Genomic DNA, 57,671 nt, shown 5'->3' on the forward strand with positions numbered 1-57,671 from the left:
GGCACGCCAGCCAGCCTGATTTAGGAGAAAGTCCATGAAATTGCCGATTTACCTTGATTACTCAGCGACCACCCCGGTTGATCCGCGTGTCGCGCAAAAGATGAGCGAATGCCTGCTGGTTGACGGGAACTTCGGTAACCCGGCGTCCCGTTCCCACGTTTTCGGCTGGAAAGCCGAAGAAGCAGTGGAAAACGCTCGTCGCCAGGTCGCTGACCTGGTGAATGCCGACCCACGTGAAATCGTCTGGACCTCCGGTGCCACCGAGTCCGACAACCTGGCAATCAAGGGTGCGGCGCATTTCTACGCGACCAAAGGCAAACACCTGATCACCACCAAGATTGAGCACAAGGCTGTCCTCGACACCATGCGCCAACTGGAGCGTGAAGGTTTTGAGGTTACCTACCTCGAGCCAACCACCGACGGTATCGTGACCCCTGCGATGATCGAAGCCGCGATGCGTGAAGACACCATCCTGGTTTCCGTGATCCACGTGAACAATGAAATCGGCACCATCAACGACATCGCCGCCATCGGCGAGCTGACCCGCTCCAAGGGCGTGTTGCTGCACGTCGACGCTGCGCAGTCCACCGGCAAGGTCGATATTGACCTGTCGAAACTGAAAGTCGACCTGATGTCGTTCTCTGCCCACAAGACCTACGGCCCTAAAGGCATTGGCGCGCTCTACGTGAGCCGCAAGCCTCGCGTACGTATCGAAGCCACCATGCACGGCGGCGGTCACGAGCGCGGCATGCGTTCGGGCACCCTGGCGACCCACCAGATCGTCGGCATCGGCGAAGCGTTCCGTGTGGCCAAGGAAGACATGGCTGCCGAAAACGTGCGCATCAAGGCCCTGAGCGATCGCTTCTACAAGCAGGTCGAGCACCTTGAAGAGCTGTACATCAACGGCAGCATGACCGCCCGTGTACCGCACAACCTGAATTTGAGCTTCAACTACGTCGAAGGCGAGTCGCTGATCATGGCGCTCAAGGACCTGGCGGTTTCGTCCGGTTCGGCCTGCACCTCGGCTTCCCTTGAGCCGTCCTACGTCCTGCGCGCCCTGGGCCGCAACGACGAACTGGCTCACAGCTCGATCCGCTTTACATTCGGCCGTTTCACCACCGAAGAAGAAGTCGACTACGCCGCGCAGAAAGTCTGCGAGGCCGTCACCAAGCTGCGTACCTTGTCCCCGCTGTGGGACATGTACAAGGACGGTGTCGACATTTCCAAGATCGAGTGGGCGGCACACTAAATATAGAAGCCGCCACCCAAAAGGCTCTGTAAAGACGTGGCGGAAAACGCAGGCGTGTTTGCAGGGTTCCAGAGCGGCCCTGATGAGTGAGGATTCAGTACCATGGCTTACAGCGAAAAGGTCATCGACCACTACGAAAACCCGCGCAACGTCGGCAAGATGAACGCGGAAGACCCTGATGTCGGCACCGGCATGGTCGGCGCTCCGGCGTGCGGCGACGTTATGCGCCTGCAGATCAAGGTCAACGAAGCTGGCGTTATCGAAGACGCCAAGTTCAAGACCTACGGTTGCGGTTCGGCCATCGCCTCCAGCTCCCTGGCGACCGAATGGATGAAAGGCAAAACCCTGGATGAGGCTGTGACTATCAGCAACACCCAGCTGGCCGAAGAACTGGCCTTGCCGCCAGTGAAAATCCACTGCTCGGTACTCGCGGAAGACGCCATCAAGGCGGCCGTTCGCGACTACAAGCAGAAGAAAGGCTTGATCTAAGCAATTTGGCGACGAGTAAGGAGTCACGATGGCTATCAGCATGACAGAAGCGGCTGCGCAGCACATTCGCCGCTCCCTGAATGGGCGCGGTAAAGGTGAGGGGATTCGTCTGGGTGTTCGCACCACGGGCTGTTCCGGCCTTGCCTACGTGCTGGAGTTTGTCGACGAGGTGGTCGAGGAAGATCAGGTGTTCGAGAGTCACGGCGAAAAGGTGATCATCGACCCGAAAAGCCTGACCTACCTGGACGGCACCGAACTCGATTTCGTCAAGGAAGGGTTGAACGAAGGCTTCAAGTTCAACAACCCCAACGTACGCGGTGAATGTGGCTGCGGCGAAAGCTTCAACATCTGAGGCTGATTGTGGGTACTCCTTGTCATTTCGCTTTGTTCGAGCTGCAGCCGAGTTTTCGACTGGACCTTGAACAGCTTGCCACGCGCTACCGTGAACTGGCGCGTGGGGTGCATCCGGACCGCTTCGCTGACGCTTCCGAGCGTGAGCAACGCCTGGCGCTGGAGCAATCAGCCAGCCTCAACGAAGCCTATCAGACGCTCAAGAACCCTCCCAAACGCGCGCGCTACCTGCTCGCCATGGGCGGTCGCGAGCTGCCGCTTGAAGTCACGGTCCAGGACCCTGATTTCCTGATGCAGCAGATGCAATGGCGCGAGGAGCTTGAAGAACTGCAGGACGAGGCTGATCTGGCCGGTGTCGCAGTGTTCAAGCGCCGTCTGAAAGTGGCCCAGGATGAACTCAACGAAAGCTTCGCAGCCTGTTGGGATGATGCGGCGCAACGTGAACAGGCCGAACGCCTGATGCGGCGCATGCAGTTCCTCGACAAGCTCACCTACGAAGTGCGCCAGTTAGAAGAGCGCCTCGACGATTAACCCAGTGCCGCCCAGGTTGCACGCCTGATATACAGATAAGTCCTGATTACCATGGCCCTACTGCAGATCGCCGAACCCGGTCAAAGTCCTCAACCGCACCAGCGTCGTCTGGCGGTCGGGATTGACTTGGGCACTACCAATTCGCTGGTCGCTGCATTGCGCAGCGGTCTTTCCGAGCCGCTGCCCGACGCGGATGGCCAGGTCATCCTGCCGTCTGCCGTGCGTTATCACGCTGACCGCACCGAAGTGGGCGAGTCGGCCAAGCTGGCGGCGTCTACCGATCCTTTGAATACCGTGCTGTCGGTCAAGCGCTTGATGGGTCGTGGTTTGTCCGACGTCAAGCAGCTGGGCGACCAGCTTCCCTACCGCTTTGTCGGCGGCGAATCACATATGCCGTTCATCGACACGATCCAGGGCCCGAAAAGCCCGGTGGAAGTGTCGGCCGATATCCTCAAGGTCTTGCGCCAGCGCGCCGAAACCACCTTGGGTGGCGAACTGGTAGGTGCGGTGATTACTGTTCCTGCATATTTCGATGACGCTCAGCGCCAGGCCACCAAGGATGCGGCGAAACTTGCCGGCCTGAACGTGCTGCGCCTGCTCAACGAGCCGACCGCAGCCGCTGTGGCTTACGGCCTGGATCAGCACGCCGAAGGCCTGGTGGCTATTTACGACCTGGGCGGCGGTACCTTTGATATTTCGATCCTGCGCCTGACCGGCGGTGTCTTCGAAGTGCTGGCTACCGGTGGCGATACCGCCCTGGGTGGCGATGACTTCGATCACGCCATTGCTGGCTGGATCATCACCAGCGCCGGCTTGTCTGCCGACCTGGACCCGGGTGCGCAACGTAATTTGCTGCAAACTGCCTGTGCCGCCAAAGAAGCGCTGACTGATGCTGCGTCGGTTGAAGTTTCCTACGGTAGCTGGTCGGCTCAACTGACCCGCGAAGCGTTCGATTCGTTGATCGAACCGATGGTCGCCCGCAGCCTGAAAGCCTGCCGCCGCGCCGTGCGTGATTCCGGTGTCGAGCTGGAAGACGTGGTCGCCGTGGTCATGGTGGGTGGTTCGACCCGCGTGCCGCGTGTTCGTGAGGCGGTCGCTGAAGCCTTCGGCCGTCAGCCGCTGACTGAAATCGACCCGGATCAAGTGGTGGCTATCGGTGCCGCGATCCAGGCCGATACCCTCGCCGGTAACAAGCGTGATGGTGGCGAACTGCTTCTGCTTGACGTGATCCCGTTGTCCCTGGGGCTGGAAACCATGGGCGGCCTGATGGAGAAGGTGATTCCACGCAACACCACCATCCCCGTTGCCCGCGCCCAGGACTTCACCACGTACAAAGATGGCCAGACGGCCATGATGATTCACGTGCTGCAAGGCGAGCGTGAGCTGATCAGCGACTGCCGTTCCCTGGCGCGCTTCGAATTGCGCGGCATTCCTGCGATGGTGGCTGGTGCGGCGAAGATTCGCGTGACCTTCCAGGTCGACGCCGACGGCTTGCTCAGCGTTGCCGCTCGCGAACTGGCCTCCGGCGTTGAAGCCAGCATCCAGGTCAAGCCGTCCTACGGCCTGACCGACGGTGAAATCGCCAAGATGCTCAAGGATTCGTTCCAGTACGCCGGTGACGACAAGGTCGCCCGCGTGCTGCGTGAGCAGCAAGTCGACGCCCAGCGCCTGCTCGAAGCGGTGCAGGGCGCCCTGGAAGCTGACGGCGAACGTCTGCTGGATGCCGAAGAGCGCATGGTCATCGACCTGCAAATGCAGGAACTGGCTGAATTGATGAAAGGCACCGATGGTTACGCCATCGAGCAACAGACCAAGCGCCTGTCGCAAGTGACCGATGCCTTTGCCGCCCGTCGTATGGACCAGACGGTAAAAGCCGCCCTGGCGGGCCGCAACTTGAATGAACTTGAGGATTAACTGATGCCGCAGATCATTTTTCTGCCACACGCCGAGCATTGCCCGGACGGTATGGTTGTGGAGGCTGAGACCGGCAAGTCCATTCTCGAAGTCGCTCACGATAACCACATCGAGATCGAAAGCGCCTGCGGCGGCGTTAACGCCTGTACCACGTGCCATTGCATCATCCGCGAAGGTTTCAATAGCCTGGAAGAGGCTGATGAGCTGGAAGAGGACTATCTTGATAGGGCGTGGGGCCTTGAGCCGACGTCGCGATTGAGCTGTCAGGCAAAAGTGGGAACAGAAGACCTCACCGTCGAGATTCCGAAGTATTCGCTCAACCATGCCGCCGAAGCGCCGCATTGATTCAAGGAAATGTCATGAGCCTGAAATGGGTTGATGTACAAGAAATCGCTATACAACTTGCTGAAGCTCACCCGGATGTCGATCCTCTGTCGGTGAACTTCGTCAAGTTGCGCAACCTGGTGATGCAGCTGCCGGAATTTGACGACATCCCGGATCGGGGTGGCGAAAAGGTTCTTGAGGCGATACAAGGCCTGTGGATCGAAGAAGCAGACTGAATCGCCTTTTTACGCAGTTAGGCAATACCCAAGAACCCGCGTATAATTCGCGGGTTTAATTTTTCGCAAATTACCGTTTCTGGAGTTACACCATGGCTGTTCAACGTACTTTCTCCATCATCAAGCCTGACGCTGTTGCAAAAAACGTCATCGGCGAGATCACCACTCGTTTCGAAAAAGCCGGCCTGAAGGTTGTAGCTTCGAAACTCAAGCAACTGTCCAAGGCTGAAGCTGAAGGCTTCTACGCTGAGCACAGCGCTCGTGGTTTCTTCGGCGACCTGGTTGCCTTCATGATCTCCGGCCCTGTTGTTGTTCAGGTTCTGGAAGGCGAAAACGCTATCGCTCTGAACCGTGAGCTGATGGGCGCTACCAACCCTAAAGAAGCTGCTGCCGGCACCATCCGTGCTGACTTCGCTGAATCGATCGACGCCAACGCCGTTCACGGTTCGGACTCCGAAGCCGCTGCTGCCCGCGAAATCTCGTACTTTTTCGCTGCTACTGAAGTAACCGCTCGCTAAGCATTGGCTTAAAAGAGCGAAGGTGAATCCATGACTACATTGACTGCAAAAACCAACCTGCTGGGTCTGACTCAACAGGAAATGGAAAAATTCTTCGACTCAATCGGGGAGAAGCGTTTTCGTGCCGCTCAGGTAATGAAGTGGATTCACCATCTTGGCGTCGATGATTTCGACGCCATGACGAACGTCAGCAAGGCCCTGCGCGACAAGCTCAAGGCCATTGCCGAAGTTCGCGGGCCCGAAGTGGTCAGCGAGGACATTTCCACCGATGGCACCCGTAAGTGGGTGGTGCGCGTGGCGTCCGGCAGCTGCGTCGAGACCGTGTACATTCCCCAGGGCAAGCGCGGCACTCTGTGCGTTTCGTCCCAGGCGGGCTGTGCCCTGGATTGCAGTTTCTGCTCCACCGGCAAGCAAGGTTTCAACAGCAACCTCACCGCCGCCGAAGTCATCGGCCAGGTGTGGATTGCCAATAAATCGTTCGGCAGCATCCCGGCGACCGCCGACCGTGCCATCACCAACGTGGTGATGATGGGCATGGGCGAGCCGCTGCTGAACTTCGACAACGTTGTTGCGGCCATGCACCTGATGATGGACGACCTGGGCTACGGCATCTCCAAGCGCCGCGTGACCCTGTCGACCTCCGGCGTGGTACCGATGATCGATGAGCTGGCCAAGCACATCGACGTCTCCCTGGCGTTGTCGCTGCACGCACCGAATGACGCATTGCGTAACCAATTGGTGCCGATCAACAAGAAGTATCCGCTTAAGATGCTGCTCGAATCTTGCCAGCGCTACATGGCGACCTTGGGCGAAAAGCGTGTGTTGACCATTGAGTACACCATGCTCAAGGACATCAACGACAAGGTCGAGCACGCGGTCGAGATGATCGAGTTGCTCAAGAACGTACCGTGCAAGATCAACCTGATTCCGTTTAACCCGTTTCCCCATTCTGGCTATGAGCGGCCGAGCAACAACGCCATCCGCCGTTTCCAGGATCAACTGCACCATGCAGGCTTCAACGTCACCGTGCGCACCACCCGCGGCGAAGACATCGATGCGGCATGTGGCCAATTGGTAGGACAGGTGCTGGATCGCACCCGTCGCAGCGAACGTTATATCGCCGTGCGTGAATTGAGTGCCGCCGACGATATGCCGCAAAGCGCCGCGACTCGAACCTGAGAGAGGATCTCTATGCCCTTGCGCCTTGCGCTGCTTTTGCTTGTTGCCAGCCTCGCGGCTGGCTGTGTTTCATCGGGCCATGACAGCCCGTTGCAAACCGGCAAGGGCCGTGACGAAGCGCGCGCTGCCTATGTGCAGCTGGGCTTGGGGTACTTGCAGCAAGGGATGACCGAACACGCCAAGGTGCCGCTGAAGAAGGCCCTTGAGCTGGATGGCAGCGACGCCGACGCCAATGCTGCGTTGGCCTTGGTGTTCCAGGCCCAGGCCGAGCCCGAGCTGGCCGATCAATATTTCCACAAGGCCCTGGCCACACGCCCTGGCGACCCAAGACTGCTGAATAACTACGGCAGTTTTTTGTTTGCGCAGAAACGTTATGCCCAGGCATCCGAATATTTCCAGCAGGCTGCGGCCGATACCCTCTATCCTGAGCGTTCGCGGATTTTCGAGAACCTGGGGGTGACCTCAATGCTTCTCGGCCAGCGCGACACCGCACGCCAGCAACTGGAAAAAGCCCTGCACCTGAACCAGCGCCAGCCACGGGCCTTGCTCGAAATGGCTGAGTTGTCCTTCGAAGACAGGCATTATGTGCCGGCACGTGACTATTACGAGCGTTTTAGCCTGCTGAGCGGGCAAAATGCACGTAGTCTATTGCTCGGTGTGCGCCTGGCGACGGTTCATGAAGAACGCGACAAGGCCGCACGTTTTGGCCAGCAACTCGAACGACTCTATCCCGGTACGCCGGAATATCAGCAATACCTGTCGGAGCAATGATGAAAGCGGCGCACCCGGAAGTTGTAGCAGCTAATCGTGGAAACCCAGGCGAGACCTTGCGTCAGGCCCGCGAAAGCAATGGTTGGTCGCTGGCAGAAGTGGCCCTCAAGCTCAATTTGACCACGACTTCATTGGGCAACCTTGAAGCTGGCGCATTCGACAAGCTGCCAGGGCACACCTTTGCCCGCGGCTATATCCGCGCCTACGCCAAGTTGCTGGGTATCGACCAGGCTGCATTGGTCCAGGAGTTCGACCAAATCACCGGTACCGATTCCCAGGGCAGCAATGTCCATGGTCTTGGCCGCATTGAAGAGCCTGTGCGGGTTTCCCACACCATTTTGCGCATTGTCAGCCTGTTGCTGCTCATCGCCGTGATCGGCGGTGGTTTTGTATGGTGGCAGGATCAGACCGCTCAGCGTGGCAAGGACTTGTCCAGCAACGCCATGGAGCACGTCGAAGTCGAAAGCGCCGACGGCACCACCCAGATTCATCCGTTGGATGAGCCGGAAGACCAGGCCGTGGCCCAGGGTCAGGCGGCGCCTGAGGCAGAGCCAAGCGCCGAGCAGCCTGCGCCCGAAGCAGGTACTGCCGCCGCAGTGGCACCCGTCGCACCCGCTCCAGCGGTTGCAGTGACGCCTGCTGCTCCAGCTCATACGCCAGCAACGCCAGCAGTACCGGCGCAGGCTCCGGCAACAACGGCTCCCGTCGCCCCGGCGATTTCCGCGCCAACCACCCCGGTACTGATCGCCGGTGATGGCCGAGTACAAATTACCTACGTCGCTGACTGCTGGACGCAAGTCTCCGATGGCAACGGCAAGGTGCTGTTCAGTGGTCTGAAGCGTAAGGGAGATACACTTGACCAGGGCGGCAAGCCTCCTTTGACGCTGCGTCTGGGCTTTGCCCGTGGCGCGCAAGTGGCCTACAACGGCCAGCCTGTGGACGTGGCGCCGTTCACCAGTGGCGAGACTGCTCGCCTCAAGTTGGGACAATAAAGTCATGCACGGCGAATCTCCAATCAAACGTCGCGTATCGCGCAAGATCTGGGTCGGCTCGGTGCCGGTGGGCGGCGATGCCCCCATCGCAGTACAAAGCATGACCAACAGCGACACCAATGATGTGGCGGCCACTGTCGCCCAGATCAACCGCCTGGAAGCGGCGGGCGTCGACATCGTGCGTGTATCCGTACCGGATATGGACGCTGCCGAAGCCTTTGGCCGCATCAAGCAACTGGTCAAGGTGCCGCTGGTCGCCGATATCCACTTCGACTACAAGATCGCGTTGCGCGTGGCCGAGTTGGGCGTCGATTGCCTGCGGATCAACCCGGGCAACATCGGTCGTGAAGACCGGGTTCGCGCCGTGGTGGATGCCGCCCGTGATCGCGGGATTCCAATTCGCATCGGCGTCAACGCCGGCTCCCTGGAAAAAGACCTGCAAAAGAAATACGGCGAGCCGACGCCGGCCGCACTGGTCGAGTCCGCGCTGCGCCACGTTGAACACCTCGAACGCCTGAATTTCCAGGACTTCAAGGTCAGCGTAAAGGCTTCCGACGTGTTCATGGCGGTAGAAGCGTACCGCCTGCTGGCCAAGGAAATCGTCCAGCCGCTGCACCTGGGTATCACCGAAGCCGGCGGTTTACGCTCAGGCACAGTGAAATCTGCGGTGGGTCTCGGTATGCTGCTGGCCGACGGGATTGGCGATACTATTCGCATCTCCCTCGCGGCAGACCCGGTAGAGGAAGTGAAAGTCGGTTACGACATTCTCAAATCCCTGCATTTGCGTTCCCGTGGCATCAACTTCATTGCCTGCCCGAGCTGCTCGCGGCAGAACTTCGACGTGGTGAAAACCATGAACGAACTGGAAGTACGCCTCGAAGACCTGCTGGTGCCGCTGGATGTCGCGGTGATCGGCTGTGTGGTCAACGGGCCGGGTGAGGCCAAAGAGGCCCATGTGGGCCTGACCGGTGGTACGCCAAACCTGATTTACATCGACGGTAAGCCGTCGCAGAAATTGACGAATGACAATCTGGTGGATGAGCTGGAACGGCTGATCCGCCAGAAAGCGGCCGAAAAGGTCGAAGCTGACGCAGCGGTTATCGCGCGCGGCTGATCGAACGAATTTAAGGATTTGATGTGAGCAAGTCTCTGCAAGCCATTCGTGGCATGAACGACATCCTGCCTGAGCAGACGCCCCTGTGGCGCTACTTCGAGGGCACTGTCGCGCGCCTGCTGGATAACTACGGTTACAAGCAGATCCGCATGCCGATCGTCGAGTTCACCGAGCTGTTCAAGCGCTCCATCGGTGAAGTGACCGACATCGTCGAAAAAGAGATGTACACCTTCGAAGACCGCAACGGTGACTCCCTGACCCTGCGTCCGGAAGGTACTGCCGCGTGTGTGCGTGCGGTGCTCGAACATGGTCTCACCGGCGGTGGCCAGCCGCAGAAGCTCTGGTACATCGGCCCGATGTTCCGCCACGAGCGTCCGCAGAAAGGCCGTTATCGCCAGTTTCACCAGATCGGCCTGGAAGTCTTCAACCTAGACGGTCCGGACATCGACGCCGAGCTGATCGTGCTGACCTGGCGCCTGTGGGGCATGCTGGGCATCCGCGATGCGGTCAAGCTTGAACTCAACAGCCTGGGCACCAGCGAATCCCGGGGCCGCTACCGCGAAGCCCTGGTGGAATTCCTGTCGGCCCACCTGGACAAGCTGGACGAAGACAGCCAGCGCCGCCTGAAAACCAACCCGCTGCGGGTACTGGACACCAAGAACGCCGAGACCCAGGCCGTACTGGTGGACGCGCCGAAAATGGCCGACTACCTTGACGACGAGTCCCGTATCCACTTCGAGGGCCTCAAGGCTCGCCTGGATGCAGCCGGTATTCCTTACGTCATCAACCCGAAACTGGTGCGTGGCCTCGATTACTACAGCAAGACCGTGTTCGAGTGGGTCACCGACAAGCTCGGCGCCCAAGGCACGGTGTGTGCCGGTGGTCGTTACGACGGCCTGGTCGAGCAGATGGGCGGCAAGCCGACCACCGGCGTAGGTTTTGCCATGGGCATCGAGCGGCTGATCCTGCTGCTGGAAACCCTGGAGCAGGTTCCCGAAGAAATCTCCCGTCAGGTGGACGTGTACTTCTGTGCCTTTGGCGAGGCGGCCGAACTGGCTGCCCTGGCCCTGAGCGAGAAACTGCGCGACCAACTGCCGAACCTGCGCCTGCAAGTCAATGCCGGCGCCGGCAGCTTCAAAAGCCAGTTCAAGAAAGCCGACAAGAGCGGTGCGTTGTATGCACTGATCCTGGGTGATGATGAGTTGGCCCAGCAAGTGGTAAGTTTCAAACCCCTGCGTGGTCAGGGTGAACAACAAAGCATTGCCTTTGATGCGCTTGCAGCGCACCTGGCCACCTGCATCGTGCAGGGTTGAAGCTGTCAAACAGCCGATTTAGCGATTAAGGAGTATTGGGGTGTCGAGTACTGATGATGACCAGCTGGCCGAGTTCAAAGACTGGTGGCAGCGCAACGGCAAGCCCCTGGTCACTGGCGGCTTGCTGGCTTTAGTAGTGGTGTTCGGCTGGCAAGCCTGGCACAAGTATCAGGCTAACCAGTCGCAAGGCGCCTCGATTATCTATCAGCAACTGCTGGAAACCACGCTGACGCCAAACGGCAAGCCTGACCTGGCCCAGGTTGCAGACCTGGCCGGCAAGCTGAAGAGCGAATTCGGCGGTAGCACCTACGCGCAATACGGCAGCCTGTTCGTCGCAAAAGTTGCGGTCGACAACGGCAAGCTGGATGACGCCGCCTCCGAGCTGAAAGCCATCACCGACAAGCCGGCCAACCCGACACTGGGTGAAATCGCACGTCAGCGTCTGGCTCAGGTACTGGCGGCACAGAACAAGGCCGACGAAGCACTGAAGCTGCTCGACGGCGATGCTGACAAGGCATTCCTGGCCACTCGTGAAGAGCTCAAGGGCGACCTCCTGGTCCAATTGGGTCGTACCGACGAAGCCAATGCTGCGTACCAAAAAGCCAAGGCGGCGCTGTCTGATGAAGCGGCGGTCGGTGGCTTACAAATCAAGCTCGACGACTTGGCCAAAGGGGATGCGTGACGTGATCCGTTGGAAACATGCAGCATTGCTGGCTCTGGCCGTTTTGGCCGCGGGTTGCAGCAGTAACAGCAAAAAAGAACTGCCTCCGGCCGAGCTGACCAGCTTCAAGGAAGAAGTGGTCCTGCAAAAGCAGTGGAGCCGCTCCATTGGTGACGGTCAGGGCGATCTGTACAACCTGATGGTCCCGGCGATCGACGGTGACACTATCTACGCCGCTGATTCCACCGGTGTTGTGGTCTCCATGGATCGCATGAACGGCGACGTCAAGTGGAAGAAAGACCTCGAACTGCCTGTGTCCGGCGCCGTTGGCGTGGGTTCTGGCCTGGTGATGCTCGGCACGCTGAAAGGCGACGTCGTGGCACTGGATTCGAGCACCGGTGAAGAGAAATGGCGCGCTCGCGTGACCAGTGAAGTGCTCTCGCCGCCTGCTACCAACGGTGACGTGGTTGTCGTGCAGACCCAGGATGACCGTGTGATCGGCCTTGACGCCGCCACCGGTAACCAGCGCTGGTTGTATGACAGTACGCCGGCGGTCCTGACCTTGCGCGGTACCAGCGGTCCGGTTGTGACCAGCAACCTGGCACTGGCAGGCCTGTCGACCGGTAAAGTGGTCGCCCTGGACACCCAGAACGGCGTCCCGGCCTGGGAAACCCGGGTCGCGATTCCTCAAGGTCGTTCGGAACTGGACCGCGTAGTGGACATCGACGGTGGCTTGCTGCTGTCGGGTGATACCCTTTACGTCGCTACTTATCAGGGCCGTGTTGCGGCGCTGGACGTGCAGAGCGGCCGGATCAACTGGCAGCGTGATGCTTCCAGCTACGCCGGTGTCGCCCAAGGGTTTGGCAGCGTCTACGTAAGCCTGGCGTCCGGCACCGTTGAAAGTGTCGACGAGCGTTCCACCACTGCATTGTGGAGCAACGACTCCCTGGCCCGCCGTCAGTTGTCGGCACCGGAAGTGTTCTCCAGCTACGTGGCGGTAGGCGACTTTGAAGGTTACCTGCACCTGCTGAGCCAGGTGGACGGTCGCTTCGTGGGTCGCGAACGTATCGACAGCGACGGCCTGCGTGCCCGTCCGCTGGTGGTAGGTAACATGCTTTACGTGTATGGCAACAGCGGCAAACTGGAAGCGCTGACCATCAAGTAATGGTTTGACTATGCTTGGGGTAATTCCCAGGCGGCCCTGCTTCGGCAGGGCATGCGGCGCTTTCGAGCGCTGCCCCGAGCACCAGCCGCTGCCTTGCAGCGGCTTTTGTATTTTCTGAAATAACGAAGTGGAGAGCCGCATGGTTCCCGTAATCGCCCTGGTGGGCCGACCGAACGTCGGCAAGTCCACCTTGTTCAACCGCCTGACCAGGACTCGCGACGCCATCGTCGGCGACTTGTCCGGTCTGACCCGTGATCGCCAATACGGTGAGGCAAAGTGGCAAGGGCGCTCCTACATTATTGTCGACACCGGTGGTATCTCCGGTGACGAGCATGGCATGGACGAAAAGATGGCCGAGCAATCGCTGCTGGCCATTGAAGAAGCTGATGTCGTGTTGTTCCTGGTGGACGCCCGCGCGGGCTACACCGCTGCAGACCAGATGATTGGCGAGCACCTGCGCAAGCGCAACAAGCGTTCCTACGTGGTGGCCAACAAGATCGACAACATCGATCCTGAAATGGCCCGCGCCGAGTTCAGCCCGATGGGCCTGGGCGACGCGATCCCGATCGCCGGTGCCCACGGTCGCGGCATCACCCAGATGCTGGAAATCGCCCTGCGCGACTTCCCGCGTGATGACGTGGATGAAGTCGAAGGCGAAGAAGAAATCGTTGCCGAAGGCGAGGAAGCCAAGCGCATTCCTGGCCCAAGCGAAAAAGACGGTATCAAGATCGCGATCATCGGCCGTCCGAACGTCGGCAAGTCGACCCTGGTCAACCGCATGCTCGGTGAAGACCGGGTAATCGTCTATGACGAGCCGGGCACCACTCGCGACAGCATCTACATCCCGTTCGAGCGTAACGACGAGAAGTACACGCTGATCGACACTGCCGGTGTGCGCAAGCGCGGCAAGATCCACGAAGAAGTTGAAAAGTTCTCCGTGGTGAAAACCCTGCAGGCGATCAAAGACGCCAACGTGGTGATCTTCGTCATGGACGCCCGCGAAGGCGTGGTAGACCACGACCTGAACTTGCTGGGCTTTGCCCTGGAAGCCGGTCGCGCCCTGGTGATTGCGATCAACAAGTGGGACGGCATGACGCCGAGCGAGCGCGACTACGTCAAGGTCGAGCTGCAGCGTCGCCTGTTCTTCGTCGAGTTTGCCGATATCCACTTTATATCGGCACTGCACGGTACCGGCGTGGGTAACCTCTACGCCTCGGTGCAGAACTCGTTCAAGTCCGCGGTTACCCGCTGGCCGACCAACCGCCTGACCCAGATTCTTGAAGATGCGGTCAGCGAGCACGCGCCGCCGATGGTCAACAACCGTCGGATCAAGCTGCGCTACGCTCACTTGGGTGGTGCCAACCCGCCGATTATCGTGATTCACGGTAACCAGCTGGAGAAGGTGCCGAAGTCCTACGTGCGTTACCTGGAAAATACCTACCGCCGCGTCTTGAAACTGGTCGGTACGCCGATCCGTATCGAGTTCAAGGGTGGCGAGAACCCGTACGAAGGTAACAAGAACAGCCTCACCGACCGCCAGGTAAACAAAAAGCGCCGGATGATGACGCACCACAAGAAGGCCGACAAAAAGCGCCGCGACAAGCGCTGATCCTGATCGGTTGAAAAAGGGCTCTTTCGGAGCCCTTTTTTTGTGCCTGGCGGTTGACCCTTCGCGGCATGCAGCTTAAAACTTGGGGCTCACCGCAAGGGGCGCACCGATGATCACCAGCAAGCTGCCGAATGTCGGCACCACCATCTTCACCACCATGTCGCAACTCGCTGCCGAAACCGGTGCGCTCAACCTGTCCCAGGGCTTTCCCGACTTTAACGGGCCCCAGGAGTTGCTCGATGGAGTGGGCAGACACATTGCCCTGGGCCATAACCAATACGCCCCGATGACCGGCCTGCCGGTACTGCGCCAGCAAGTGGCGGCCAAGATCGCCCGCAGCTATGGCGCAACGGTGAATGCCGACAGCGAAGTGACCATCACCCCAGGCGCCACTGAAGCGATCTTCTGTGCGATCCAGGCGGTGATCCGCAGCGGTGATGAAGTCATCGTGTTCGATCCGGCCTACGACAGCTACGAGCCTTCTGTGGAACTGGCAGGCGGTCGCTGCGTACACGTGCAACTGGGCCTGGATGATTTCGCCCTGGACTTCGAGCAACTGCGCGCTGCGCTGTCGCCGCGCACCCGCATGATCATCCTCAACAGCCCGCATAACCCCACCGGTGCCCTGATCAGCCGTGCCGAGCTGGACCAGTTGGCCGAGTTGATCCGCGACCGCGACATCTACCTGGTCAGCGACGAGGTCTACGAGCACCTGGTGTTCGACGGTGTGCCCCACGTCAGCGTGCTGGCTCACGAAGAGCTGTATCAGCGTGCGTTTGTGGTCAGTTCGTTCGGCAAGACCTACCACGTCACCGGCTGGAAAACCGGCTACGTGGTCGCGCCGCCAGCCCTCAGCGCCGAGCTGCGCAAGGTGCATCAATATGTCAACTTTTGCGGCGTGACCCCGTTGCAGTACGCTTTGGCAGACTTCATGGCCGAACACCCGGAACACGTCGAGGAGCTGCCGGCTTTTTATCAAGCCAAGCGCGACCTGTTCTGCGACCTGCTGGAACCGTCGCGTTTCAGCTTTACCCGGGTGGCCGGTACCTACTTTCAATTGGTGGATTACTCACAGATTCGCCCGGACCTGGATGACGTCGCCATGTCGCTATGGATGACCCGCGAGCATGGCGTAGCAACCATCCCGGTCTCGGTGTTCTACCGGAACCCACCGCAAGGCCAGCGCCTGGTGCGACTGTGCTTTGCCAAACGCGAGGAGACGCTGCGTCAAGCAGCCGAGAAACTATGCGTGATCTGAGTGCACTGCCCAACCTGAACATCGCCCTGGTGCAAACCACCCTGGCCTGGCACGACCGCCAGGCCAACCTGGAGCATTTTGAACTGCTGCTGGAACAGGCCAAGGGTGCCGACCTGATCGTGCTACCGGAGATGTTCACCACCGGTTTCTCGATGGAATCGGAAACCCTCGCCGAGCCTGAAAACGGCCCCACCCATCAATGGCTGCAGGCCCAGGCGAAGAAGTACAACGCGGTGATCACCGGCAGCGTGATCATCCAGGCCGCCGATGGCAGCCACCGCAACCGCCTGCTGTGGGCGCGACCGGATGGTGAGGTGTTGCACTACGACAAGCGTCACCTGTTCCGTATGGCCGGTGAACACGACCACTACACCCCCGGCGAGCGCCAGGTGCAGTTCGAACTCAAGGGGTGGCGGATTCGTCCGTTGATCTGCTACGACCTGCGATTCCCGGTGTGGAGTCGTGACGCCCAGGACACTGACTTGCTGCTGTACACCGCCAACTGGCCGGGCGCACGTCGCCAGCACTGGAACCGTCTGCTGCCGGCACGGGCCATTGAAAACCTGTGCTACGTGGCGGCGGTGAATCGGGTGGGCACGGACGGCAAGGGCTTTGCCTACACCGGCGACAGCCAGGTCGTGGACTTCCAGGGCGAAAGCCTGCTGAGCGCAGGGGAGGCGGACGGGGTGTTTCAGGTGTGCCTGGACGCAGCGGAATTGGCGGAGTACCGCACACGCTTCCCGGCGAACCTGGATGCGGACAGCTTTGAGTTCACCTGAAGGATTTTAAATCGTTCCCACGCTCTGCGTGGGCACGCCTCTTGTGACGCTCCGCGTCACGCTTCGGGACGCGGAGCGTCCGAGCTGCATTCCCACGCGGAGCGTGGGAACGATCATAAAAAAGGCCCCTGGATTCTCATCCCGGGGCCTTTCGCATTTCAGCGGTCAGTGTTTATGCCGCTTTCGCTTCCAGCTGGCTCAACGAGCGGTTCAGCGCGCTGAACACCGCCTTGAAGCTCGCCGTGGTGATGTTTTCATCAATGCCCACGCCATGCACCGGACGCTCACCGTTCACTCGCAGCTCGATGTAGGCCGCCGCCTTGGCATTGGTGCCGGCGCCAATCGCATGTTCGTTGTAATCCATGATCTCCACACCAATCGGCAGCCCGGCCACCAGCGCTTCCAGGGCGCCGTTGCCTTTGCCGTGCCAGCGCAGGTTGGTTTCGCCCTGGCCCTTGCCGGAGACTTCAACTTCCACCGAGCTGTTGCCGTTCTCTTCCTGCAAGCGATGGCTGACCAGCGCGTAAGGAATGTTGGCTTGCAGGTATTCACGCTGCAACAAGCTGTAGATCTGCGCGGCGGTCATCTCCAGGCCCACGCGGTCGGTTTCGGCCTGTACCACCTGGCTGAACTCGATCTGCATGCGGCGCGGCAAGCTGATGCCGTATTCCTGCTCCAGCAGGTAGGCGATGCCGCCTTTGCCCGACTGGCTGTTGACGCGGATCACCGCCTCGTAGCTGCGGCCGATGTCGGCCGGGTCGATCGGCAAGTACGGCACTTCCCACAATGCGTCGTCTTTCTGCTGGGTGAAGCCCTTGCGGATCGCGTCCTGGTGGGAGCCGGAGAAGGCGGTGTGAACCAGGTCGCCGACGTACGGGTGACGCGGGTGCACCGGGATCTGGTTGCACTCTTCGACGACTTTGCGAATACCGTCGATGTCGGAGAAGTCCAGCTGAGGGTCGAGGCCCTGGGTGTACATGTTCAAGGCCACGGTGACCAGGTCGACGTTACCGGTACGCTCGCCGTTGCCGAACAGGCAGCCTTCGACACGGTCGGCGCCGGCCATCAGGCCCAACTCGGTGGCGGCTACGCCGGTGCCACGGTCGTTGTGGGTGTGCAGGCTGATGATCACGCTGTCGCGACGGTTGATATGACGGCCGAACCACTCGATCTGGTCGGCATAGATGTTCGGGGTGGCGCACTCGACGGTGGCTGGCAGGTTGAGGATCACCTTGTGCTCAGGCGTCGGGTTCCAGACCTCGATCACCGCGTCACAGACTTCCTTGGCGAACTCAAGCTCAGTGGCGCTGAACGTCTCTGGCGAGTATTCGAAGGTCCACTGGGTTTCCGGCTGCTGGGCGGCGTATTTGACGAACAGCTTGGCCGCGTTGACCGCGATCGCCTTGATGCCGTCCTTGTCCTGGTTGAACACGATGCGGCGGAACGACGGCGAGGTGGCGTTGTACAAGTGAACGATGGCTTTCTTCGCCCCGCGCAGGGATTCGAAGGTGCGCGCGATCAAGTCTTCACGGCCCTGGGTCAGCACCTGGATGGTGGTGTCCTCGGGGATGTGATTGTCTTCGATCAGGGTGCGTACGAAGTCGAAATCGGTTTGCGACGCAGCCGGGAAGGAGGCTTCGATTTCCTTCACACCGACGGCCACCAGGGTCTTCCAGAAACGCAGCTTTTTCACCGCGTCCATCGGTTCGATCAGCGACTGGTTGCCGTCGCGCAGGTCGGAACTGCACCAGATCGGCGCGGTGGTGATGGTTTTCGAAGGCCAGGTGCGGTCCGGGATATCAATGGTCGGGAACGCGCGGTACTTCGAAGACGGGTCTTTGAGCATGCTCATCGGGAAATCCTTTGTCTAGGGGCCGAGAAAAGGCGGCCTGCCGTAAAACTGTTATTGGGGATAAAGCGGAAGACGAGGCAGATCGATTCAGCCTGGCAGTCGTGCGCTGACTAGGCACAGGCTGCGGTGCTGGCGGAGCTGAATGAGGGTGTGAGAGGTTTTCATAGGTCCAACCCTAACCGCCGGGGTGAAAGATGGCAAGCAGTCGGAAAAAATTGAGAGAAGTTCTGCTATTGCTGAGGAAAACGAGATTTTATGGTTGAGAATTGTGCGTGGGGGTGTTTTGTTTGCGCACCCGTTGCCGGGTGCGCAATTGAGCATCAGGGCTGAAACGCGCCGATAAAGATCGCCGGATCCACCCGTGCGTCGTTCAGGCTGATGTTCCAATGCATATGCGGCCCGGTCGCCCGGCCGGTGGAACCGACCTTGCCCACCACCGCACCACGGGCCAGTTGCTGGCCCACGCTCACATCAATCTTCGACATATGGCAGAACATGCTGATAAAGCCCTGGCCATGGTCGACAAACACGGTGTTGCCGTTGAAGAAGTAGTTGCCGGTCAGGATCACCTTGCCCGCTGCTGGGGTCTTGATGGGCGTGCCGGCGCCCACGGCAAAGTCCAGGCCGGAATGCGGATTCCGCTCCTCGCCATTGAAGAAACGTCGTACGCCGAACTTGCTCGACAGCGGCCCGTTCACCGGCTTGTCCAGCAGCAGGTTGCTCGGCGTGTTCGGGCTGAAACTGCGATACGCCTTGAGCTGGACCGCCAGCTCGCCTTCGATGCGCTTGAGTTGCGCCGGGTCCGGGTTCACCTGGCTCTTGTTCTTCAGGGTGATGTGCTGCTCGGGGTATTTCTTGAAGCCCACGACAAACGGCAGGTTCTGGCTGCCGCTGGTGATGCGTTGGGTGCCGGGCTTGACCGTCAGCGGGATGCCCACAATCGCCAGCCAGTTGTTTTGCTCCTTCACCACCAGCACTGGGCGGTTCATGTAGGTGGCTTTGGGCGCCGTGGCCGAAGTGCCGAGGTCGACCACCGCCACGCCACCGGGCACCGGCTTGTTCAGCAGGCGGGTGATGTAGCTGTCGGCATGGGCGTTAAAGGTCAGGCACAGCAGCATCAACAAACTTAAAAAGCGTGGCATCAATCAATCCAGTAACGAGAGGGTGACGGGCGTCAGGTGGTTGTCTTCCACCCGTACCTGCAATTGGCCTTCACCGAGGCGCGCGGTCAGGCGCTGGCCGGTGTGGGTTTGCGCGGCGTTGCGAATCGCCTGGCCGCGTTCGTCGAGCAAGATGCTGTAGCCGCGTCCAAGCGTCGCCAGCGGGCTGACCACGTGCAGCGTCTGCACCTGGCTTTGCAGTTGCAGGCGACGGGCCTTGAGGCCTTCGCGCATGGCACGGGGCAGGCGTTCGGCAAGGCTGTCCAGGCGTTGGCGCAACAGCGCCAGTTGGCGGCCGGGGTGTTGGCCGGCGAGGCGGGTTTCCAGGCGGATCAAACGCTCGCGACGGGTGTTGAGGCTGCGCTCGAAGGCACGCCGCAGGCGCATGTCCAGGTCATCCAGGCGCTGGGCCTGTTGGCGCAGGCGCTCGCCCGGGTGACGCAGGCGACGAGCCATGCCTTCCAGGCGCAGGCGGTCGTGGGTCAGGCGGTTGCGCATCAGCATCACTAGGCGGCGGTGCAGGTTCTCTACCTGGCGAGTCAGGTGGCTGGAGTCCGGCGCCAACAGCTCGGCAGCGGCGGAAGGCGTTGGGGCGCGTACGTCGGCGACAAAGTCGCTGATCGACACATCGGTCTCATGGCCAACGGCGCTGACGATGGGTGTCACGCAGGCGTCCACCGCACGCGCCACGGCTTCTTCGTTGAAGCACCAGAGGTCTTCCAGCGAGCCGCCGCCACGGGCCAGGATCAACGCGTCGAAGCCGCGTGCATCGGCCAGCTTCAGTGCGCGGACGATTTGCGCCACGGCTTCACGACCTTGTACGGCTGTCGGGATCAACGTCAGTTCCACGTTGGGCGCCCGGCGACGGAACACGCTGATGATGTCGCGAATCACCGCACCGGTGGGCGAGCTGATAATCCCGATGCGCCGTGGGTGGGCGGGCAGCGGCACCTTGCGCTCGGCACTGAACAGGCCTTCGGCGCTGAGTTTTTCCTTCAGCGCGTCGAAGGCCAGGCGCAGTGCGCCGTCACCGGCCGGCTCCACCGTGTCGAGAATCAGCTGATAGTCGCCACGGCCCTCAAACAGCGAGACCTTGCCCCGCACCTTCACCGCCAGGCCGTCTTTCAACGCCTGGCGCACCCGTGCGGCGTTCTGCCGGAACAGCGCACAACGCACCTGGGCGCCACTGTCCTTGAGGGTGAAATACACGTGGCCGGAGGCCGGGCGGGCGAGGTTGGAGATCTCGCCTTCGACCCAGATATTGGTGAACACGTCTTCCAGCAACACCCGCGCGCGGCCGTTGAGCTGGCTGACAGTCAGGACTTCGCGGTCCAGGCCCAGACGGGCAAAGGGATCTTTAATCATGGGCGGCAGTTTATAGGCATTCGTGCAGGGTTTGACAGAACTGCTCCACCAGCGCGTTCGGCGTTTGCTGGCAGGCGAGGGCGACGGTGCTTTGGCAATCGGGATCGGCCAGGGGTAAAAAATGGATGTTGGCCGGCGCAATGTCCTGCATCGACTCCGGCAGCAAGGCGATGCCGAATCCGGCCTGGATCAGCTGTAACTGCGTGGTCTTGCGCGACATCACCCGCGCCGCCTTGGGGAAAAATCCTGCACGCATGCACAACTCGGCTGACAGGTAACTCAGCCCTCCGCGCTGGGGGTGAGGGATCGAGATAAACGCTTCGTTCTTCAGTTGCGCCAAATCGATACCGGATGTGTGCCCGGCCAACCGGTGGTTCGGCGGCACGGCCAGCAACAGTCGCTCGCTATATAAAGGCACGATGCGCACGCCTTCGCGCTGGCGCAACACCGGTAAGCGCAACAGCCCGACCTCCAGTCGGCCGTCGGCGATTTCTTCCAACTGGGCTTCGGAGGACAGTTTGGCGATGTCCATCGACACGCCCGGGCATCGTTCCAGCCAGGCAACGATGCCGCGCAGCAGGCGGCCACTCATCGGCACCGTGCTCGAATGGCTCATTCGCAGCGTGCCGAGCTGTCCATTGCCCACTTGCGTTGCCATCTCACTGGCCTTGAGCAGTTCGCCCAGCAGGTTGCGTGCCCGCGGATAAAAAGCCTCTCCCGCAGCCGTCAGCCGTGGCTGGCGCGCAGTGCGTTCAAACAGCGGCGTTTGCAGCAGGTTTTCCAGCTCCTTGATCTGCCGGCTCAGTGCCGATTGCGCCACAAACAGCCGCTCGGCCGCTGCGCTGAAGCTGCCGCTCTCGGCGATTTCGACGAAGTAACGCAATTGCCGGGTGGAAATCACAAGTCATGCCTTTTCGAGATGAGTGATGGGCTTTGAAGATATTAGTCGCAACGCTTGCCAATGGCTAAAGTGATGGCCATCTCTAATAAGGAATACGTCATGAGTCCGGTCGAGCTGTTGAGTCATTGGTCGTTTGGCGGTGTGGACTGGCTGGTGATCGGCGTGGCGATTGCCCTGGCGTATATCGTGTTCGGCATTGCAGGCTTTGGTACCGCATTGGTGGCGGGGCCGATCCTGATTCTGTTCATGCCGCTGTCGAAGATCATCCCCTTGCTGGTGCTGCTGGATTTTGTCGCGGCCTTCGGCAACCTTCTGCAATCGCGCCGGGATGTGGTGAAACCGGAGTTGTTCAGGCTACTGCCGTGCATGGCGATTGGCTGCACCCTTGGGGTGATCTTCCTGCTCAACCTGCACTCTGATTTATTGCTGCTGTTGATGGGGCTGTTTATCAGCGCCTATGCGATCTACAGCCTGGCGGTGAAGGCCAAGCCCACGCAGATGGCAGCCGGCTGGGCGATTCCCATGGGGGTTGTCGGCGGGCTGTTTGGCGCGTTGTTCGGCAGTGGCGGCTTTCTGTATGCGATCTACCTCAACAGCCGATTGCCCAAGGATGGCGCGCGGGCGACCCAGAGTGCGTTGATCAGTTGCAGCACGGTGGTGCGCCTGAGCCTGTTTCTGATCGCGGGCGTGTATGCCGAGCTACCCTTGTTGATGTTGGCGGTGTGCCTGTTGCCGGCCATGGCGCTCGGGCTGTGGGCGGGGCGGCGGTTGACCCTGCGCATGTCCCGTGAGGCGTTTGTGCGGTTGGTGACCTGGCTGGTGCTGGCCAGTGGCATTGCCTTGATTGCCCGTTACTTGAGTACTTGACCTGATTGTTTCAGGGATTAAGCTGCCAGCCTTCAGGGCCTCTTCGCGAGCAAGCCCGCTCCCACATTTGGAACGCATTCCCCCTGTGGGAGCGGGCTTGCTCGCGAAGGCGTCAGTAGCCACGCCGCAGGACTCCCATGAATTCCCAAAGCATCCTTGTCCCGAAAATCTCCACGCTACCCGTCCACGAACCCCGCGCCCGGGCGATCGTGCGCTGGCTGGTGCGCAAGAACATCGTCAAGGAAGAACTCACCACCTGCGGGCGCACCGGCAACCGCATGGGCTATGCCCTGGCCGACGGTGCCCGCGCCGTGGTGCTGCACCCCGACGCGCTGCCGTTCAACGAGCCGATCAACGGCCTGGAGATCATCTACAAGCGGTGCATCTACACCCCGGCCAAGGGCTTCCTGGAAGAAGCCGGCTGTCCCGAGTGCCTGAAGGAAGTCGGCGAAGCCCTGTTCGAAAGCCTGGAAGACTGGATGCCCGGCCACACCGACAACTTCACCTGTCCGCTGTGTGGGCATGAGGACGACATCAACGGTTTCCTGTTCCTGCAGGAATGCGGCTTTTCCAACCTGGGATTCATCTTCAATAACTGGGCGGAGGCGGGGTTCAAGCAGAGTTTTATCGACGAATTTGCCGACTGGCTGGACCAGAAGATGAGCTGGGTCAAAGTCGAACTTTAATTCGATGTGAGCGTTCCCACGCAGAGCGTGGGAACGCTCAGTGCTGCAAAAATCATCCATCTATCAGTATTACCAAGTTTGTCAGAGTTTTACATTGAACCAGAGGGGGTGTCTGACTATAATGGCGCGCTTCCATTTTCCCGCTCGGGAGCCCCCGCGATGCTGCGTATCAGCCAAGAAGCTCTGACATTCGACGACATTCTCCTAGTGCCCGGTTATTCCGAGGTGCTTCCTAACGAAGTCAGTCTCAAGACCCGCCTAACCCGTGGCATCGAGCTGAATATTCCTCTGGTTTCCGCTGCCATGGACACCGTCACTGAAGCCCGTTTGGCAATCGCCATGGCTCAGGAAGGCGGCATCGGCATCATCCACAAGAACATGACCATCGAGCAGCAAGCTGCCGAAGTTCGCAAGGTCAAGCGTTACGAAGCCGGTGTGGTCAAGGACCCGATCACCATCGAGGCCGATGCCACCGTTCGTGACCTGTTCGACCTGACCCGCCTGCACAACATCTCCGGCGTTCCGGTGCTGCACGATGGCGACCTGGTCGGCATCGTCACTTCCCGTGACGTGCGTTTCGAGAACCGCCTTGAAGTCACCGTCCGTGAAGTGATGACGCCTAAAGAGCGCCTCGTTACTGTCAAGGAAGGCGCCGACAAGAACGATGTGCGCGAGCTGCTGCACAAGCACCGCATCGAACGCGTACTGATCGTCGACGACAAATTCGCCCTCAAGGGCATGATGACCGTCAACGACATCGAAAAAGCCAAGGCTTACCCGCTGGCCAGCAAGGACGATCAAGGTCGTCTGCGCGTAGGCGCTGCGGTCGGTACCGGCAAAGACACCGGTGACCGTGTAGCGGCCCTGGTGGCTGCCGGTGTTGACGTGGTGGTGGTCGACACTGCCCACGGTCACTCCAAAGGCGTGATCGACCGCGTTCGCTGGGTCAAACAGAATTTCCCTGACGTGCAAGTGATCGGCGGCAACATTGCCACCGGCGCTGCCGCCAAGGCCCTGGCCGAAGCCGGTGCTGATGCGGTCAAGGTCGGTATCGGCCCTGGCTCGATCTGCACTACCCGTATCGTTGCAGGTGTAGGTGTGCCGCAAATCAGCGCCATCGCCAACGTCGCCGCGGCCCTTGAAGGCACTGGCGTACCGTTGATCGCCGACGGCGGCATCCGTTTCTCCGGTGACCTGTCCAAGGCCATCGTCGCCGGTGCTTCCTGCGTGATGATGGGCTCGATGTTCGCCGGTACTGAAGAAGCGCCGGGCGAGATCGAACTGTTCCAGGGTCGTTCGTACAAGGCTTACCGCGGCATGGGCTCCCTGGGCGCCATGTCCCAGGCTCAAGGCTCTTCCGACCGCTACTTCCAGGACTCCTCCGCGGGCGCCGAGAAGCTGGTACCGGAAGGCATTGAAGGGCGTGTTCCGTACAAGGGCACCCTGAGCGCCATCATCCATCAACTGATGGGCGGCCTGCGTTCCTCGATGGGCTACACCGGCAGCGCCGACATCGAAGAAATGCGCACCAAGCCTGAGTTCGTGCGGATCACCGGTGCCGGCATGGCCGAGTCCCACGTCCACGACGTACAGATCACCAAGGAAGCGCCAAACTACCGCGTAGGTTGATGCTTCCAGCAAATAGTTAAGTAACCGGGGCTGTCTTATTCAGCCCCGAGTTGTTTCTGATTCATTAGACGAGACTGATCTCATGGCCCTCGACATTCACGCCCACCGCATCCTGATCCTCGACTTCGGTTCCCAGTACACTCAGCTGATCGCCCGCCGCGTGCGTGAAATCGGCGTGTACTGCGAACTGCATCCGTTCGACATGGACGACGAAGCGATTCGCGAATTCGCTCCAAAAGGCGTCATTCTCGCCGGCGGCCCCGAGTCCGTGCACGAAGCCAACAGCCCGCGTTGCCCGCAGGCGGTGTTTGACCTGGGCGTGCCGGTCTTCGGTATCTGCTACGGGATGCAGACCATGGCCGAGCAACTGGGCGGCAAGGTTGAAGGTTCCGAGCTGCGTGAGTTCGGTTACGCCCGTGTCGACGTGGTCGGCAAGAGCCGCCTGCTGGACGGCATCGAAGACCACATCGACGCCGACGGCCTGTTTGGCCTCGACGTATGGATGAGCCACGGTGACAAGGTCACCCGGATGCCGGAAGACTTCCACATCCTGGCCAGCACCCCGAGCTGCCCGATTGCCGGCATGTTCAACGACGAGCGCGGCTACTACGGCGTGCAGTTCCACCCGGAAGTGACCCACACCAAGCAAGGCGGTCGCATCCTGTCGCGCTTCATCCTCGACATCTGCCAGTGCGAAGCCCTGTGGACCCCGTCGAAGATCGCTGAAGACGCCATCGCCAACGTACGTGCCCAGGTCGGCACCGACAACGTCCTGCTGGGCCTGTCCGGCGGTGTTGACTCCTCCGTGGTTGCGGCGCTGCTGCACAAGGCCATCGGCGACCAACTGACCTGTGTCTTCGTCGACAACGGCCTGCTGCGCCTGCACGAAGGCGAGCAAGTGATGGCCATGTTCGCCGAGAACATGGGCGTCAAGGTGATCCGCGCCAACGCTGAAGATCAGTTCCTGAACAACCTGGCCGGCGAGTCCGACCCGGAGAAGAAGCGCAAGATCATCGGTCGCACCTTCATCGACGTATTCGATGCCCAGTCCAACAAACTGGACAACATCAAGTACCTCGCCCAGGGCACCATCTACCCGGACGTGATCGAGTCGGCAGGCGCCAAGAGCGGCAAGGCCCACGTGATCAAGTCCCACCACAACGTGGGCGGCCTGCCTGAGGAAATGAACCTCAAGCTGGTAGAACCACTGCGCGAACTGTTCAAGGACGAAGTCCGTCGTCTGGGCCTCGAACTCGGCCTGCCGTACGACATGGTCTACCGCCACCCATTCCCGGGCCCGGGCCTGGGCGTGCGGATCCTCGGTGAAGTGAAGAAGGAATACGCCGACCTGCTGCGTCGCGCCGACCACATCTTCATCGAAGAGCTGCGCAAGGCCGACTGGTATCACAAGGTCAGCCAGGCATTCGTGGTGTTCCAGCCGGTGAAATCGGTTGGCGTGGTCGGCGATGGCCGTCGTTACGCATGGGTTGTTGCCCTGCGTGCGGTGGAAACCATCGACTTCATGACCGCCCGTTGGGCACACCTGCCGTACGAACTGCTGGAGACGGTCAGCGGCCGTATCATCAATGAGATCGAAGGTATTTCGCGCGTGACTTATGACGTGTCGAGCAAGCCGCCGGCGACCATTGAGTGGGAATGATCCTGCCGTAGCAGGTGAGCGCTGAATAACAAAACCCCGGCCTGGTGCCGGGGTTTTGTGTTTCTGGCGTTTGTCTACCGCCGCGCAATATCCGAAAAGTAAAACTTATCCAGCGTATGCCGCGACTCGGTGTACTCGAACTGCCGTCCATCCTGCAAAAACGTCTGGTTGCTCACCACGATCACATGGCTCTGACCTTCGAGGTCCAGGTGTGTCTGATCGTCCTTTCCCCGTGGCAGCGCTTCGATGGTGCGCTGGGCATAGCTGATCTGCAGCTGCAAGGTCTGTTCGATAAACGCATAGATCGACTGCTCGGCAATCTCCCGATTCAGCCCCGGTATCAGGTCGGCGACGAAGTGGTTGATGTCGAGGATCACCCGTTTGCCGTCGATCCGCCGCACCCGTTTGACCCGGGTAATCAGGCTGCCAGCTTCGGCCTCAATGTGTTGCATCAACGGGCCTTCCAGCGGGAACTGGCTGAACTCCACCACTTCGGTACTGACGTCGTCGCCGAGGGCGGCGTGGGTCTCGCGAAAGCTGACGATACCGCCGAGCTGGAACTCGATGGGGTTGGGTGACAGCACGAAGGTGCCCTTGCCGTGGATCTTTTGCGCGAACCCACGCTCCTGCAATTGCTCGATCGCCCGGCGTACCGTGCCACGGCTGGCCTGGTAGGCGTCCATCAGTTCGGTTTCGGAGGGCAGGCGCGTGCCGCGTTGCAGGCGTTCGGTGGTGATGCTGGCAAGCAGATCGGTATAGATCTGGTTGTATTTACTCATGGGGAAGGGCTCTGTGCCGCGTTGGCGTTCAAGGCAGGAACCTTAGTGGCAGCGATGGGGTTTGTCCATGCAACCCATTGTAGAACTCGGAAATTTCTGACTCAAAAAACAGAAAATTAATCATTTTCAAACTCGTACATACGAGTTATTGCTTTAACTCGTACAGACGAGTACTTTTGGCTTCGGCGTGCTGCCTATGACCGCCCAATAAAAAAAACCAGAGTGGATACCAAGCATGAGCCACGACTATCCGAATATTGCCCGCGAGATTCTCAAGAACCTCGGCGGCAGCGACAACCTTGAGCAAGCTGCCCACTGCGTGACCCGCTTGCGCCTGGCCCTCAAGGACCCGAGCCTGGCCAACAGCGGCGAACTGAACCAGGTCGACCTGGTCAAGGGTTCGTTCTTCACCGGCGGCCTGTTCCAGATCGTGATCGGCCCCGGCGAAGTGGAAAAGGTCTACGCCGCCCTGCGTGAGCAAACGGGCCTCGCCGCGTCGACCATCGCGGACGTGAAACAGAAAAGCGCAGACAAAATAAACCCGATGCAGCGCCTGGTGCGGGTGTTCTCCGACGTGTTCATGCCGATTTTGCCGGCGCTGATCATTGCCGGTTTGCTCATGGGGGTGAACAACCTGATGGGCGCCAAGGGCATGTTCATCGCGGACAAGACCTTGCTCGACGCCTATCCGAACCTGGATGGCCTGTGGAGCCTGATCAACCTGATGGCCAACACCTCGTTCGTGTTCCTGCCGGCACTGGTGGGCTGGTCGGCGGCCAAGCGCTTTGGTGGCAGTGAAATCCTCGGCATTGTCCTCGGCCTGATGCTGGTGCACCCCGATCTGCTCAACGCCTGGAACTACGGCAAGGCGGTCGCCGGCCTCGACGGCCAGAGCCTGCCGTACTTCGATATTTTCGGCTGGTTCAAGATCGAGAAGGTCGGCTACCAGGGCCAGATCCTGCCGATCCTGCTGGCCGCCTACGTGATGAGCGTGATTGAGAAATGGCTGCGGGCACGGGTGCCGAATGCCATTCAGTTGCTGGTGGTGCCGATCACTACCATCGTCGTCACCGGCGTACTGGCGCTGGCGATCATCGGCCCGGTGACCCGCCACCTCGGCATCCTGATCACCGAAGGCGTGGTCACTCTGTTTGACCTGGCGCCGATGGTCGGCGGCGCAATCTTCGGCCTGCTGTATGCACCGCTGGTGATCACCGGCATGCACCACATGTTCCTCGCCGTGGACCTGCAACTGATCTCCACCCAAGGCGGCACCTTTATCTGGCCGATGATCGTCATGTCCAACCTGGCCCAGGGCAGCGCGGCGCTCGGCGTGTTCTACATGAGCCGCAATGCGCGGGACAAGAGCATGGCGTCCACCTCGGCGATTTCCGCCTACTTCGGCATCACCGAGCCGGCGATGTTCGGGGTCAACCTGCGCTTCAAGTTTCCGTTCTACGCGGCGCTGACCGGCTCGGCGCTGGGCAGTATTTTCCTGTCATTGAACAAGGTCCAGGCCTCGGCGATTGGCGTGGGTGGCTTGCCCGGGTTCATCTCGATCATCCCGCAGTACATCCCAAGTTTTGTCATCGGCATGGTCGTCGCGATTGTCGTGCCGTTTGTTTTGACCTGTGTGTTGAGCATGAAGATTGTTCGGCCCGGATACCGGGTCGCCTGATCTACCGCTATCGCAGGCAAGCCAGCTCCCACAGTTGATCGCATTTCCAGATTGAAGGAACCCGTCATGCAAAACTGGCAACACTCGGTGATCTACCAGATCTACCCAAAAAGCTTCCACAGCCACGCGGGTAACGCCACCGGTGACCTGCTGGGCATCGTGGACAAGCTCGATTACCTGAAGTGGCTGGGCGTCGATTGCCTGTGGATCACCCCGTTCCTGCGCTCGCCCCAGCGCGACAACGGCTACGACATCAGCGACTACTACGCCATCGACCCGAGCTACGGGACCATGGCCGATTGCGACCTGCTGATCAGCGAAGCCGCCAAGCGCGGCATCACGCTGATGCTCGACATCGTGGTCAACCACACCTCCATCGAACACGAGTGGTTCCAGCAGGCCCGCAGCAGCCTCGACAACCCGTACCGCGACTTCTACATCTGGCGCGACCAGCCGAACAACTGGGAATCCAAGTTCGGCGGCTCGGCCTGGGAATACGAGGCGCAGACCGGCCAGTACTTCCTGCACCTGTTCGACCACACCCAGGCCGACCTGAACTGGGACAACCCCAAGGTGCGCGCCGAAGTGTTCAAGCTGATGCGCTTCTGGCGCGACAAGGGCGTGGGCGGTTTCCGCCTGGACGTGATCAACCTGATCTCCAAGCCGGCGGATTTTCCGGAAGACAACAGCGACGGTCGGCGCTTCTACACCGACGGCCCGAACGTGCATGAATACCTGAAGGAAATGCACCGCGAAGTGTTCGAGGGGCATGACCTGATCAACGTCGGCGAGATGTCGTCCACCAGCCTTGAGCACTGCATTCGTTATTCGAATCCACAGTCGAAAGAGCTGTCGATGACCTTCAACTTTCACCACCTGAAAGTCGACTATCCGAACCTGCAGAAGTGGGTCGCGGCCGACTTCGACTTCCTGCAACTCAAGCAGATTCTGTCCGACTGGCAACTCGGCATGCAGGCCGGTGGCGGCTGGAATGCGCTGTTCTGGTGTAACCACGACCAGCCGCGGGTGGTCTCGCGTTTTGGTGACGACGGCGAGCACCGCGTGGTCTCGGCGAAGATGCTCGCCACTGCGCTGCACTTCCTCCAGGGCACGCCTTTCGTGTACCAGGGCGAAGAGCTGGGGATGACCAATCCGGGCTTCGACACCATCGACCAATACCGGGATGTCGAGACGCTGAACATCTATCGGCTCAAACGCGAGGCCGGTGAGTCCGAGGCATCGAGCATGGCGGCGATCATGCAGAAGTCCCGCGATAACAGCCGCACACCGATGCAATGGAATGCCGAGCAAAACGCTGGCTTCAGTCGCGGCGAACCGTGGATCGGCATCCCGGCCAACGCCGCGCAGATCAACGTGCAAAGCGAGCTGGATGACCCGCAATCGGTACTGCATCACTACCGTGCGCTGATCAAGCTGCGTCGGCATGAGCCGCTGATTCAGGAAGGCGTTTATCGCCAACTGCTGCCACAGCACACCCAGGTCTGGGCGTACCTGCGCGAAGGCCACGGCGAACGCCTGCTGGTGCTGAACAACTTCTACGGCACGCCATGCCAGATCGAACTGCCCGATGGCCTGCTGACGGCGGCGAGTGAGCAACGCCTGCTGATCAGCAACTACGACGACTGCCCACAGCGCTCGAGCCAGGTCTCGCTGCGCCCGTATGAATCGTTTGTGCTGCATCTCAAGGACTGAGACCCGCTTTACCCCCGGCGTGGGAGAGCCGGGGCGCTTAAAAAAACATAATAAAAATATCGGAGTGCTTCATGAAAACAACAATAAAGCTGGGCCTCGTTGCATCCTGCCTGACCTTGCCGATGGCAGCCCAGGCGTTGGAATTTGCCGGCTACTTGCGTAGCGGTGCGGGGACTTCAACCGGCAGTGGCAAGCAGCAGTGCTTCCAGTTGCCGGGTGCACAATCCAAATACCGCCTGGGCAACGAGTGCGAGCAGTACGCCGAACTCGAATTGCGCCAGGACCTGCTGACCCTCGACGACGGCTCGGTGTTCAGCGTCGACGCCATGGCTTCGCTGTACAACAAGTACGACCGGGCGCTGAAGTTCCAGGGCGAAGACAACGGCTCGGCACGCATGCCGCAGATGTACGCGCAGTGGTCGAACATCCCCAGCCTCAACGGCGGTTCGCTGTGGGCCGGCCGGCGCTACTACAAACGAAACGATATCCATATCTCCGACTTCTACTACTGGAACCAGAGCGCCACGGGTGGCGGTATCGAGGACGTGAAAATCGGCGACCTGAAATACAGCTACGCACTTTCCCGCAAGGACAACCTGTACCAGAAGGAATACGCCACCCGTCACGACTTTAACGTGGCCGGGTTCAAGACCAACCCCGGCGGCGAGCTGGAACTGGGCTTGAGCTATATCGAAAAAGCCGGTGGCCGTGACACCAACAGCGGCTGGGCCATTACCGCCCAGCATGTGCAGAAACCCTTCCTCGGCGGGCGCAACAAATTTGCCCTGCAGTACGGCGAAGGCCCCGGCACCGGCCTCGGTTATACCGGCGATACCTTCCTCGATAAAAGCAGCAAGAGCTACCGCGCAGTGGAGTTCTTCGACTGGCAAGTGACGCCACGGTTTGGCGGGCAGATCGAGGCCGTGTACCAGAAGGATATTCGCCCGGGCAGCCAGGATCAGACCTGGATGTCGCTGGGCGTGCGCCCGGCCTATGCGATTTCCGAACAGTTCAAGCTGGTCACCGAACTCGGTCATGATCAGGTCGAGGCTACCGGTGGCACGCGCAAGCTGAGCAAATTTACGTTCGCCCCGACCTGGTCGCCCAAAGGCCCGGATTTCTGGGCACGACCGGAAGTGCGCTTGTATTACACCTACGCGACCTGGAACGAAGCGGCCAAGCGTGCGGCCAATGAACTGGCGGCAGGTTCGGCGTTGTCCGACACCGGCAGTTATGGCTCGGCGTTGCATGGCTCCAACTTTGGTGTGCAGGTTGAGTACTGGTGGAAATAAGCCGTCGATGCCCAATGATTTTTACAGAACCAAACAGCAGGTGAAGTCATGACCACAACCCAATCCCTGGAATTGCTGGCGCCATTGTCCGGGGTGCTGCTCGCCCTGGACCAGGTGCCTGATCCGGTGTTCTCCAGTCGCCTGATCGGCGATGGCCTGTGCATCGATCCGACCTCGCAGACCCTCTGCGCGCCACTGGCCGGGGTGATCAGCAATATCCAGGACAGTGGTCATGCGTTGAGCATCACCGATGACAACGGCGTCCAGGTGCTGATGCACATCGGCCTGGACACCGTGAACCTGGCGGGCAAGGGTTTCACCCGATTGGTCGAGGAAGGCCAGCGGGTGGAAGCCGGGCAACCGCTGATTGAATTTGATGCCGACTACGTGGCGCTCAATGCCCGTAGTTTGCTGACCCTGATGCTGGTGGTCAGTGGCGAGCCCTTTAAGCTGCTGACGCCCGAGCAGGGCCTGGTAGACGTGGGGCAGCCACTGCTGCGAGTCACGCCGCAAGCCGTTGCCGACGAGGTGAAAGACGAGGAGGGTGACGCCCTGTTCTCCAGGCCACTGACCTTGCCCAACGCCAACGGCCTGCATGCGCGCCCGGCGGCGGTGCTGGCGCAGGCGGCCAAAGGCTTCAAGGCGAGTATTTACCTGCACAAGCAAACCGAAAGCGCCAACGCCAAGTCGCTGGTACGGATCATGGCATTGCAGACGGTGCAGGGTGACACCTTGCAAGTCAGCGCGGCCGGCGAGGATGCCGAAGCGGCGATCCAGGCGCTGGTGACCTTGCTGGCCGAAGGCTGCGGTGAAACCGTCGCGGCTCCTCAACCTGGTGCTGCACCCGTGGCGCCTGATTCATCGGCGACCTTGCTGCGCGGCGTGTGCGCCTCGCCCGGTTCGGCGTTTGGCCAGGTGGTGCAGGTCAAGGAGCCGGCACTGACGTTCGTAGAGACCGGCAAAGGTGAAGCGCTGGAACGTGCGGCCCTGACCCATGCCCTGAACAACGCCAATCAGGCGCTGCAAGCCCTGCAGGAAAAAGCCGTCGGCACTGCCCAGTCCGAGATCTTCCGCGCCCATCAGGAGTTGCTGGACGATCCGGCCCTGCTGGAACAAACCCGCGACCTGCTGGACCAGGGCAAGAGCGCGGCCTTCGCCTGGAACAGCGCCACCGAGGCCACCGCCACGCTCTTCCAGGGCCTGGGCAACGCCTTGCTTGCCGAGCGCGCTGCCGACCTGGCAGACGTTGGCCAGCGGGTGCTGAAATTGATCCTCGGGGTTCAGGACAGCGCCTGGGATTTGCCGGAGCAGGCAATCCTGATTGCCGAACAACTGACTCCCTCGCAAACCGCCAGCCTCGACACGCGCAAGGTGCTGGGTTTTGTGACGGTGGGCGGCGGCGCTACCAGCCACGTCGCCATTCTCGCCCGCGCCCTTGGCTTGCCGGCCATCTGCGGGGTGCCGGCGCAGGTGCTGGAACTGGCCAACGGCAAGCAAGTGCTGCTGGATGCCGACAAGGGCGAGTTGCACCTGGACCCGGACCTGGCCGAGATCGAACACTTGCAAGCCAGCCGCCAACAACAAGTGCTGCGCCGCCAGCGGGAAGTGGAGCAGGCGTCGTTGCCCGCTACGACCCGCGACGGTCATCACGTCGAAGTGACGGCCAACGTCGCATCGTTGCAGGAGGTGGAGCAGGCATTGTCCCTGGGGGGCGAAGGCGTTGGTTTGCTGCGTTCCGAGTTCCTCTACCTGGACCGCAACCGCGCGCCGAGCCCCGAAGAGCAGGCGGGCACCTACAGCGCCATCGCCCGTGCATTGGGCCCGCAGCGCAATCTGGTGGTGCGCACCCTCGACGTTGGTGGCGACAAGCCGTTGGCCTATGTGCCGATGGACAGCGAGACCAACCCGTTCCTTGGCCTGCGTGGGATTCGCCTGTGCCTGGAGCGCCCGGAACTGTTGCGTGAACAATTCCGTGCAATTCTCGCCAGTGCCGGTTTCGCCCGTTTGCACATCATGTTGCCCATGGTCAGCCTGCTCTCGGAGCTGCGCCTGGCGCGGCAGATTCTTGAAGAGGAAGCGCTGGCCCTGGGGCTGACGGAACTGCCGAAGCTGGGAATCATGATCGAAGTGCCATCGGCGGCATTGATGGCCGATCTGTTTGCGCCGGAGGTGGATTTCTTCTCCATCGGCACCAACGACCTGACCCAATACACCCTGGCCATGGACCGCGATCACCCGCGCCTCGCCAGCCAGGCCGACAGCTTTCACCCGGCGGTGCTGCGCCTGATCGCCGCCACCGTCAAGGCGGCCCATGCCCATGGCAAGTGGGTCGGCGTGTGTGGGGCGTTGGCGTCTGAAGCGCTGGCGGTGCCGGTGCTGATCGGGCTGGGGGTGGATGAGTTGTCGGTCAGCGTGCCGCTGATCCCGACCATCAAGGCTACCGTGCGCGAGCTGGACCTGGCGGACTGCCAATCCATCGCCCGCCAGGTGCTGGGCCTGGAAGAAGCGTCGCAGGTTCGCGAGGCGTTGCGCCTGTACCACGCGGCTACCGTTGAAACCTCATTGGTTGTGGAGAACTGACATGTTCGAGAAATTTCAGCGGGCGTTCTGGAAGGCCCTGACGCCGGATCTGGTGCTTGAAACGCCGCAGGCAGCTCCAGTGAGCGAAACACTGTTGGCCCCGGCAGTGCTGAATGCGCTGGGCGGCGCGGAGAATCTCAAGTCGCAGCAGCGGGTAGCACTGACCCGGGTGCGGGTGCAGTTGCAGGATGCGGGGCGGTTGGATGCGCAGGCGCTCAAGGCGGCAGGCGTGCCGGGCGTGATGGTGTTGGCGGGTGGGGTGGTGCACCTGCTTACCGGCCTGAACACCGCTCTATAAGACGACGAAGATCAAATGTGGGAGCGGGCTTGCTCGCGAAGGCGGTGTGTCAGTCAATCCATGTGCTGGCTGAACCACCGCCTTCGCGAGCAAGCCCGCTCCCACATTGGTTTTGTGGTGTTTGGAGAATCGGGGGATTACAGCTGCGGGGTTTCTTCCGTCGGCTTGGTCTTGTCCACACCCGGCACATGCAGGTTGCCTTCGACCACCTGGTTGCCTTCCAGCTGCGGCTGCGTCACCCACGTCAGAATGTCGTAGTAACGCCGGATGTTCGCCACAAAATGCACGGGCTCACCGCCACGGGCATAGCCATAACGCGTCTTGCTGTACCACTGCTTCTGCGACAGGCGCGGCAGCATCTTCTTCACGTCCAGCCACTTGTTCGGGTTCAGGCCTTCTTTTTCGGCCAGCTTGCGCGCGTCGTCCAAATGGCCGGTGCCGACGTTGTATGCCGCCAGGGCAAACCAGGTGCGGTCCGGCTCGGCAATCTTGTCGTCCAGCTCATCCTTGATCTTGGCCAGGTACTTGGCGCCGCCCATGATGCTCTGCTTGGCGTCCAGGCGGTTGGACACGCCCATGGCCTGCGCCGTGTTCTGGGTCAGCATCATCAGGCCGCGCACGCCGGTCTTGGAGGTCACCGCCGGCTGCCAGAGTGATTCCTGGTAGCCGATGGCCGCCAGCAGGCGCCAGTCGACCTTTTCTTCCTTGGCATAGGCCCGGAAGTGTTTCTCGTATTTGGGCAGACGCTGCTGCAGATGCTGGGCGAAGGTGTAGGCGCCCATGTAGCCGAGTACATCGACGTGCCCGTAATAGCGATCTTTCAGGCGTTGCAGCGTGCCGTTCTTTTCCACCTTGTCGAGGTAGTTGTTGACCTCGTTGAGCAGGCTGTTGTCTTCACCGGCGGCAACCGCCCAGGCTTGATGGCTGGCGTCACCGAGGTCAAAGGCCACCCGCACGTTGGGGAAGTACACCTGGTTCATCGCCACTTCGTTGGAGTCCACCAGCGTCAGGTCGATCTGGCCCTCATCCACCATGCGCAGCAGGTCGACCACCTCAACGGCGTCGGACTCTTCGTATTCAATCCCGGGAAACTGTTTTTTCAGCTGCGCCAGTTGCTCGGCGTGGGTGCTGCCCTTGAGCACCATGATCTTCTTGCCCACCAGGTCTGCCGCGGTGGTCGGCCGGGACTGGCCGTTGCGGTAGATGATCTGCGGGGTGACTTCCAGATAAGGGTGGGAGAAACGCACTTGCTGGCGACGCTGCTCACTGCTGACCAGGCCGGCGGCGGCCAGTACCGGGCCGTTGGGTTTGCCGATCTGCGAGAACAGGTCATCCAGGTTGTCGGCCGCCTCGATCTCGAGCTTTACCCCCAACTCGTCGGCAAAACGTTTCACCAGTTCGTATTCGAAGCCGGTTTCGCCGTTACGGTCCTGGAAATAAGTGGCCGGACTGTTTCGGGTGACCACCCGCAATACGCCATCCTCCTTGATTCGCTCGAGCGTGTTGGGTTTATCCACACACGCACTGAGCAGCAGGAAGAGTCCGGTAACGAAGAGCCATTTGGCGCATCGCGGGCGTAAAGCAGTAGGGGAGAACATCTGCGCAGTATACGCAAAGGACCCTCGGCGCCATATCTCGACAGCGGGGCACTTGTCTGCTAGCGCCCGTAAACCTTGGCTGCAGCCCGCAGAAACGGGGCTTGGCAGCCGATTGTGACGGTTAAAATAACTGCCCGGAATCGCCTGTATGGCCATATGATATCGTGCGATTTATGCCAACTGACGTCCGGCTGCGGCCACTGGTGCCGTTTCGGGTGCCGTTGGCGACGGTTTACGCTAGAATGCACGGCCTCAAAGCACACCCCCTTCCCGAGGCTGTCCCGAAGATGTTGATCCTGCGCGGCGCTCCTGCCCTTTCTGCCTTTCGCCACAGCAAACTCCTTGAGCAACTGAGCCAGAAGGTACCTTCTGTCAGTGGCTTGTATGCTGAATTTGCTCACTTCGCCGACGTTACTGGCGTTTTGACCGCCGACGAACAGCAAGTGCTGGCGCGCCTTCTGAAGTACGGTCCCAGCGTTCCTGTCCAAGAGCCTAACGGCCGCTTGTTCCTGGTCCTGCCACGGTTCGGCACCATCTCGCCCTGGTCGAGCAAGGCCAGCGACATCGCCCGCAACTGCGGCCTGGACAAAATCCAGCGCCTGGAACGCGGGATTGCCTTCTATGTAGCAGGCCAGTTCAGCGAGGCCGAGGCCGAGCTGATCGCCAGCAGCCTGCACGACCGCATGACCCAGATCATCGTCAGCCAGCTGGAACAGGCCGCCGGTCTGTTCAGCCACGCCGAACCCAAGCCGCTGACCGCGATTGACGTGCTCGGTGGTGGCCGTGCCGCCCTGGAAACCGCCAACACCGAGCTGGGCCTGGCCCTGGCCGAAGACGAAATTGACTACCTGGTCAACGCCTTCATCGGCCTGAAGCGCAACCCGCACGACATCGAACTGATGATGTTCGCCCAGGCGAACTCCGAGCACTGCCGCCACAAGATCTTCAACGCCAGTTGGGACATCGACGGCCAGAGCCAGGAAAAAAGCCTGTTCGGCATGATCAAGAACACCTACGTGATGCACAGCGAAGGCGTTCTGTCGGCTTATAAGGACAACGCTTCGGTCATCGTCGGCTCCGTCGCCGGCCGCTTCTTCCCGGACCCTGAAACCCGCCAGTACGGTGCGGTGCAAGAGCCGGTACACATCCTGATGAAAGTCGAGACTCACAACCACCCGACCGCGATTGCCCCGTTCCCGGGCGCTGCCACCGGTTCCGGCGGCGAGATTCGCGACGAAGGTGCAACCGGTCGTGGCGCCAAGCCAAAGGCTGGCCTCACCGGCTTCACCGTGTCCAACCTGCAGATCCCGGGCTTCGAACAGCCGTGGGAAGTGCCGTACGGCAAGCCTGAGCGCATCGTCACCGCGCTGGACATCATGATCGAAGGCCCGCTGGGCGGCGCCGCGTTCAACAACGAATTCGGGCGTCCGGCCCTGACCGGTTACTTCCGTACTTTCGAGCAATCCATCACCACCCCCCGTGGCGATGAAGTGCGCGGTTACCACAAGCCAATCATGTTGGCCGGCGGCATGGGCAACATCCGCGCCGAACACGTACAGAAAGGCGAGATTCTGGTCGGCTCCAAGCTGATCGTTCTCGGTGGCCCGGCGATGCTGATCGGCCTGGGTGGCGGCGCCGCTTCCTCCATGGCCACCGGCACCAGCTCGGCCGACCTGGACTTCGCTTCCGTACAGCGTGAAAACCCTGAGATGGAACGCCGTTGCCAGGAAGTCATCGACCGTTGCTGGCAACTGGGTGACAAGAACCCCATCAGCTTCATCCACGACGTCGGCGCAGGTGGTTTGTCCAACGCCTTCCCGGAACTGGTCAACGATGGCGACCGTGGCGGCCGTTTCGAACTGCGCAACATTCCAAACGACGAGCCGGGCATGGCTCCGCACGAAATCTGGAGCAACGAATCCCAGGAACGCTACGTGTTGGCGGTAGGTCCTGCAGACTTCGAACGCTTCCAGGCGATTTGCGAGCGCGAGCGCTGCCCGTTTGCGGTAGTCGGCGAAGCCACTGCCGAGCCGCAACTGACGGTCACCGACAGCCACTTCGGCAACAGCCCGGTGGACATGCCGCTGGAAGTGCTGCTGGGCAAAGCCCCGCGCATGCACCGTTCGGCCGTGCGTGAAAACGAACTGGGCGACGATTTCGACCCGTCGACCCTGGCCATCGCCGACTGCGTGGAGCGCGTCCTGCACCACCCGGCCGTTGCCAGCAAAAGCTTCCTGATCACCATCGGCGACCGCACCATCACCGGTCTGGTTGCCCGTGATCAAATGGTCGGCCCGTGGCAGGTCCCGGTGGCTGACGTTGCCGTCACCGCTACCAGCTTCGACGTGTACACCGGTGAAGCCATGGCCATGGGCGAGCGGACTCCGCTGGCGCTGCTGGACGCCCCGGCGTCGGGCCGCATGGCCATCGGCGAAACCCTGACCAACATCGCGGCTTCGCGTATCGCCAAGATCTCCGACATCAAGCTGTCGGCCAACTGGATGTCCGCTGCCGGTCACCCGGGTGAAGATGCGCGCCTGTACGACACCGTGAAAGCGGTCGGCATGGAGCTGTGCCCTGAGCTGGGCATCACCATTCCGGTGGGCAAGGACTCCATGTCCATGGCCACCCGCTGGAACGATGAAGGCGTGGACAAGAGCGTCACCTCGCCGCTGTCGCTGATCGTTACCGGCTTTGCGCCAGTCACCGACATTCGCCAGACCCTGACCCCGCAACTGCGCATGGACAAGGGCACCACCGACCTGATCCTGATCGACCTCGGTCGCGGTCAGAACCGCATGGGCGCCTCGATCCTCGCCCAGGTGCACGGCAAGCTCGGCAAGCAGGCCCCGGACGTCGACGACGCCGAAGACCTGAAAGCTTTCTTCGCCGTGATCCAGGGCCTGAACGCCGACGGCCACCTGCTGGCTTACCACGACCGTTCCGACGGTGGTTTGCTGACCAGCGCCGTGGAAATGGCCTTCGCCGGTCACTGCGGCCTGAGCCTGAACCTCGATGGCCTGGCAGAAACTTCCGCCGACATCGCAGCAATCCTGTTCAACGAAGAGCTGGGCGCCGTGATCCAGGTTCGCCAGGACGCAACCCCGGACGTACTCGCACAGTTCAGCGCCGCTGGCCTGGGCGACTGCGTGGCCGTGATTGGCCAGCCGATCAACAACGGTGAAATCAACATCGTCTTCAACGGCGAAACCGTGTTTGAAGGCCAGCGCCGCCTGCTGCAACGCCAGTGGGCCGAGACCAGCTACCAGATCCAGCGCCTGCGCGACAACGCCGACTGCGCCGAGCAGGAATTCGACGTGATCCTGGAAGAAGACAATCCGGGCCTGAGCACCAAGCTCAGCTTCGACGTCAACCAGGACATCGCCGCGCCTTACATCAAGAAAGGCATCCGCCCACAAGTGGCCGTACTGCGTGAGCAGGGCGTCAACGGCCAGGTGGAAATGGCGGCAGCGTTCGACCGTGCCGGCTTCAATGCGATCGACGTGCACATGAGCGACATCCTCGCCGGTCGCGTCGACCTTAATGAGTTCAAAGGCCTGGTTGCCTGCGGTGGTTTCTCCTACGGCGACGTACTGGGTGCCGGTGAAGGCTGGGCCAAGTCGGCCCTGTTCAACAGCCGTGCCCGTGACGCGTTCCAGGGTTTCTTCGAGCGTAACGACAGCTTCACCCTGGGTGTGTGCAACGGTTGCCAGATGATGTCCAACCTCAGCGAACTGATCCCGGGCAGCGAGTTCTGGCCGCACTTCGTACGTAACCGCTCCGAGCAGTTCGAAGCCCGTGTTGCGATGGTCCAGGTACAGGAATCCAACTCGATCTTCCTGCAAGGCATGGCCGGTTCGCGCATGCCAATCGCCATCGCCCACGGTGAAGGCCATGCCGAGTTCGCCAGCGAAGAAGCACTGCTGGAAGCCGACCTGTCCGGTACCGTGGCCCTGCGTTTCGTCGACAACCACGGCAAGGTCACCGAAGGCTACCCGGCCAACCCGAACGGCTCGCCGCGCGGGATCACCGGGCTGACCAGCCGCGACGGTCGCGTCACCATCATGATGCCGCACCCGGAGCGTGTGTTCCGCGCCGTGCAGAACTCGTGGCGCCCGGAAGAGTGGAACGAAGACGGCGCGTGGATGCGCATGTTCCGTAACGCTCGCGTCTGGGTGAACTAAGGCGGTGTACAAGCTCAGCTTCTTTGTGCCCGACAGCCACGTGGATACGGTGAAAACCGCCGTCTTCGCAGCCGGCGGCGGGCGCATCGGCAACTACGACAGCTGCGCCTGGCAGGTACTGGGCCAGGGCCAATTCCGCGCGATGGACGGCAGCCAGCCGTTTATCGGGCAGGTGGGGCAGGTTGAAGTGGTTGAAGAGTGGAAGGTTGAGTTGGTGGTGGCGGATGAGTTGATCGTGGCTGTAGTGGCTGCGTTGAAACTGAGCCATCCGTATGAGACACCGGCGTATGAGGTGTGGCAGTTGGCGGATTTTTGATTCGCTGGCTGCAAAACAAGAAACCCGCTGGGCCAGTTTGGTCAGCGGGTTTTTTGTTGCCTGTCACGGCCATTCGCGAGCAAGCCCGCTCCCACATTTGACCGCGTTGCCATGACGGGCACCGATCAAAATGTGGGAGCGGGCTTGCTCGCGAAGAGGCCCTGATGCTCAGCAAAGATTCAGGCTTTTACCCCAACCTCACGGCCACTGACCAACCGCTCCAACGCCTCACCCAACCCCGAAGCCTTGTCACCAATCAGCAAGTGCCAAATCCCACTCTCAAGCTGGCTCACACCCTGGCAACCCAGCGCCGTCAGTTGAGATTCCGACAACACCGAACCATCCCCCAACTCCACCCGCAGCCGCGTCATCGCCACCGCATCCAATTGCAAAACATTGGCCCGACCGCCCAGCGCACTCAGCCATTTCTCGGCCTCATGCACGTTCACCGGCGTGCTCTTCTCAACCGGTGCAGCAGCGACCGGAGTGACTCCAACATACGAAGGCATCGCCAACCGAATCTCATCGGCAATGCTGTCCGCCATCGGCCCGACCACCACCTGCAAACTCCCGCCATTACCCGGTCGAACCACCGCCATCGCACCCAGCGCCTTCAACTCGGCATCCACCGCCTTGTTGCGATCCACCATGTCCAGCCGCAGACGCGTCGTGCAAGCACCCACACTCAGTAGATTCTCCGCACCACCCAGCGCGCGAATGTAAGCGCCGGCCCGCTGGTTATCAGTCATGGCCTCAGCCTGCACCACCTGAATATCCTCACGCCCGGGCGTCTTCAAATTGAAGCGACGGATGCAGTAGTTGAACACGCTGTAGTAGATCACCGCATACGCCAGCCCAACCGGGAATACCAACCAGCCGTTGGTGGATTTACCCCAACCCAGCACCATGTCGATAAACCCACCGGAGAAGGTAAAGCCCAGGTGAATGTTGAGCATGTTGGTGATCGCCATCGACAACCCGGTCAGCAGCGCATGCACCAGGTACAGGAACGGCGCGAGGAACATGAAGGCGAATTCGATCGGCTCGGTGACCCCGGTCAGGAACGAGGTCAGCGCCATCGACAGGAAAATCCCGCCCATGATCTTGCGCCGCTCCGGCAGTGTATTGCGGTACATCGCCAGGCACGCCGCCGGCAGGCCGAACAGCATTACCGGGAACATGCCGGTCATGAACTGCCCACCTTTCGGGTCGCCGGCAAAATAGCGAGTCAGGTCGCCGGTCACTACCGCGCCGGTCGTCGGGTCGGTGAAGGTGCCGAACACAAACCACGCCATGTTGTTGAGGATATGGTGCAAGCCGGTGACGATCAGCAGGCGGTTGAACACGCCAAACACGAACGCACCAAAACTGCCGCTTTCCATCAGCAGCACGCCGAAGCTGTTGATGCCTTGCTGCACGGGTGGCCAGATCAAACCAAAGATCACCCCCAGCGCCACCGCGGAGAACCCGGTGACGATCGGCACAAACCGTCGCCCACCAAAGAATGCGAGGTACTCCGGCAGCTTGATGTCCTTGAAGCGGTTATACAGCGCACCGGCCATCAAGCCGCTGGCGATGCCCGCGAGCATGCCCATGTTGATGCTGGCGTCCATCACCTTGAGGGTGGAGACCATCACCAGGTAACCGATGGCGCCTGCCAGGCCCGCCGTGCCGTTGTTGTCGCGGGCAAAACCCACGGCAATGCCGATGGCGAAGATCAGCGCCAGGTTGGCGAAGATCGCCTGCCCGGCGTCGTGCATCACCGCGATGTTCAGCAGGTCAGTGTCGCCCAGTCGCAGCAGCAGGCCGGCGATCGGCAGAATCGCGATCGGCAGCATCAGCGCACGGCCCAGGCGTTGCAGCCCTTCGATAAAATATTGGTACACGGCGTGTCTCCCTATTCTTGTTGTTTTCAGCTCAGCGGCCAGTGGTGTTGACAGGCTTGGCGAACGGCTTTGGCGCTGCTCAGGTTAAGCAGGCTTTGGCTCAGTTGCCGGCATTGGGCTGCGTCCAGGTGACGGACACGGTCCTTGATTTCTCCGATCTGCGGCGGGCTGACGGACAGCTCGCTGATGCCCAGACCGATCAGCACAGGCGTGGCCAGCGGGTCGGACGCCAGCGCCCCGCACACACCGACCCAGCGCCCATGCTTGGCTGCGCCGATGCACGTCTGGGCGATCAGCCGCAACAGCGCCGGGTGCATGGCATCGACCCGGGCGGCGAGGCCGGCGTGGTCGCGGTCCATGGCGAGGGTGTACTGCGATAGGTCATTGGTGCCGATGGACAGAAAGTCCGCGTGCTCGGCCAGTTGTTCGGCCATCAGCGCCGCCGCGGGCACTTCGATCATCACCCCCAGTTCCGGGCGTTGGGTCAGTTCCAGCTCGGCGCACAGTTCATCGAGGCGCTGGCGAATGTGCAGCAGTTCGTCGACTTCGCTGACCATTGGCAGCAGGATGCGGCAACGTTCCAGCGGGCTGACCTGGAGAAGGGCACGCAGTTGCTGGTCCAGCAGTTCCGGGCGTACCTGGGCCATGCGAATGCCCCGCAGGCCCAGCACCGGGTTGGTCTCGAACGGCAGCGGCAGGTAGTCGAGTTGCTTGTCGCCGCCGACGTCGATGGTGCGGATGATCACGGATTTGTCGCCCATGGCATCCATTACGGCTTGGTAGGCCTGGCGCTGCTCTTGCTCGTCGGGCGCGGTGCGGCGGTCGACGAAGAGAAATTCTGTGCGCAGCAGGCCGACGCCATCGGCGCCATTCTCGAAGGCCAGTTGGGCTTCGACGCTGGAGGCGACATTCGCGGCCACTTCAATACGCACGCCATCCTGAGTGCTGGCGGTGCCTTGAGCCTGCGCGTGCTGCTGTTGGCGCCGCAGTTTCTGTGCATCGCGCAACTGGTGAACCTGGGCGTGGCGCGCATCATCCGGCGTCAGCTCCAGGCGGCCGTTGGCGGCATCCAGCACCACGCGTTGGCCTTGGGGCACATCAAGCAATTCAGTGCCCAGTGCAACCACGCACGGCAAGCCTTTACCCCGCGCCAGAATCGCCACATGAGACGTCGCGCCGCCTTCGGCCATGCAGATACCGGCGGCGTGTTGATTGCTCAGTTGCAGCAGATCCGATGGGGTCAGCTCATGGGCCGAGACGATAGCGCCGGCCGGCAAATCAAAATTCCAGGCCTCGCCCAGCAACGCCCGCAGCACGCGTTGCTGCAAGTCGCGCAGGTCGTTGGCGCGTTCGGCGAACAGCGGTTTGCCTAGGGCGAGCAGCACCGCGCATTGGGCCTGGATCGCATCACGCCAGGCGTGAGTGGCGGCGCTGCCCTGTTCGATGGCGGCGGTGGCGGCCTCCAGCAACGTAGGGTCTTCCAGCAGGGCCAGGTGGGCGGCGAAGATCTCTTCTTCCTCCACATCCTTGCGCTGACGGGCCTGGTCCAGGGTGTGGCGGATTTCGCTACGCACCTGTTCCAGGGCGCTGTCCAGGTGCTGCAATTGTTCATCCGGCACGTTGTTGCCCGGGTCCACCGGCAGCTCGATTCCGTTCAGGCGGAACAACGGGCCGCAGACCAACCCCGGCGCGGCACACACGCCTTGCAGTACTCCGGCTTCGGTATTCGCGCGGCGTGGGGCGACGGCCACTGGAGCGTGATGCGCTTCGCCAACTTCCACCGACAGCGCAGCGATCAGTGCTTGCAGCGCCGCTTCACAATCCTTGCCACGACAGGTGACCTGCACCTCGTCCTGCTCACCAATCCCCAGGCCCATCAAGCCGATCAGGCTGTCGCACGAAGCCGACTTGCCGGCGAAATGCAGCTGCGACTGGCTGCTGAATGCCTGTGCGGTCTTGCGGATCAAGGCAGCGGGGCGCGCGTGCAGGCCGCCACGATGGGTGATGCGAATAGTCGCGCTGGCTTCGGTGACCGACTCATCAATCACTTTCGCTGCACCGGCCAACCGTGCAACCACATGCAGCAGCGGCTCGCCGACCTTCACTGTTTTCAAGGTGATCGGCCGTAGCTCAAACAGCTCGCTGTTGGTCAGGATGATCAGGCTGACCAGGCTTTTGCACTGGCGCGCAATCAGGTCCAGGTCAAACTGGACCAGTGCCTGGCCCTTGCTGACCCGCGCACCTTGCTTGACCAGCAGCGCAAAGCCTTCGCCATTCAATTCCACCGTGTCGATGCCCACGTGCATCAGCAATTCAGCGCCGTTATCGGCGCGAATGGTCAGCGCATGCCCGGTGCGGGCGACGTGGATGATCACGCCATCACACGGCGCGTGCAGGCAATCGTTGAGCGGGTCGATGGCAATGCCGTCGCCCATGGCGCCACTGGCGAACACTTCGTCGGGAACGTCGCCCAGGGTCAGCACCGGCCCACTGAGGGGAGCGCTGAGGGTGAGGTCTTTATTATTGTGGGACATGGGCACGGTACTCATCAGAAAAACGCTGCAATCAACTCAGTGGGTGCGGGTCACTTTGCTCAAGTGACGCGGTTGGTCCGGGTCCATGCCCCGGGCCTCTGCCAAACCGGCGGCCATCACGTAGAAACTCTGGATCGCCAGGATCGGGTCCAGGGCCGGGTGTTCGGCGCGGCTCAGAGTCAGGTCGCGCTCGGCGATGTCATCGGGAGCGGCCAGCAGCACGCGGGCACCGCGCTGGCGCATATCGGCGGCCAGGCTCAGCAGGCCGGCTTGTTCGGCGCCGCGTGGGGCGAAGACCAGCAGCGGGTAGTTGTCATCGATCAGGGCCATCGGGCCATGGCGCACTTCGGCGCTGCTGAAGGCTTCGGCCTGGATCGCCGAGGTTTCCTTGAGCTTGAGCGCGGCTTCCTGGGCAATGGCAAAACCGGCGCCACGGCAGATCACCATCAGTTGCTGGCAGTCGCGCAGGGCGTCGATGGCCAGGCTCCAGTCTTGCCTGGCGGCTTCACGCAAACCTTCGGGCAGTGCCTTACAGGCTTGCAGCAACTCGTCTTCCTGATTCCAGTGGCCGATCAGCTGGGCGCTGGCGCTCAGGGTCGCGATAAAGCTTTTGGTGGCGGCGACGCTGCGTTCCGGCCCGGCGCACAGCGGCACATGGAATTCGCAGGCGGCTTCCAGTGGCGAGTCTTCGGCGTTGACCATCGAGATGCTCAAGGCGCCGCGCTTGCGCAACAGGCGCAGGCTGTTGACCAGGTCCGGGCTCTGTCCCGACTGGGAGAAACCGAACGCCACTTGCCCGCTGACCTTGAGCGGCGATTGCAGCATGGTCACCACCGACATCGGCAGCGACGCCACCGGAATCCCCAGATGTTGCATGGTCAGGTAGGCGAAGTAACTGGCGGCGTGGTCCGAGCTGCCACGGGCGATGCTCATCGCCACTTGCGGTGGCTGGCGACGCAGGCGGCCGGCGACTTCCACCAGCAGCGGGTCCAGGCGTTGCAGTTGAGCCTCGACGGCCTCACAGGAGGCCAGGGCCTCTTCAAGCATTTTTGAAGTCAATGGTTTCTCCTTCGACCATTACGTCGGTGAGGTGCAGGGAGCGGTCCAGGCGCACGCAGTCGGCAAAGCTGCCGGGTTGCAGGCGACCGCGTTCTTCGAGGCCCAGGTAGTCCGCAGGAAATTGCGACAGGCGTTGTGAGGCTTCGCTGATCGGCAGGCCGATCTTCACCAGGTTGCGCAGCGCCTGGTCCATGGTCAGGGTGCTGCCGGCCAGCGTTCCATCGGCCAGGCGGACGCCGCCCAGGCACTTGGTCACGGTGTGGCTGCCCAGCTTGTATTCACCGTCGGGCATGCCGGCAGCGGCGGTGGAATCGGTGACGCAGTACAGGCACGGGATCGAGCGCAGCGCCACGCGCATGGCACCGGGGTGCACGTGCAGCAGGTCGGGAATCAACTCGGCGTATTTGGCGTGGGCCAGGGCCGCGCCGACGATGCCGGGCTCGCGGTGATGCAGCGGGCTCATGGCGTTGTACAAGTGGGTAAAGCTGGTGGCCCCGGCGGCGAGGGCGGCGACACCTTCTTCATAGCTGCCCAGGGTGTGGCCGATCTGCATGCGCACGCCACGTTCGCTGAGGGCGCGGATCAGGCCGTCATGGCCGGCGATTTCCGGAGCAATGGTGATCACCCGGATCGGCGCCAGGCGCAGGTATTCTTCGACTTCGGCCATCAAGGCGGTGTGGGCGAAGTTCGGTTGTGCGCCGAGTTTTCCCGGATTGATGTAGGGGCCTTCCAGGTGCACGCCCAGGACACGAGCGGTGCCGGTCGGGCGGCTTTCGCAATAGGTGCCGATTTCGCCGAGCACGCGGGAAATCTCATCCACTGGCGCGGTCATGGTGGTGGCCAGCAGCGAGGTGGTGCCAAACCGCACGTGGGTGCGGGTGATGGTGTGGAAGGCGTCGGTGCCTTCCATGATGTCTTTGCCGCCACCGCCGTGCACGTGAAGGTCGATAAAGCCTGGCAGCAGGTACGGCAGGTCGTTGTCAGCCGGGTTGCACGGGCTGCCTTCTACGGCAGTGACCTTGCCGTGCTGGTGCACCAGGCGGCCGCGAATCCAGCCGTGTGGCGTGAGGATATTGTCTTCGGACATGGGCAGTTCTCTAAATTCGCAGTTCAGCGGAATAGTCGTGGCGGCGCAGTTCTGCGACGAAGTCGTAGTAGTCGTTGCGGCAGTAGGTGTCGGTGATTTCAATCGGGGTGTTGTCGGCGGTGTAGCCCACCCGGGTCATCAGCAGCATGGCGGTGCCGGGGGCGATGCCCACCAGGGCTGCGAACTCATCCGAGGCGTTGATCGCCTGGATGTGTTGCAGGGCGCGCACGATGGGCTTGCCGATGCTTTCCAGGTATTCGTAGAGCGAGTTGCCGATGGCCTGCGGGTGGGGGAGGACGGAGGCGGGCATGGCGGTCATTTCAATCGCCATCACCGTGTCGTCGGCCTTACGCAAACGCTTGAGCCGCGCGACTTTGTCGCTGGGTGACAGGCCCAGGCGAATCAATTCTTCATGGGTCGGCGGGGTGATGTCGCGCTCCAGCCACTGGGACGTCGGCACAAAGCCCTTGAGCCGGAGCATTTCGCTGAAGCCCGAGAGGCGCGACAGCGGTTGTTCCAGGCGTGGCGTGATGAAGGTTCCGGAGCCTTGGCTGCGACGGATCAGACCTTGTTCGAACAGCACTTCCAGCGCCTTGCGGGCGGTCACCCGGGAAATGCTCAGTTGCTCGCTGAGGGCACGTTCCGACGGCAAAGCCTGCTCGGATTTCCACTGGCCGGCATGAATCGCGGCTTCGAGGTTGCGGGCCAGTTGCAGGTACAGCGGCGTCGATTGTTTATCGTCGGGGCGCAGGGCCAGGATGGGGTTCATCGTGTCGGTTTCCGATGCGGTTATTGGAGTGTTGTCGCCCGGTAGTGATCGCAAGCTAATACCACTTAAATACCATGTCAATGCAGCGAAAACAGTGCAGGCGAGCGTTTGCGGGCGCCTTAATAGTGCGCCAGTTCAAGTGGTATTAGAGAGGTCTTTATTTCAGGCAGAAGCGCGCAGCTTGCCGAGGTGAACTGGTATTCACCGGCAGGCCACCCATGGGGCGGGAATTTTTTTTGAATTATTTTACGAGGGGCAGGAAATTACGGACGAATCTCGATCATCGTGCCGTCTTTCACCAGGTTCCAGACTTCGCGCATGTCGACATTGCGCATGCCGATGCAGCCGTCGGTCCAGTCCAGGGTGTGGAACAGCTCTTCGGGGTAGTCCTCGGCGTCGGGGGTGCCGTGGATCATGATCATGCTGCCGGGCTTGACCCCTTCGCGGCGGGCGCGCGCGGAATCGCTGATATTGGGGTAGGAGATGTGCATGGCCAGGTTGAAGCGGTCGCTGGTCTTGCGCCAGTCGATCCAGTAGAAACCTTCCGGGGTGCGGCGGTCGCCTTCCATCAGCTTGGTGCCCTTGGGGTTCTTGCCCAGGGAAATGCGGTAGGTCCTGAGGGGCTTGCCGTCATTAATCAGTTGCAACTGATGGGCAGACTTGAGCACCAGGATTTTCTCGACGGGTTTGCCCCCCAGGATCACTTGGGTGGAGGCTGGCGACAGCGTGGCAAACGACAGGCAGATCAGAGCAAGCAACCAACGCATTGAAACGGTATCCCCTGAAAAGACTACGTGCCGCCTGGATTGTTATTTGGCCAACTGGGTCAGCGGCGGCACCGATTCGCTGCGCACCGGATACGACTGTTGCCGGCGGTCAGCAAAAAAGCATTCTAAGGTACGCCCGACCGTGCGGAAAGCCAGCTCGGACCAAGGGATGTCGGCTTCATCGAATAAGCGCACTTCAAGGCTTTCGGGACCGGCGGCAAAATCCAGGTCGATCAGTTCGGCCCGGTAGAAGATGTGCACCTGGCTGATGTGCGGCACGTCGATCAGGGTGTAGATGCTCAGGTTGCGCACCCGGGCGCAGGCTTCTTCCAGGGTTTCGCGCATCGCGGCCTGCTCGACGGTCTCGCCGTTCTCCATAAAGCCGGCGGGCAAGGTCCAGAAACCCAGGCGCGGCTCGATGGCGCGCCGGCACAGCAGCACCTGGTCGCCCCACACCGGTACGGTGCCCGCGACGATATTGGGGTTCTGGTAGTGAATGGTCTGACAGTGATCGCAGACATAACGCAAGCGTGCGTCGCCTTCGGGAATGCGCTGAGTGACCGGTTTACCGCACTGGCTGCAGAAGTTCATGCTGGGGTTCCTGGAGAGTGCGCCTATCTTGGCGTGACCGGGTATGGGCTGCAAGTTGTCGTTTAGCGACATGGCCAGGGTTTTGGGGTTGGGCGTGCGCAAGGTTTGGTGCATGATGCAAGGTAGCCAACAGACCGAGATGACTCATGCTGGACGAGCTACTTCGCCGGGTAAGCAATCATACGCCCCACACGCTGGAGACCGACGGTCGTTTCCCGGAAGCGGCGGTACTGGTGCCGATCACCCGCAGTGACGAACCCGAGCTGATCCTGACCTTGCGCGCCAGCGGGTTATCCACCCATGGCGGCGAAGTGGCGTTCCCTGGCGGGCGCCGCGACCCTGAAGATCCCGACCTGATATTCACCGCGCTGCGCGAAGCCGAAGAAGAAATCGGCCTGCCGCCGGGCCTGGTGGAAGTCATCGGCCCGTTGAGCCCGCTGATTTCCCTGCACGGTATCCGTGTCACGCCTTATGTAGGCGTTATCCCCGATTACGTCGAATACCTGGCCAATGACGCCGAGATCGCCGCTGTGTTCAGCGTGCCCCTGGAGTTTTTTCGCCAGGACCCGCGCGAACACACCCACCGTATCGATTACCAGGGCCGCAGTTGGTATGTGCCCAGTTACCGGTTTGGCGAATACAAGATCTGGGGCCTGACGGCGATCATGATCGTCGAGCTGATCAATCTGCTCTATGACGATGCCGACATTAGCCTGCATCGACCGCCGAAAAGCTTCATCAATACCTAAGAGCCAGATGGCCATCGTTCCTGCCGTGAGGATCCACCTATGAAATACCGCCTGGGCGACGCCCGAGTCGAAACCCATCCCAACAGCTGGGTGGCCCCCAATGCCACGCTGGTGGGCAAGGTCAAACTGGAGGAGGGCGCCAACGTCTGGTTCAACGCGGTGTTGCGCGGCGACAACGAGCTGATCCTGATCGGCAAGAACAGCAACGTGCAGGACGGCAGCGTGATGCACACCGACATGGGTTACCCGCTGACCCTCGGCACCGGCGTGACCATCGGCCATAACGCCATGTTGCATGGCTGCACCGTCGACGATTACAGCCTGATTGGCATCAATGCGGTGATTCTTAACGGGGCGAAGATCGGCAAGCACTGCATCATCGGCGCCAATTCGCTGATCGGCGAGGGCAAGGAAATTCCCGATGGTTCGTTGGTGATGGGCTCGCCGGGCAAGGTGGTGCGGGAACTGACCGACGTGCAGAAGAAAATGCTCGAGGCCAGCGCTGCGCACTATGTGCATAACGCCCAGCGGTATGCCCGTGATCTGGTTGAGCAGGAAGAATGAACCCGGTAGAACGACCCGTCGCCTCGCCGTGCGTGAGCATTTGTGCGCTGGATGACGATGATATCTGCACGGGATGCCAGCGCACGGTGGAAGAGATTACCCGCTGGAGTCGCATGGACAATACCGAGCGCCGGGTAGTGCTGGGGTTGTGCCATGAGCGGGCGAAGGCGAGTGGGCTGGTGTGGATGATTCCGGGGAAGTCCGGCGCCTGATAGACCGCTTTCGCGAGCAAGCCCGCTCCCACATTTGATTGCGTTTATCTTGGAGGAATGCGTTCAAAATGTGGGAGCGGGCTTGCTCGCGAAAGGGCCTGCCCAGACGACATATTTCCAAATGTGAAGTACCCTGTGCCCCTTGTTCACAGGTCCCTCGCCCCATGTTCTTCCTGATTGCCTACATCAGCAGCGTCGTGCTGATCAACTTCGCCTTTTCTACCGCTCCGCACCTGGATGTGATCTGGTCTGCCTGGGGCGGCCTGGTATTTGTCCTGCGGGACATGGTGCAAACCCGTTTCGGCCATGGCGCGATCATCGCCATGCTGGCGGCGCTGGTGCTGTCCTATATCACCTCCGATCCGTCCATCGCCCTGGCCAGCGCCACGGCGTTCGCGGTGTCCGAATGCATTGACTGGCTGGTGTTCAGCATCACCAAGCGCCCACTCCACGACCGCCTGTGGATAAGTTCGGCGCTGAGTATCCCCCTCGATACCTTCATCTTTTTCGGCCTGATCGGCGCCTTGACGCCCGCGGTCGCCGGCACTGCCCTGGTGTCGAAATTCGCCGGCGTTACCGTGGTGTGGCTGGCCATGGCCTGGCGTTTGCGCCGGCAGCGCGTCGCCAACTGAAGCCAATCCTTACAGTTCATGTAAAATGCCGGCCTTTCTCCCCACGATCCGCTCCCCTGAGGACCTGAGATGACCCGAATCGGAACTCCATTGTCGCCAACCGCGACCCGCGTAATGCTGTGTGGCTGCGGTGAGCTGGGCAAGGAAGTGGTAATCGAACTGCAACGCCTGGGCGTTGAAGTGATTGCCGTGGATCGCTACGCCAACGCACCGGCCATGCAGGTTGCCCACCGCAGCCACGTGATCAACATGCTCGATGGCGCCGCGCTGCGTGCCGTGATCGAAGCCGAAAAGCCGCACTTCATCGTGCCGGAAATCGAAGCGATCGCCACCGCCACCCTCGTGGAGCTGGAAGCCGAAGGCTTCACCGTGATCCCGACCGCCCGCGCGACGTTGCTGACCATGAACCGCGAAGGCATCCGTCGCCTGGCCGCCGAAGAGCTGGACCTGCCGACCTCGCCGTACCACTTCGCCGACACCTTCGAGGACTACAGCAAGGCCGTCACCGACCTGGGCTTCCCGTGTGTGGTCAAGCCGGTGATGAGTTCGTCGGGCAAGGGCCAGAGCCTGCTGCGCAGCGCCGATGACGTGCAGAAAGCCTGGGATTACGCCCAGGAAGGCGGGCGTGCCGGCAAGGGCCGCGTGATCATCGAAGGCTTTATCGACTTCGACTACGAAATCACCCTGCTGACCGTGCGCCACATTGGCGGCACTACCTTCTGCGCGCCTGTCGGTCACCGTCAGGAGAAGGGCGATTACCAGGAATCCTGGCAGCCACAGGCCATGAGCCCGATTGCACTGGCGGAATCCGAGCGCGTTGCCAAGGCGGTAACCGAAGCGTTGGGTGGTCGTGGTCTGTTTGGCGTCGAGCTGTTTATCAAAGGCGATCAGGTGTGGTTCAGCGAAGTGTCGCCGCGCCCCCATGACACTGGCCTGGTGACCCTGATTTCCCAGGACTTGTCGCAGTTCGCCCTGCATGCGCGGGCAATTCTCGGCCTGCCGATCCCGTTGATCCGTCAGTTCGGGCCTTCGGCTTCGGCAGTGATCCTGGTGGAAGGCAAGTCGACCCAGACGGCGTTTTCCAACCTGGGTGCAGCCTTGAGCGAGCCGGATACGGCGTTGCGTCTGTTCGGCAAGCCGGAAGTGAATGGCCAGCGCCGTATGGGCGTGGCGCTGGCGCGGGATGAGTCGATTGAGGCAGCGCGGGCTAAAGCCACTCGTGCTTCGAAGGCTGTTGTTGTAGAGCTGTAACCCCCCGCCGATCGTTCCCACGCTCCGCGTGGGAATGCCGCGCTGGACGCTCCGCGTCCGCTCTTAAGGGCGTGACGCAGAGCGTCACCGGATGCATTCCCACGCAGAGCGTGGGAATGATCATCATCAGGCGACCTTGTTCAAATCGTTATTGCGCGTCTCTTTCAGGCACAACACAGCAATCAAGCTGATCACCGCTGCCGCCGACACATACCCGCCGACATAACTCAAACCGCCCATCGCCACCAGCTTGGTCGCGAAGAACGGTGCCGCCGACGCACCCACGATCCCACCCAGGTTATACGCCGCCGAAGCACCGGTATAACGCACGCGGGTCGGGAACAGTTCCGGCAACATCGCGCCCATCGGGGCAAACGTCACGCCCATCAGGAACAGCTCCAGCGCCAGGAACAGTGCCACGGCCCAGGTTGAACCGTGGGTCAGCAACGGCTCCATGGTGAAGCCGGAGAGGATGGTCAGAATCGCCCCCACAATCAGCACCGGCTTACGCCCGTAACGGTCGCTGGCCCACGCCGCCAGCGGCGTCGCCGCGCCCATGAACAGCACCGCGAAGCACAACAGCCCGAGGAAGGTTTCACGGCTGTAACCCAGCGTAGACACGCCGTAGCTCAGGGAAAACGCGGTGGTGATATAGAACAGCGCATAACACACCACCATCGAGGCCGCACCCAGCAGGACCGGCAGCCAATGCTGGCTGAACAGTTCCACCAGCGGCACCTTCACCGGCGCTTCCTTGGCCACGGCGTTCGCGAACACCGGCGTTTCATGCAGTTTGAGCCGCGCATACAGCCCCACCATTACCAGCGCCGCGCTGAGAATGAACGGAATGCGCCAGCCCCAGCTGCGGAACTGTTCGTCGCTCAGGCTCATGGCCAGGATCAGGAACAGCCCGTTGGCCGCCAGAAAGCCAATCGACGGGCCCAACTGCGGGAACATGCCGAACCAGGCGCGTTTGCCCTTCGGGGCGTTCTCGGTGGCCAGCAACGCCGCGCCGCCCCATTCGCCGCCAAGCCCGAGGCCCTGGCCGAAGCGCAGTACGCAGAGCAGGATCGGTGCCCAGGCGCCGATGCTGTCATATCCGGGCAGCAAGCCGATCAGCGTGGTGCACACGCCCATCAGCAGCAGGGAAGCCACCAGTGTCGACTTGCGGCCAATCCGGTCACCAAAGTGGCCGAACAGCGCCGAGCCCAGTGGCCGCGCGATAAACGCGATACCGAAGGTCAGGAACGAGGCGAGCATCTGCGCCGTGCCGGAGGTTTGCGGGAAGAACACCGGGCCGATCACCAGCGCGGCGGCAGTTGCGTAGATATAGAAGTCGTAGAACTCGATGGCGGTGCCGATGATGCTCGCGGTGGCGACCCGGGCCGTCGAGTTGGTCGGGGCGGCGGTCGCCGTCTCGTTATAGGTGGTGCTCATTGAGGTATCCCTGACGGTCATTGCGCGTTTGGACGCGGATTATTATTGGTCGAACACCCATGGATCAGGGTTGTGCGCGGGGCGGCTCGGGATGGGAGCAAACACCGGTCAGACACGGTAAAGCGGTGCCTGGACGCGCTCAGTGCGGGTAGCACGCGGTCGGGCGGGGCTTGGGTAAGCCGCCCGATTATAGGAAGGGGTTTGCGGATCCAACAAGGGGCTTAAGCGGCGACCGGCACCGTGCTGGTGTGCCAGATCAGCACCTTGGCGACGCGGTTGTCCTCGGTCTCGAGGATTTCCAGGCGATAACGGCCGATTTTCAGGCACACGGCGCAGTCCGGGATGGTCTCCAGCGCTTCGGTCACCAGGCCGTTGAGGGTCTTGGGGCCGTCGCTGGGCAGGTGCCAGCCGAGGGTTTTGTTCAAGTCACGGATCGAGGCGGCGCCGTCGATCACGTAGCGGCCATCCAGTTGGGGCTGGATGTGCGGGTTGTCGAGGTGCTGCTCGTTTTCGAACTCACCGACGATTTCTTCAAGAATGTCTTCCAGGGTCACAATGCCCAGCACTTCGCCGTACTCATCCACCACCATGCCCAGGCGGCGCTGTTGCTTGTGAAAATTCAGCAATTGCAGTTGCAGCGGTGTGCTTTCCGGGACGAAGTAGGGCTCGTGACAGGCCTCCAGCAGCGCTTCCTTGGTCAGGCTGGCGTCCGGCAGCAGGTGGCGGATCTGCCGGGTGTTGAGCACCGCCTCGACCTGGTTGATGTCGCTGTGGAACACTGGCAGCCGGGTTCGGGTGGAAACCCGCAGTTGCTCGATGATTTCCTCTACCGGGTCATCCAGGTTGATGCCGTCCACTTCGCTGCGGGGCACCAGGATGTCGTTGACGGTGATGTTGTCCAGGGCGTGGATGCCCGGCATGCCCGGCGCGCGGGTGTTGGGGATTTCGGCTTCCGGCTCGTCGTCCTGGTCCGGCTGCGGCTCGTCGCTCTTCTTGACCAGCCCGGGCTTGCGGGTGAACGGGCGCAGCAGCAACAGGCTGACACCGTTGAGCAGCCAGGCCAGCGGATAAAGGATTTTCAGCGGCACGCTCAGCAAGGTATTGCCGAAGCCAAGGATGGTTTGCGGGTGGCGAGTGGCCAGGGCACGCGGCAGATAGTCGGCCAGCACCAGCAGCACCGCGCTGGAGATCGCCCAGCCGAGCCACGGGCCGTTTTGCGCCCAGGCGTAGATCGCCAGCAGGGTGCAGAGAATCACCACCACGGCGCGGCACAGGGTATTGCAGAGGATCAGGCTGTTGCGCGGGAAGTTCAGGCGGGCGGCGGCTTTGTCACCCTGGCGGGTGCCGGGGCGCAGGGCCAGCAAATGTTGCTGGGCGGCTTCGATGGCGGTAAACAGCGCCGACCATAAAACCAGCAAGGCTACTACCGCAAGCATCGGCCCCAAGGGCAAGTTGTCCATGTCGGCTGCCCGTCAGATATGCAGGATGTATTCGCGAACCAGCTTGCTGCCGAAATAGGCCAGCATCAGCAGGCAGAAACCGGCCAGGGTCCAGCGGATCGCCTTGTGCCCGCGCCAGCCGAGACGGTTGCGGCCCCACAGCAGCACGCTGAACACCACCCAGGCCAGGCAGGCCAGCAGGGTTTTATGCACAAGATGCTGGGCAAACAGGTTCTCGACGAACAGCCAGCCGGAGATCAGCGACAGCGACAGCAGCGTCCAGCCGGCCCAGAGGAAGCCGAACAGCAGGCTTTCCATGGTTTGCAGCGGCGGGAAGTTCTTGATCAGCCCCGACGGGTGCTTGTGCTTGAGCTGGTGGTCTTGCAACAGCAGCAGCAAGGCCTGGAACACCGCGATGGTGAACATGCCGTAGGCGAGGATCGACAGCAGGATGTGGGCGAGGATGCCCGGCTCTTCATCAATGACCTGCACGGTGCCGGTCGGTGTGAATTGCGCCAGCAGCACCGTCAGCATCCCGAGCGGGAACAACAGCACCAGCAGATTCTCCACCGGGATCCGGTAGCAGGCCATCAGGGTCAGCGCGATCACCGCGGCGGCAATCAGGCTGGCAGCGCTGAAGAAATCCAGGCCCAGGCCGACCGGCGTCATCAAGTGCGTGAACAGGCTGGCGGCGTGAGCCAGCAGGGCGAGGACGCCAAGGCCTACCAGCAGGCGTTTGTCGGCCTTGGCGCCTTGGGCCAGACGAGTGCCCTGATAGAGGGTCGCAGCGGCATACAAGATGGCGGCGGCGAGGCTGGGTAGCAAACTGGGTGACAAAGGGAGCATAAATCCTGTTAAGCAGGCCCGAAAGGCGCTGAGTTTGGCATACACCTGCGTAACACGAAAGACTCTCAGGCCAGACAGCGGGTGTGCATGGCGACAGTCTTCGCTATAATCCGCGACCTGCCCACGCCGCAGGCTCGCCGAGCGCTGTTTTTAATAGCGATTTACCACAGCCTGGGCCGCCATTACCTCGGTCTAACAATGCATTTCGATGAATAGGGCCTGAAAGGATCGCGCATGTTTGAAAATCTGACTGACCGTCTCTCGCAGACGCTGCGCCATGTCACCGGCAAGGCCAAGCTGACCGAGGACAATATTAAAGACACCCTGCGTGAAGTGCGCATGGCGTTGCTGGAAGCCGACGTCGCCTTGCCGGTGGTGAAGGACTTCGTCAACTCGGTCAAAGAGCGCGCGGTCGGCACCGAAGTGTCCCGCAGCCTGACGCCGGGCCAGGCCTTTGTGAAGATCGTCCAGGCCGAACTCGAAAGCCTGATGGGCGCGGCCAACGAAGATTTGAACCTCAGCGCCGTGCCGCCAGCCGTTGTGCTGATGGCCGGTCTGCAAGGTGCGGGCAAGACCACCACCGCCGGCAAACTGGCGCGCTTCCTTAAAGAGCGCAAGAAGAAGTCGGTGATGGTGGTGTCTGCCGACGTTTACCGCCCGGCGGCTATTAAACAGCTGGAAATGCTCGCGGGCGAAGTGGGCGTGACCTTCTTCCCGTCCGACCTGAGCCAGAAACCGGTCGATATCGCCCAGGCGGCTATTAAAGAAGCCAAGCTGAAATTCATCGACGTGGTCATCGTCGATACCGCCGGTCGCCTGCACATCGACGAAGAGATG

At 61.3% G+C, this 57,671-nt stretch carries 51 protein-coding genes (1 of these 51 running past the window's edge); 35 read left to right on the forward strand and 16 right to left on the reverse strand.

Annotation, left to right across the window (positions count from 1 at the left end; genetic code table 11):
* The first annotated feature begins 34 nt into the window (after window positions 1-34).
* The 18 genes from C0058_RS05530 to C0058_RS05615 all read left to right on the forward strand — a co-directional run bounded on the left by C0058_RS05530 (window position 35) and on the right by C0058_RS05615 (window position 16,453).
* Window positions 35-1,249 carry an IscS subfamily cysteine desulfurase gene (locus tag C0058_RS05530; RefSeq protein ID WP_008438290.1) on the forward strand — a complete coding sequence of 405 codons (1,215 nt, stop codon included), beginning with the start codon at window positions 35-37 and terminating at the stop codon, window positions 1,247-1,249.
* A 102-nt stretch (window positions 1,250-1,351) separates the two neighbouring features.
* Complete coding sequence (gene iscU, locus C0058_RS05535) at window positions 1,352-1,738, forward strand: Fe-S cluster assembly scaffold IscU (RefSeq protein WP_003209682.1); 387 nt, start codon at window positions 1,352-1,354, stop codon at window positions 1,736-1,738.
* A gap of 28 nt (window positions 1,739-1,766) precedes the next feature.
* Window positions 1,767-2,090 carry an iron-sulfur cluster assembly protein IscA gene (gene iscA / locus C0058_RS05540; RefSeq protein ID WP_003209680.1) on the forward strand — a complete coding sequence of 108 codons (324 nt, stop codon included), beginning with the start codon at window positions 1,767-1,769 and terminating at the stop codon, window positions 2,088-2,090.
* 8 nt (window positions 2,091-2,098) lie between these two features.
* Window positions 2,099-2,620 carry a co-chaperone HscB gene (gene hscB, locus C0058_RS05545; RefSeq protein WP_008438289.1) on the forward strand — a complete coding sequence of 174 codons (522 nt, stop codon included), beginning with the start codon at window positions 2,099-2,101 and terminating at the stop codon, window positions 2,618-2,620.
* Between the two features lie 51 nt (window positions 2,621-2,671).
* Window positions 2,672-4,534: a Fe-S protein assembly chaperone HscA gene (gene hscA / locus C0058_RS05550; RefSeq protein WP_087695132.1), complete on the forward strand. Its 1,863-nt coding sequence runs from the start codon at window positions 2,672-2,674 to the stop codon at window positions 4,532-4,534.
* Window positions 4,535-4,537: 3 nt separating this feature from the next.
* Window positions 4,538-4,879, forward strand: a complete 342-nt coding sequence (gene fdx, locus C0058_RS05555) for an ISC system 2Fe-2S type ferredoxin (RefSeq protein WP_003209674.1) — start codon at window positions 4,538-4,540, stop codon at window positions 4,877-4,879.
* Window positions 4,880-4,893: 14 nt separating this feature from the next.
* Window positions 4,894-5,094: a Fe-S cluster assembly protein IscX gene (gene iscX / locus C0058_RS05560; RefSeq protein WP_003209673.1), complete on the forward strand. Its 201-nt coding sequence runs from the start codon at window positions 4,894-4,896 to the stop codon at window positions 5,092-5,094.
* 92 nt (window positions 5,095-5,186) lie between these two features.
* Entirely contained in the window at window positions 5,187-5,612 is a 426-nt protein-coding gene (gene ndk / locus C0058_RS05565) for a nucleoside-diphosphate kinase (RefSeq protein ID WP_003175956.1), read from the forward strand.
* Between the two features lie 30 nt (window positions 5,613-5,642).
* Window positions 5,643-6,791 (forward strand): 23S rRNA (adenine(2503)-C(2))-methyltransferase RlmN, encoded by a 1,149-nt coding sequence (rlmN, locus tag C0058_RS05570; protein WP_003209670.1) that lies wholly within the window; start codon window positions 5,643-5,645, stop codon window positions 6,789-6,791.
* A gap of 12 nt (window positions 6,792-6,803) precedes the next feature.
* Window positions 6,804-7,562, forward strand: coding sequence for a type IV pilus biogenesis/stability protein PilW (pilW, locus tag C0058_RS05575; protein WP_102368190.1), 759 nt, complete (start codon window positions 6,804-6,806; stop codon window positions 7,560-7,562).
* Window positions 7,562-8,554: a RodZ family helix-turn-helix domain-containing protein gene (locus C0058_RS05580; protein WP_003209667.1), complete on the forward strand. Its 993-nt coding sequence runs from the start codon at window positions 7,562-7,564 to the stop codon at window positions 8,552-8,554. Before pilW ends, C0058_RS05580 begins: the two co-directional genes overlap by 1 nt.
* A gap of 4 nt (window positions 8,555-8,558) precedes the next feature.
* Window positions 8,559-9,668: a flavodoxin-dependent (E)-4-hydroxy-3-methylbut-2-enyl-diphosphate synthase gene (ispG, locus tag C0058_RS05585; protein WP_003209666.1), complete on the forward strand. Its 1,110-nt coding sequence runs from the start codon at window positions 8,559-8,561 to the stop codon at window positions 9,666-9,668.
* 23 nt (window positions 9,669-9,691) lie between these two features.
* Entirely contained in the window at window positions 9,692-10,981 is a 1,290-nt protein-coding gene (gene hisS / locus C0058_RS05590; RefSeq protein ID WP_003209664.1) for a histidine--tRNA ligase, read from the forward strand.
* A 40-nt stretch (window positions 10,982-11,021) separates the two neighbouring features.
* Complete coding sequence (locus C0058_RS05595) at window positions 11,022-11,663, forward strand: tetratricopeptide repeat protein (protein WP_003209663.1); 642 nt, start codon at window positions 11,022-11,024, stop codon at window positions 11,661-11,663.
* Entirely contained in the window at window positions 11,656-12,807 is a 1,152-nt protein-coding gene (gene bamB / locus C0058_RS05600) for an outer membrane protein assembly factor BamB (protein WP_003209662.1), read from the forward strand. Before C0058_RS05595 ends, bamB begins: the two co-directional genes overlap by 8 nt.
* A 139-nt stretch (window positions 12,808-12,946) precedes the next feature.
* Window positions 12,947-14,416, forward strand: a complete 1,470-nt coding sequence (der, locus tag C0058_RS05605) for a ribosome biogenesis GTPase Der (protein ID WP_003209661.1) — start codon at window positions 12,947-12,949, stop codon at window positions 14,414-14,416.
* 109 nt (window positions 14,417-14,525) lie between these two features.
* Window positions 14,526-15,674: a pyridoxal phosphate-dependent aminotransferase gene (locus C0058_RS05610; protein WP_003209660.1), complete on the forward strand. Its 1,149-nt coding sequence runs from the start codon at window positions 14,526-14,528 to the stop codon at window positions 15,672-15,674.
* A complete protein-coding gene (locus C0058_RS05615; RefSeq protein WP_102368191.1) occupies window positions 15,662-16,453 on the forward strand; it encodes an amidohydrolase in 792 nt (263 codons plus the stop codon). The genes C0058_RS05610 and C0058_RS05615 overlap by 13 nt, the downstream gene beginning before the upstream one ends.
* A gap of 172 nt (window positions 16,454-16,625) precedes the next feature.
* On the opposite strand, the gene leuA is transcribed toward C0058_RS05615, so the two are convergent.
* From leuA to C0058_RS05640, 4 genes are all read right to left on the reverse strand, one after another.
* Window positions 16,626-18,305 carry a 2-isopropylmalate synthase gene (gene leuA, locus C0058_RS05620; protein ID WP_003209657.1) on the reverse strand — a complete coding sequence of 560 codons (1,680 nt, stop codon included), beginning with the start codon at window positions 18,303-18,305 and terminating at the stop codon, window positions 16,626-16,628.
* Between the two features lie 320 nt (window positions 18,306-18,625).
* Window positions 18,626-19,447 carry a peptidoglycan DD-metalloendopeptidase family protein gene (locus tag C0058_RS05630; RefSeq protein ID WP_008438272.1) on the reverse strand — a complete coding sequence of 274 codons (822 nt, stop codon included), beginning with the start codon at window positions 19,445-19,447 and terminating at the stop codon, window positions 18,626-18,628.
* Window positions 19,448-19,450: 3 nt separating this feature from the next.
* On the reverse strand, window positions 19,451-20,830 hold the full coding sequence (gene xseA, locus C0058_RS05635; RefSeq protein WP_003209653.1) for an exodeoxyribonuclease VII large subunit: 1,380 nt from the start codon (window positions 20,828-20,830) through the stop codon (window positions 19,451-19,453).
* Between the two features lie 10 nt (window positions 20,831-20,840).
* On the reverse strand, window positions 20,841-21,731 hold the full coding sequence (locus tag C0058_RS05640; protein WP_102368192.1) for a LysR family transcriptional regulator: 891 nt from the start codon (window positions 21,729-21,731) through the stop codon (window positions 20,841-20,843).
* A gap of 99 nt (window positions 21,732-21,830) precedes the next feature.
* Here C0058_RS05640 and C0058_RS05645 point away from each other — a divergent pair, with 99 nt between their 5' ends.
* The 4 genes from C0058_RS05645 to guaA all read left to right on the forward strand — a co-directional run bounded on the left by C0058_RS05645 (window position 21,831) and on the right by guaA (window position 26,573).
* On the forward strand, window positions 21,831-22,598 hold the full coding sequence (locus C0058_RS05645; protein WP_003209649.1) for a sulfite exporter TauE/SafE family protein: 768 nt from the start codon (window positions 21,831-21,833) through the stop codon (window positions 22,596-22,598).
* Window positions 22,599-22,735: 137 nt separating this feature from the next.
* Complete coding sequence (locus C0058_RS05650; protein WP_003209647.1) at window positions 22,736-23,284, forward strand: hypothetical protein; 549 nt, start codon at window positions 22,736-22,738, stop codon at window positions 23,282-23,284.
* 159 nt (window positions 23,285-23,443) lie between these two features.
* Entirely contained in the window at window positions 23,444-24,913 is a 1,470-nt protein-coding gene (guaB, locus tag C0058_RS05655) for an IMP dehydrogenase (RefSeq protein ID WP_003209646.1), read from the forward strand.
* An 82-nt stretch (window positions 24,914-24,995) separates the two neighbouring features.
* Window positions 24,996-26,573 (forward strand): glutamine-hydrolyzing GMP synthase, encoded by a 1,578-nt coding sequence (gene guaA, locus C0058_RS05660; RefSeq protein ID WP_003209644.1) that lies wholly within the window; start codon window positions 24,996-24,998, stop codon window positions 26,571-26,573.
* 74 nt (window positions 26,574-26,647) lie between these two features.
* Here guaA and treR read toward each other — a convergent pair whose 3' ends face one another.
* On the reverse strand, window positions 26,648-27,352 hold the full coding sequence (gene treR / locus C0058_RS05665) for a trehalose operon repressor (protein ID WP_102368193.1): 705 nt from the start codon (window positions 27,350-27,352) through the stop codon (window positions 26,648-26,650).
* 235 nt (window positions 27,353-27,587) lie between these two features.
* Between treR and treP the strand changes: the two genes are divergently transcribed.
* The 5 genes from treP (at window position 27,588) to C0058_RS05690 (ending at window position 34,913) form a co-directional block, all read left to right on the forward strand.
* Window positions 27,588-29,030: a PTS system trehalose-specific EIIBC component gene (treP, locus tag C0058_RS05670; RefSeq protein WP_008438268.1), complete on the forward strand. Its 1,443-nt coding sequence runs from the start codon at window positions 27,588-27,590 to the stop codon at window positions 29,028-29,030.
* 66 nt (window positions 29,031-29,096) lie between these two features.
* On the forward strand, window positions 29,097-30,743 hold the full coding sequence (treC, locus tag C0058_RS05675) for an alpha,alpha-phosphotrehalase (RefSeq protein ID WP_003209630.1): 1,647 nt from the start codon (window positions 29,097-29,099) through the stop codon (window positions 30,741-30,743).
* Window positions 30,744-30,814: 71 nt separating this feature from the next.
* On the forward strand, window positions 30,815-32,035 hold the full coding sequence (locus C0058_RS05680; RefSeq protein ID WP_087695126.1) for a carbohydrate porin: 1,221 nt from the start codon (window positions 30,815-30,817) through the stop codon (window positions 32,033-32,035).
* Between the two features lie 48 nt (window positions 32,036-32,083).
* Window positions 32,084-34,615, forward strand: a complete 2,532-nt coding sequence (ptsP, locus tag C0058_RS05685; RefSeq protein WP_102368194.1) for a phosphoenolpyruvate--protein phosphotransferase — start codon at window positions 32,084-32,086, stop codon at window positions 34,613-34,615.
* Between the two features lies 1 nt (window position 34,616).
* A complete protein-coding gene (locus C0058_RS05690; protein WP_003209625.1) occupies window positions 34,617-34,913 on the forward strand; it encodes a PTS transporter subunit EIIB in 297 nt (98 codons plus the stop codon).
* Window positions 34,914-35,050: 137 nt separating this feature from the next.
* Here C0058_RS05690 and mltF read toward each other — a convergent pair whose 3' ends face one another.
* Window positions 35,051-36,511, reverse strand: a complete 1,461-nt coding sequence (mltF, locus tag C0058_RS05695; protein ID WP_008438264.1) for a membrane-bound lytic murein transglycosylase MltF — start codon at window positions 36,509-36,511, stop codon at window positions 35,051-35,053.
* A 287-nt stretch (window positions 36,512-36,798) separates the two neighbouring features.
* On the opposite strand from mltF, the gene purL reads away from it, so the two are divergent.
* Window positions 36,799-40,695: a phosphoribosylformylglycinamidine synthase gene (gene purL, locus C0058_RS05700; protein WP_008438262.1), complete on the forward strand. Its 3,897-nt coding sequence runs from the start codon at window positions 36,799-36,801 to the stop codon at window positions 40,693-40,695.
* A 4-nt stretch (window positions 40,696-40,699) separates the two neighbouring features.
* Window positions 40,700-41,011, forward strand: a complete 312-nt coding sequence (locus C0058_RS05705) for an NIF3 1 (protein WP_008438259.1) — start codon at window positions 40,700-40,702, stop codon at window positions 41,009-41,011.
* A 179-nt stretch (window positions 41,012-41,190) separates the two neighbouring features.
* Here the strand turns inward: C0058_RS05705 and nagE are convergent, their stop codons facing one another.
* The 7 genes from nagE to C0058_RS05740 all read right to left on the reverse strand — a co-directional run bounded on the left by nagE (window position 41,191) and on the right by C0058_RS05740 (window position 49,704).
* A complete protein-coding gene (gene nagE, locus C0058_RS05710; protein WP_371857024.1) occupies window positions 41,191-42,849 on the reverse strand; it encodes an N-acetylglucosamine-specific PTS transporter subunit IIBC in 1,659 nt (552 codons plus the stop codon).
* 74 nt (window positions 42,850-42,923) lie between these two features.
* Complete coding sequence (ptsP, locus tag C0058_RS05715) at window positions 42,924-45,431, reverse strand: phosphoenolpyruvate--protein phosphotransferase (RefSeq protein ID WP_102368196.1); 2,508 nt, start codon at window positions 45,429-45,431, stop codon at window positions 42,924-42,926.
* A 36-nt stretch (window positions 45,432-45,467) separates the two neighbouring features.
* Window positions 45,468-46,490, reverse strand: a complete 1,023-nt coding sequence (locus tag C0058_RS05720) for an SIS domain-containing protein (protein ID WP_102368197.1) — start codon at window positions 46,488-46,490, stop codon at window positions 45,468-45,470.
* On the reverse strand, window positions 46,471-47,577 hold the full coding sequence (gene nagA, locus C0058_RS05725; protein WP_087695120.1) for an N-acetylglucosamine-6-phosphate deacetylase: 1,107 nt from the start codon (window positions 47,575-47,577) through the stop codon (window positions 46,471-46,473). Before nagA ends, C0058_RS05720 begins: the two co-directional genes overlap by 20 nt.
* Before the next feature lie 10 nt (window positions 47,578-47,587).
* A complete protein-coding gene (locus C0058_RS05730) occupies window positions 47,588-48,346 on the reverse strand; it encodes a GntR family transcriptional regulator (protein ID WP_003209609.1) in 759 nt (252 codons plus the stop codon).
* A 263-nt stretch (window positions 48,347-48,609) separates the two neighbouring features.
* Complete coding sequence (locus C0058_RS05735) at window positions 48,610-49,113, reverse strand: murein L,D-transpeptidase family protein (protein ID WP_003209608.1); 504 nt, start codon at window positions 49,111-49,113, stop codon at window positions 48,610-48,612.
* Between the two features lie 42 nt (window positions 49,114-49,155).
* Window positions 49,156-49,704 carry an NUDIX hydrolase gene (locus C0058_RS05740; protein WP_003209606.1) on the reverse strand — a complete coding sequence of 183 codons (549 nt, stop codon included), beginning with the start codon at window positions 49,702-49,704 and terminating at the stop codon, window positions 49,156-49,158.
* 146 nt (window positions 49,705-49,850) lie between these two features.
* Here C0058_RS05740 and C0058_RS05745 point away from each other — a divergent pair, with 146 nt between their 5' ends.
* From C0058_RS05745 to purT, 5 genes are all read left to right on the forward strand, one after another.
* Complete coding sequence (locus C0058_RS05745; RefSeq protein WP_003209605.1) at window positions 49,851-50,453, forward strand: CoA pyrophosphatase; 603 nt, start codon at window positions 49,851-49,853, stop codon at window positions 50,451-50,453.
* Between the two features lie 39 nt (window positions 50,454-50,492).
* Entirely contained in the window at window positions 50,493-51,017 is a 525-nt protein-coding gene (locus tag C0058_RS05750; protein WP_008438249.1) for a gamma carbonic anhydrase family protein, read from the forward strand.
* A complete protein-coding gene (locus C0058_RS05755; RefSeq protein WP_003209601.1) occupies window positions 51,014-51,229 on the forward strand; it encodes a DUF1289 domain-containing protein in 216 nt (71 codons plus the stop codon). Before C0058_RS05750 ends, C0058_RS05755 begins: the two co-directional genes overlap by 4 nt.
* 164 nt (window positions 51,230-51,393) lie before the next feature.
* Window positions 51,394-51,861 (forward strand): hypothetical protein, encoded by a 468-nt coding sequence (locus C0058_RS05760; protein WP_003209599.1) that lies wholly within the window; start codon window positions 51,394-51,396, stop codon window positions 51,859-51,861.
* 69 nt (window positions 51,862-51,930) lie between these two features.
* Entirely contained in the window at window positions 51,931-53,112 is a 1,182-nt protein-coding gene (gene purT / locus C0058_RS05765; RefSeq protein WP_023659130.1) for a formate-dependent phosphoribosylglycinamide formyltransferase, read from the forward strand.
* Window positions 53,113-53,238: 126 nt separating this feature from the next.
* Here the strand turns inward: purT and C0058_RS05770 are convergent, their stop codons facing one another.
* The 3 genes from C0058_RS05770 to C0058_RS05780 form a co-directional block, all read right to left on the reverse strand.
* Window positions 53,239-54,549 (reverse strand): MFS transporter, encoded by a 1,311-nt coding sequence (locus C0058_RS05770; RefSeq protein ID WP_003209595.1) that lies wholly within the window; start codon window positions 54,547-54,549, stop codon window positions 53,239-53,241.
* 221 nt (window positions 54,550-54,770) lie between these two features.
* On the reverse strand, window positions 54,771-56,009 hold the full coding sequence (locus C0058_RS05775) for a transporter associated domain-containing protein (RefSeq protein WP_102368198.1): 1,239 nt from the start codon (window positions 56,007-56,009) through the stop codon (window positions 54,771-54,773).
* A 12-nt stretch (window positions 56,010-56,021) separates the two neighbouring features.
* Complete coding sequence (locus tag C0058_RS05780) at window positions 56,022-56,834, reverse strand: inner membrane protein YpjD (protein WP_010176828.1); 813 nt, start codon at window positions 56,832-56,834, stop codon at window positions 56,022-56,024.
* A 234-nt stretch (window positions 56,835-57,068) separates the two neighbouring features.
* Here C0058_RS05780 and ffh point away from each other — a divergent pair, with 234 nt between their 5' ends.
* Window positions 57,069-57,671, forward strand: the start of a protein-coding gene (ffh, locus tag C0058_RS05785) for a signal recognition particle protein (protein ID WP_003209589.1). The gene runs 774 nt beyond the window's last position; only the first 603 of its 1,377 coding nucleotides appear in the window; the start codon lies at window positions 57,069-57,071; its stop codon lies beyond the right edge, outside the window.

The sequence above is a fragment of the Pseudomonas sp. NC02 genome (assembly GCF_002874965.1).
Lineage (GTDB): Bacteria > Pseudomonadota > Gammaproteobacteria > Pseudomonadales > Pseudomonadaceae > Aquipseudomonas.

Coding starts and splice junctions, on each gene's coding strand:
- mltF (WP_008438264.1), bottom strand. CDS start 36,511: ATGTTCTCCCCTACTGCTTTACGCCCGCGATGCGCCAAATGGCTCTTC.
- C0058_RS05580 (WP_003209667.1), top strand. CDS start 7,562: ATGAAAGCGGCGCACCCGGAAGTTGTAGCAGCTAATCGTGGAAACCCA.
- C0058_RS05610 (WP_003209660.1), top strand. CDS start 14,526: ATGATCACCAGCAAGCTGCCGAATGTCGGCACCACCATCTTCACCACC.
- purT (WP_023659130.1), top strand. CDS start 51,931: ATGACCCGAATCGGAACTCCATTGTCGCCAACCGCGACCCGCGTAATG.
- treR (WP_102368193.1), bottom strand. CDS start 27,352: ATGAGTAAATACAACCAGATCTATACCGATCTGCTTGCCAGCATCACC.
- C0058_RS05760 (WP_003209599.1), top strand. CDS start 51,394: ATGTTCTTCCTGATTGCCTACATCAGCAGCGTCGTGCTGATCAACTTC.
- C0058_RS05680 (WP_087695126.1), top strand. CDS start 30,815: ATGAAAACAACAATAAAGCTGGGCCTCGTTGCATCCTGCCTGACCTTG.
- C0058_RS05615 (WP_102368191.1), top strand. CDS start 15,662: ATGCGTGATCTGAGTGCACTGCCCAACCTGAACATCGCCCTGGTGCAA.
- C0058_RS05750 (WP_008438249.1), top strand. CDS start 50,493: ATGAAATACCGCCTGGGCGACGCCCGAGTCGAAACCCATCCCAACAGC.
- C0058_RS05630 (WP_008438272.1), bottom strand. CDS start 19,447: ATGCCACGCTTTTTAAGTTTGTTGATGCTGCTGTGCCTGACCTTTAAC.
- ptsP (WP_102368194.1), top strand. CDS start 32,084: ATGACCACAACCCAATCCCTGGAATTGCTGGCGCCATTGTCCGGGGTG.
- treC (WP_003209630.1), top strand. CDS start 29,097: ATGCAAAACTGGCAACACTCGGTGATCTACCAGATCTACCCAAAAAGC.
- C0058_RS05775 (WP_102368198.1), bottom strand. CDS start 56,009: ATGGACAACTTGCCCTTGGGGCCGATGCTTGCGGTAGTAGCCTTGCTG.
- purL (WP_008438262.1), top strand. CDS start 36,799: ATGTTGATCCTGCGCGGCGCTCCTGCCCTTTCTGCCTTTCGCCACAGC.
- C0058_RS05650 (WP_003209647.1), top strand. CDS start 22,736: ATGAATTCCCAAAGCATCCTTGTCCCGAAAATCTCCACGCTACCCGTC.
- ndk (WP_003175956.1), top strand. CDS start 5,187: ATGGCTGTTCAACGTACTTTCTCCATCATCAAGCCTGACGCTGTTGCA.
- leuA (WP_003209657.1), bottom strand. CDS start 18,305: ATGAGCATGCTCAAAGACCCGTCTTCGAAGTACCGCGCGTTCCCGACC.
- rlmN (WP_003209670.1), top strand. CDS start 5,643: ATGACTACATTGACTGCAAAAACCAACCTGCTGGGTCTGACTCAACAG.
- der (WP_003209661.1), top strand. CDS start 12,947: ATGGTTCCCGTAATCGCCCTGGTGGGCCGACCGAACGTCGGCAAGTCC.
- iscU (WP_003209682.1), top strand. CDS start 1,352: ATGGCTTACAGCGAAAAGGTCATCGACCACTACGAAAACCCGCGCAAC.
- C0058_RS05730 (WP_003209609.1), bottom strand. CDS start 48,346: ATGAACCCCATCCTGGCCCTGCGCCCCGACGATAAACAATCGACGCCG.
- C0058_RS05645 (WP_003209649.1), top strand. CDS start 21,831: ATGAGTCCGGTCGAGCTGTTGAGTCATTGGTCGTTTGGCGGTGTGGAC.
- C0058_RS05770 (WP_003209595.1), bottom strand. CDS start 54,549: ATGAGCACCACCTATAACGAGACGGCGACCGCCGCCCCGACCAACTCG.
- bamB (WP_003209662.1), top strand. CDS start 11,656: ATGCGTGACGTGATCCGTTGGAAACATGCAGCATTGCTGGCTCTGGCC.
- treP (WP_008438268.1), top strand. CDS start 27,588: ATGAGCCACGACTATCCGAATATTGCCCGCGAGATTCTCAAGAACCTC.
- C0058_RS05780 (WP_010176828.1), bottom strand. CDS start 56,834: ATGCTCCCTTTGTCACCCAGTTTGCTACCCAGCCTCGCCGCCGCCATC.
- guaB (WP_003209646.1), top strand. CDS start 23,444: ATGCTGCGTATCAGCCAAGAAGCTCTGACATTCGACGACATTCTCCTA.
- C0058_RS05755 (WP_003209601.1), top strand. CDS start 51,014: ATGAACCCGGTAGAACGACCCGTCGCCTCGCCGTGCGTGAGCATTTGT.
- C0058_RS05530 (WP_008438290.1), top strand. CDS start 35: ATGAAATTGCCGATTTACCTTGATTACTCAGCGACCACCCCGGTTGAT.
- C0058_RS05690 (WP_003209625.1), top strand. CDS start 34,617: ATGTTCGAGAAATTTCAGCGGGCGTTCTGGAAGGCCCTGACGCCGGAT.
- C0058_RS05745 (WP_003209605.1), top strand. CDS start 49,851: ATGCTGGACGAGCTACTTCGCCGGGTAAGCAATCATACGCCCCACACG.
- ispG (WP_003209666.1), top strand. CDS start 8,559: ATGCACGGCGAATCTCCAATCAAACGTCGCGTATCGCGCAAGATCTGG.
- iscX (WP_003209673.1), top strand. CDS start 4,894: ATGAGCCTGAAATGGGTTGATGTACAAGAAATCGCTATACAACTTGCT.
- ptsP (WP_102368196.1), bottom strand. CDS start 45,431: ATGTCCCACAATAATAAAGACCTCACCCTCAGCGCTCCCCTCAGTGGG.
- pilW (WP_102368190.1), top strand. CDS start 6,804: ATGCCCTTGCGCCTTGCGCTGCTTTTGCTTGTTGCCAGCCTCGCGGCT.
- iscA (WP_003209680.1), top strand. CDS start 1,767: ATGGCTATCAGCATGACAGAAGCGGCTGCGCAGCACATTCGCCGCTCC.
- fdx (WP_003209674.1), top strand. CDS start 4,538: ATGCCGCAGATCATTTTTCTGCCACACGCCGAGCATTGCCCGGACGGT.
- C0058_RS05735 (WP_003209608.1), bottom strand. CDS start 49,113: ATGCGTTGGTTGCTTGCTCTGATCTGCCTGTCGTTTGCCACGCTGTCG.
- guaA (WP_003209644.1), top strand. CDS start 24,996: ATGGCCCTCGACATTCACGCCCACCGCATCCTGATCCTCGACTTCGGT.
- hscA (WP_087695132.1), top strand. CDS start 2,672: ATGGCCCTACTGCAGATCGCCGAACCCGGTCAAAGTCCTCAACCGCAC.
- nagE (WP_371857024.1), bottom strand. CDS start 42,849: ATGCTGCCGATCGCGATTCTGCCGATCGCCGGCCTGCTGCTGCGACTG.
- C0058_RS05740 (WP_003209606.1), bottom strand. CDS start 49,704: ATGAACTTCTGCAGCCAGTGCGGTAAACCGGTCACTCAGCGCATTCCC.
- xseA (WP_003209653.1), bottom strand. CDS start 20,830: ATGATTAAAGATCCCTTTGCCCGTCTGGGCCTGGACCGCGAAGTCCTG.
- nagA (WP_087695120.1), bottom strand. CDS start 47,577: ATGTCCGAAGACAATATCCTCACGCCACACGGCTGGATTCGCGGCCGC.